The 56,259-nt window shown below is 59.2% G+C and carries 57 protein-coding genes and 2 pseudogenes (2 of these 59 cut by a window edge); 11 read left to right on the forward strand and 48 right to left on the reverse strand.

Translation table 11 applies throughout. The features are described from left to right. From FHX08_RS21570 to FHX08_RS21640, 15 genes are all read right to left on the reverse strand, one after another. A protein-coding gene (locus FHX08_RS21570; protein WP_184327622.1) for an ABC transporter substrate-binding protein crosses the window boundary here: on the reverse strand, positions 1-193 show its 5' portion. It extends 1,115 nt beyond the left edge of the window; the window shows 193 of its 1,308 coding nt (coding positions 1-193); it begins with the start codon at positions 191-193; the stop codon falls past the left edge of the window. Between the two features lie 168 nt (positions 194-361). Next, entirely contained in the window at positions 362-1,174 is an 813-nt protein-coding gene (locus tag FHX08_RS21575; protein ID WP_132656624.1) for an ABC transporter ATP-binding protein, read from the reverse strand. Further along, entirely contained in the window at positions 1,171-2,160 is a 990-nt protein-coding gene (locus FHX08_RS21580) for an ABC transporter ATP-binding protein (protein WP_184327623.1), read from the reverse strand. Before FHX08_RS21580 ends, FHX08_RS21575 begins: the two co-directional genes overlap by 4 nt. Position 2,161: 1 nt before the next feature. Beyond that, entirely contained in the window at positions 2,162-3,019 is an 858-nt protein-coding gene (locus FHX08_RS21585) for an ABC transporter permease (RefSeq protein ID WP_184327624.1), read from the reverse strand. Positions 3,020-3,022: 3 nt separating this feature from the next. Continuing rightward, complete coding sequence (locus FHX08_RS21590; protein WP_184327625.1) at positions 3,023-4,027, reverse strand: ABC transporter permease; 1,005 nt, start codon at positions 4,025-4,027, stop codon at positions 3,023-3,025. Between the two features lie 107 nt (positions 4,028-4,134). Continuing rightward, positions 4,135-6,039, reverse strand: a complete 1,905-nt coding sequence (locus FHX08_RS21595; RefSeq protein WP_184327626.1) for an ABC transporter substrate-binding protein — start codon at positions 6,037-6,039, stop codon at positions 4,135-4,137. Between the two features lie 196 nt (positions 6,040-6,235). Continuing rightward, entirely contained in the window at positions 6,236-7,744 is a 1,509-nt protein-coding gene (locus tag FHX08_RS21600; protein WP_184327627.1) for an alpha-N-arabinofuranosidase, read from the reverse strand. A gap of 206 nt (positions 7,745-7,950) precedes the next feature. After that, positions 7,951-8,874: a transcriptional regulator gene (locus tag FHX08_RS21605; RefSeq protein WP_132656630.1), complete on the reverse strand. Its 924-nt coding sequence runs from the start codon at positions 8,872-8,874 to the stop codon at positions 7,951-7,953. A 564-nt stretch (positions 8,875-9,438) separates the two neighbouring features. Continuing rightward, positions 9,439-10,266: a shikimate dehydrogenase family protein gene (locus FHX08_RS21610; RefSeq protein WP_132656631.1), complete on the reverse strand. Its 828-nt coding sequence runs from the start codon at positions 10,264-10,266 to the stop codon at positions 9,439-9,441. Then, entirely contained in the window at positions 10,259-11,335 is a 1,077-nt protein-coding gene (locus tag FHX08_RS21615; protein WP_132656632.1) for a Gfo/Idh/MocA family protein, read from the reverse strand. The genes FHX08_RS21610 and FHX08_RS21615 overlap by 8 nt, the downstream gene beginning before the upstream one ends. Positions 11,336-11,345: 10 nt before the next feature. Next, entirely contained in the window at positions 11,346-12,074 is a 729-nt protein-coding gene (locus tag FHX08_RS21620) for an amino acid ABC transporter ATP-binding protein (RefSeq protein WP_132656843.1), read from the reverse strand. Positions 12,075-12,155: 81 nt separating this feature from the next. Beyond that, the gene (locus FHX08_RS21625) at positions 12,156-12,800 is read right to left on the reverse strand and encodes an amino acid ABC transporter permease (protein WP_184327628.1); all 645 of its coding nucleotides are present in this window, start codon (positions 12,798-12,800) and stop codon (positions 12,156-12,158) included. Between the two features lie 7 nt (positions 12,801-12,807). After that, entirely contained in the window at positions 12,808-13,476 is a 669-nt protein-coding gene (locus tag FHX08_RS21630; RefSeq protein WP_132656634.1) for an amino acid ABC transporter permease, read from the reverse strand. After that, positions 13,473-13,940, reverse strand: a complete 468-nt coding sequence (aroQ, locus tag FHX08_RS21635; RefSeq protein WP_132656635.1) for a type II 3-dehydroquinate dehydratase — start codon at positions 13,938-13,940, stop codon at positions 13,473-13,475. Before aroQ ends, FHX08_RS21630 begins: the two co-directional genes overlap by 4 nt. Positions 13,941-14,159: 219 nt before the next feature. Next, positions 14,160-14,990 carry a transporter substrate-binding domain-containing protein gene (locus tag FHX08_RS21640; protein WP_132656636.1) on the reverse strand — a complete coding sequence of 277 codons (831 nt, stop codon included), beginning with the start codon at positions 14,988-14,990 and terminating at the stop codon, positions 14,160-14,162. A 268-nt stretch (positions 14,991-15,258) separates the two neighbouring features. On the opposite strand from FHX08_RS21640, the gene FHX08_RS21645 reads away from it, so the two are divergent. Beyond that, complete coding sequence (locus FHX08_RS21645) at positions 15,259-17,148, forward strand: bifunctional sugar phosphate isomerase/epimerase/4-hydroxyphenylpyruvate dioxygenase family protein (protein ID WP_184327629.1); 1,890 nt, start codon at positions 15,259-15,261, stop codon at positions 17,146-17,148. 49 nt (positions 17,149-17,197) lie between these two features. Here the strand turns inward: FHX08_RS21645 and FHX08_RS21650 are convergent, their stop codons facing one another. The 13 genes from FHX08_RS21650 to FHX08_RS21710 all read right to left on the reverse strand — a co-directional run bounded on the left by FHX08_RS21650 (position 17,198) and on the right by FHX08_RS21710 (position 31,121). Further along, the gene (locus FHX08_RS21650; protein ID WP_184327630.1) at positions 17,198-17,872 is read right to left on the reverse strand and encodes a GntR family transcriptional regulator; all 675 of its coding nucleotides are present in this window, start codon (positions 17,870-17,872) and stop codon (positions 17,198-17,200) included. Between the two features lie 13 nt (positions 17,873-17,885). Next, on the reverse strand, positions 17,886-18,596 hold the full coding sequence (locus FHX08_RS21655) for a GntR family transcriptional regulator (RefSeq protein WP_132656844.1): 711 nt from the start codon (positions 18,594-18,596) through the stop codon (positions 17,886-17,888). A 597-nt stretch (positions 18,597-19,193) separates the two neighbouring features. Next, the gene (ehuA, locus tag FHX08_RS21660) at positions 19,194-19,973 is read right to left on the reverse strand and encodes an ectoine/hydroxyectoine ABC transporter ATP-binding protein EhuA (RefSeq protein ID WP_132656639.1); all 780 of its coding nucleotides are present in this window, start codon (positions 19,971-19,973) and stop codon (positions 19,194-19,196) included. Then, entirely contained in the window at positions 19,970-20,659 is a 690-nt protein-coding gene (gene ehuD, locus FHX08_RS21665; RefSeq protein ID WP_184327631.1) for an ectoine/hydroxyectoine ABC transporter permease subunit EhuD, read from the reverse strand. Before ehuD ends, ehuA begins: the two co-directional genes overlap by 4 nt. Before the next feature lie 10 nt (positions 20,660-20,669). Continuing rightward, positions 20,670-21,335 carry an ectoine/hydroxyectoine ABC transporter permease subunit EhuC gene (gene ehuC / locus FHX08_RS21670; protein ID WP_132656641.1) on the reverse strand — a complete coding sequence of 222 codons (666 nt, stop codon included), beginning with the start codon at positions 21,333-21,335 and terminating at the stop codon, positions 20,670-20,672. A 60-nt stretch (positions 21,336-21,395) separates the two neighbouring features. Continuing rightward, positions 21,396-22,247 carry an ectoine/hydroxyectoine ABC transporter substrate-binding protein EhuB gene (gene ehuB / locus FHX08_RS21675; protein ID WP_184327632.1) on the reverse strand — a complete coding sequence of 284 codons (852 nt, stop codon included), beginning with the start codon at positions 22,245-22,247 and terminating at the stop codon, positions 21,396-21,398. 59 nt (positions 22,248-22,306) lie between these two features. Continuing rightward, the gene (gene doeB / locus FHX08_RS21680; RefSeq protein ID WP_184327633.1) at positions 22,307-23,320 is read right to left on the reverse strand and encodes a N(2)-acetyl-L-2,4-diaminobutanoate deacetylase DoeB; all 1,014 of its coding nucleotides are present in this window, start codon (positions 23,318-23,320) and stop codon (positions 22,307-22,309) included. A 5-nt stretch (positions 23,321-23,325) separates the two neighbouring features. Further along, entirely contained in the window at positions 23,326-24,504 is a 1,179-nt protein-coding gene (gene doeA, locus FHX08_RS21685) for an ectoine hydrolase DoeA (protein ID WP_132656644.1), read from the reverse strand. Then, on the reverse strand, positions 24,501-25,514 hold the full coding sequence (gene eutC, locus FHX08_RS21690; protein WP_132656645.1) for an ectoine utilization protein EutC: 1,014 nt from the start codon (positions 25,512-25,514) through the stop codon (positions 24,501-24,503). Before eutC ends, doeA begins: the two co-directional genes overlap by 4 nt. Beyond that, entirely contained in the window at positions 25,511-26,530 is a 1,020-nt protein-coding gene (eutB, locus tag FHX08_RS21695) for a hydroxyectoine utilization dehydratase EutB (protein ID WP_184327634.1), read from the reverse strand. The genes eutC and eutB overlap by 4 nt, the downstream gene beginning before the upstream one ends. 67 nt (positions 26,531-26,597) lie before the next feature. Next, the gene (locus FHX08_RS21700) at positions 26,598-28,046 is read right to left on the reverse strand and encodes a PLP-dependent aminotransferase family protein (RefSeq protein ID WP_184327635.1); all 1,449 of its coding nucleotides are present in this window, start codon (positions 28,044-28,046) and stop codon (positions 26,598-26,600) included. A gap of 179 nt (positions 28,047-28,225) precedes the next feature. Beyond that, on the reverse strand, positions 28,226-29,629 hold the full coding sequence (locus FHX08_RS21705; protein WP_132656648.1) for an aspartate aminotransferase family protein: 1,404 nt from the start codon (positions 29,627-29,629) through the stop codon (positions 28,226-28,228). A 13-nt stretch (positions 29,630-29,642) separates the two neighbouring features. Next, on the reverse strand, positions 29,643-31,121 hold the full coding sequence (locus FHX08_RS21710; RefSeq protein ID WP_132656649.1) for an NAD-dependent succinate-semialdehyde dehydrogenase: 1,479 nt from the start codon (positions 31,119-31,121) through the stop codon (positions 29,643-29,645). Positions 31,122-31,242: 121 nt separating this feature from the next. Between FHX08_RS21710 and FHX08_RS21715 the strand changes: the two genes are divergently transcribed. The 5 genes and pseudogenes from FHX08_RS21715 to FHX08_RS21735 all read left to right on the forward strand — a co-directional run bounded on the left by FHX08_RS21715 (position 31,243) and on the right by FHX08_RS21735 (position 34,837). Then, the gene (locus FHX08_RS21715; RefSeq protein ID WP_132656650.1) at positions 31,243-31,710 is read left to right on the forward strand and encodes an Lrp/AsnC family transcriptional regulator; all 468 of its coding nucleotides are present in this window, start codon (positions 31,243-31,245) and stop codon (positions 31,708-31,710) included. A 154-nt stretch (positions 31,711-31,864) separates the two neighbouring features. Then, entirely contained in the window at positions 31,865-32,119 is a 255-nt protein-coding gene (locus tag FHX08_RS21720; RefSeq protein ID WP_132656651.1) for a type II toxin-antitoxin system Phd/YefM family antitoxin, read from the forward strand. Further along, positions 32,116-32,538, forward strand: coding sequence for a type II toxin-antitoxin system VapC family toxin (locus tag FHX08_RS21725; RefSeq protein ID WP_184327636.1), 423 nt, complete (start codon positions 32,116-32,118; stop codon positions 32,536-32,538). The genes FHX08_RS21720 and FHX08_RS21725 overlap by 4 nt, the downstream gene beginning before the upstream one ends. Before the next feature lie 145 nt (positions 32,539-32,683). Next, a pseudogene (locus FHX08_RS21730) lies at positions 32,684-34,032 on the forward strand (NfeD family protein). A gap of 31 nt (positions 34,033-34,063) precedes the next feature. Then, positions 34,064-34,837 (forward strand): slipin family protein, encoded by a 774-nt coding sequence (locus tag FHX08_RS21735; protein ID WP_132656652.1) that lies wholly within the window; start codon positions 34,064-34,066, stop codon positions 34,835-34,837. A gap of 474 nt (positions 34,838-35,311) precedes the next feature. On the opposite strand, the gene FHX08_RS21740 is transcribed toward FHX08_RS21735, so the two are convergent. The 9 genes from FHX08_RS21740 to FHX08_RS21780 form a co-directional block, all read right to left on the reverse strand. After that, the gene (locus FHX08_RS21740) at positions 35,312-35,608 is read right to left on the reverse strand and encodes a GCG_CRPN prefix-to-repeats domain-containing protein (RefSeq protein WP_132656654.1); all 297 of its coding nucleotides are present in this window, start codon (positions 35,606-35,608) and stop codon (positions 35,312-35,314) included. Between the two features lie 698 nt (positions 35,609-36,306). After that, complete coding sequence (locus FHX08_RS21745) at positions 36,307-36,798, reverse strand: hypothetical protein (RefSeq protein WP_184327637.1); 492 nt, start codon at positions 36,796-36,798, stop codon at positions 36,307-36,309. Between the two features lie 218 nt (positions 36,799-37,016). Beyond that, positions 37,017-38,012 carry a Gfo/Idh/MocA family protein gene (locus FHX08_RS21750; RefSeq protein WP_184327638.1) on the reverse strand — a complete coding sequence of 332 codons (996 nt, stop codon included), beginning with the start codon at positions 38,010-38,012 and terminating at the stop codon, positions 37,017-37,019. Further along, entirely contained in the window at positions 38,009-38,890 is an 882-nt protein-coding gene (locus FHX08_RS21755; RefSeq protein ID WP_184327653.1) for a sugar phosphate isomerase/epimerase, read from the reverse strand. Before FHX08_RS21755 ends, FHX08_RS21750 begins: the two co-directional genes overlap by 4 nt. A 22-nt stretch (positions 38,891-38,912) precedes the next feature. Further along, positions 38,913-39,746, reverse strand: coding sequence for a carbohydrate ABC transporter permease (locus FHX08_RS21760; RefSeq protein ID WP_184327639.1), 834 nt, complete (start codon positions 39,744-39,746; stop codon positions 38,913-38,915). After that, positions 39,743-40,666 carry a carbohydrate ABC transporter permease gene (locus FHX08_RS21765; RefSeq protein ID WP_132656658.1) on the reverse strand — a complete coding sequence of 308 codons (924 nt, stop codon included), beginning with the start codon at positions 40,664-40,666 and terminating at the stop codon, positions 39,743-39,745. Before FHX08_RS21765 ends, FHX08_RS21760 begins: the two co-directional genes overlap by 4 nt. A 102-nt stretch (positions 40,667-40,768) precedes the next feature. After that, positions 40,769-41,971, reverse strand: coding sequence for an ABC transporter substrate-binding protein (locus FHX08_RS21770; RefSeq protein ID WP_184327640.1), 1,203 nt, complete (start codon positions 41,969-41,971; stop codon positions 40,769-40,771). 19 nt (positions 41,972-41,990) lie between these two features. Continuing rightward, positions 41,991-42,977, reverse strand: coding sequence for an alpha/beta hydrolase (locus FHX08_RS21775; protein WP_132656659.1), 987 nt, complete (start codon positions 42,975-42,977; stop codon positions 41,991-41,993). Further along, entirely contained in the window at positions 42,974-43,663 is a 690-nt protein-coding gene (locus FHX08_RS21780) for a GntR family transcriptional regulator (protein WP_132656660.1), read from the reverse strand. The genes FHX08_RS21775 and FHX08_RS21780 overlap by 4 nt, the downstream gene beginning before the upstream one ends. 101 nt (positions 43,664-43,764) lie before the next feature. Here FHX08_RS21780 and FHX08_RS21785 point away from each other — a divergent pair, with 101 nt between their 5' ends. Then, on the forward strand, positions 43,765-44,838 hold the full coding sequence (locus tag FHX08_RS21785; protein WP_132656661.1) for an ABC transporter ATP-binding protein: 1,074 nt from the start codon (positions 43,765-43,767) through the stop codon (positions 44,836-44,838). 281 nt (positions 44,839-45,119) lie between these two features. On the opposite strand, the gene FHX08_RS31580 is transcribed toward FHX08_RS21785, so the two are convergent. Then, on the reverse strand, positions 45,120-45,326 hold the full coding sequence (locus FHX08_RS31580; protein WP_132656662.1) for a hypothetical protein: 207 nt from the start codon (positions 45,324-45,326) through the stop codon (positions 45,120-45,122). Positions 45,327-45,868: 542 nt separating this feature from the next. Between FHX08_RS31580 and FHX08_RS32095 the strand changes: the two genes are divergently transcribed. Then, complete coding sequence (locus FHX08_RS32095) at positions 45,869-46,624, forward strand: DUF2231 domain-containing protein (protein ID WP_409527415.1); 756 nt, start codon at positions 45,869-45,871, stop codon at positions 46,622-46,624. A 47-nt stretch (positions 46,625-46,671) separates the two neighbouring features. On the opposite strand, the gene FHX08_RS32100 is transcribed toward FHX08_RS32095, so the two are convergent. Then, positions 46,672-47,199, reverse strand: coding sequence for a cupin domain-containing protein (locus FHX08_RS32100; protein WP_132656847.1), 528 nt, complete (start codon positions 47,197-47,199; stop codon positions 46,672-46,674). Between the two features lie 52 nt (positions 47,200-47,251). Between FHX08_RS32100 and FHX08_RS21800 the strand changes: the two genes are divergently transcribed. Continuing rightward, positions 47,252-47,479, forward strand: a complete 228-nt coding sequence (locus FHX08_RS21800) for a hypothetical protein (RefSeq protein WP_348631033.1) — start codon at positions 47,252-47,254, stop codon at positions 47,477-47,479. A 51-nt stretch (positions 47,480-47,530) separates the two neighbouring features. Here FHX08_RS21800 and FHX08_RS21805 read toward each other — a convergent pair whose 3' ends face one another. The 5 genes from FHX08_RS21805 to FHX08_RS21825 all read right to left on the reverse strand — a co-directional run bounded on the left by FHX08_RS21805 (position 47,531) and on the right by FHX08_RS21825 (position 53,015). Continuing rightward, the gene (locus tag FHX08_RS21805; protein WP_132656663.1) at positions 47,531-48,646 is read right to left on the reverse strand and encodes a TRAP transporter substrate-binding protein; all 1,116 of its coding nucleotides are present in this window, start codon (positions 48,644-48,646) and stop codon (positions 47,531-47,533) included. Between the two features lie 72 nt (positions 48,647-48,718). After that, the gene (locus tag FHX08_RS21810) at positions 48,719-50,299 is read right to left on the reverse strand and encodes a TRAP transporter large permease subunit (protein ID WP_132656664.1); all 1,581 of its coding nucleotides are present in this window, start codon (positions 50,297-50,299) and stop codon (positions 48,719-48,721) included. 16 nt (positions 50,300-50,315) lie between these two features. Continuing rightward, positions 50,316-50,864, reverse strand: a complete 549-nt coding sequence (locus FHX08_RS21815) for a TRAP transporter small permease subunit (RefSeq protein WP_132656665.1) — start codon at positions 50,862-50,864, stop codon at positions 50,316-50,318. 121 nt (positions 50,865-50,985) lie between these two features. Next, positions 50,986-51,633 carry a response regulator transcription factor gene (locus tag FHX08_RS21820; RefSeq protein WP_132656666.1) on the reverse strand — a complete coding sequence of 216 codons (648 nt, stop codon included), beginning with the start codon at positions 51,631-51,633 and terminating at the stop codon, positions 50,986-50,988. Beyond that, positions 51,630-53,015, reverse strand: a complete 1,386-nt coding sequence (locus FHX08_RS21825) for a cache domain-containing protein (RefSeq protein WP_132656667.1) — start codon at positions 53,013-53,015, stop codon at positions 51,630-51,632. Before FHX08_RS21825 ends, FHX08_RS21820 begins: the two co-directional genes overlap by 4 nt. Before the next feature lie 222 nt (positions 53,016-53,237). Between FHX08_RS21825 and FHX08_RS21830 the strand changes: the two genes are divergently transcribed. Beyond that, a complete protein-coding gene (locus FHX08_RS21830) occupies positions 53,238-53,423 on the forward strand; it encodes a DUF3008 family protein (protein ID WP_132656668.1) in 186 nt (61 codons plus the stop codon). A gap of 171 nt (positions 53,424-53,594) precedes the next feature. After that, positions 53,595-53,927, forward strand: coding sequence for a four-helix bundle copper-binding protein (locus FHX08_RS21835; protein ID WP_132656669.1), 333 nt, complete (start codon positions 53,595-53,597; stop codon positions 53,925-53,927). Between the two features lie 99 nt (positions 53,928-54,026). Here the strand turns inward: FHX08_RS21835 and FHX08_RS21840 are convergent. From FHX08_RS21840 to FHX08_RS21855, 4 genes and pseudogenes are all read right to left on the reverse strand, one after another. Beyond that, positions 54,027-54,143, reverse strand: a pseudogene (locus FHX08_RS21840) (ABC transporter ATP-binding protein); the annotation flags it as partial. Between the two features lie 10 nt (positions 54,144-54,153). Further along, entirely contained in the window at positions 54,154-54,846 is a 693-nt protein-coding gene (locus tag FHX08_RS21845) for a hypothetical protein (RefSeq protein WP_132656670.1), read from the reverse strand. 10 nt (positions 54,847-54,856) lie between these two features. After that, on the reverse strand, positions 54,857-55,909 hold the full coding sequence (locus FHX08_RS21850) for an ABC transporter ATP-binding protein (RefSeq protein WP_132656671.1): 1,053 nt from the start codon (positions 55,907-55,909) through the stop codon (positions 54,857-54,859). A 16-nt stretch (positions 55,910-55,925) separates the two neighbouring features. After that, positions 55,926-56,259 carry the 3' portion of a carbohydrate ABC transporter permease gene (locus tag FHX08_RS21855; protein ID WP_132656672.1) on the reverse strand. It continues 509 nt past the right edge of the window, so only the last 334 of its 843 coding nucleotides appear in the window; its start codon lies beyond the right edge, outside the window; its stop codon occupies positions 55,926-55,928.

A 56,259-nucleotide genomic window follows, 5' to 3' on the forward strand; every position in this document is an offset into this window, starting at 1 on the left:
CCAGAAAAGCCTTCTGGATCGAATGCATCATGTCGAGCTCGGAGCCGCCGAGCCAATTCAAGACGACAAGCTCGCCGCTCACGGTATCCTGCCCCCTTGCTGCGCCCGACAGAGCCAGCAGGGCTGTGCTTCCCGCTCCTGCAAGAAGAGTACGACGACGGATTTCGGGCATAAATCTACTGCTGTTGGTCATGTCACGTCCTCCCAAACGTTGACTGTCGCCATCCGGCATTCAATTTAATTGAAACGTTATCATCTATCTTGTGTGGGACAAGTGTTTTTATCGATAAAAATCAATTTTTGTTTATGTCATTGTTTTAATGAGAGACTTGCTTCGGCGGAACTTAGCGCTTGCTGGTCTTTAGGACATGGCCGCAAAATCGGCGCTCAGCACGGCGTCTTTCAGCGCGCGGGAATAGGGATGCTGCGGATTGTCGAGGACCTTGCGCGCCTCTCCTTGTTCGGCGATTTCGCCTTTGCGCATGATGATGATCCGGTCACTGATATAATAAGCGGTGGCAAGGTCGTGAGTGATGTAGATGATCGAAAGCCCAAGTTCGCTTTTCAGGCGGCCGAACAGGTTGACGATTGCCATGCGCAGCGACGCATCGACCATGGATACCGGTTCATCGGCGACCAGCAGGCGGGGTTGCGGAATGAGCGCACGGGCGATGGCGACGCGCTGAAGCTGACCGCCGGACAACTCGTGGGGAAATCGGCCCTTCACCTCTTCAAGGGTCAGGCCGACATGCATCAATGCGGCATCCGCGACGCGTTCCACCTGCCGCCGCTCCGGCTGTTTTCCCGACGCCGACAAATTGCGGGCCGTCTCAAACAGGTAGCGATCCACTCGCTTCATCGGATTGAAGGCTTCGAAAGGGTTCTGGAGAACTGGCTGCACCTTATTCATGAAAGCCCTGCGTTCGGATCTGCCGTGAATGGAAACCGCCCTGCCGCAGAATTCGAGCTCTCCTTGCGTCGGCGCCGTCTGGCCGAGGATCATTGCAGCGATGGTCGACTTGCCCGATCCGGATTCTCCGACGATCGACAGGATCTCCGGTTCCTCGCCAAGTGCGAAGCTGACATCCTTGACAGCCGTGATCCGACGCCGGCCGAGCATGCCGCCCTGCCGATAGATTTTTGTGACATGCGAGAGATTCAGCAAAGCACTCAAACCTGATCTCCCGTAACTGCAAAACATGCGACCCGCCGCTGCGGCCCAACAGTGACCAGGGGCGGCACCTTCTGTGAACAGATCTCCATCCGTTTTGGACAGCGCGGATGAAACCGGCAGCCTTCCGGCGGCATGGCAAGGTTCGGGGGACGTCCCTCCAGTGAAGGGCGAGCCGTCGCATCGCCGATGCGCGGCAGACTGGCGACGAGGTGCTGCGTATAGGGATGAAGCGGCATGCTGAAGAGTTCGCGGGTGGGCGCTTCCTCGACGAGACGGCCGGCATAGACGATGCCGATGCGGTCGGACACCGTTGCGTGAACGCCCATATCATGGGTAACGAAGAGAAAGGACGAGCCCATTTCGCGTTGAATCTCGCGGACCATCGACAAGACGTCGCGCTGGACGATCACATCGAGGGCGGTCGTCGGTTCGTCGGCGATGATGAATTCCGGCGTCAGGATCGTGGCGAGCGCAATGGTCATGCGCTGGCGCATGCCGCCGGAGAGCTCGTGGGGATAGGCGTCGAGCAGATGCGGATCGAGCTTTAGCCGTTGCAAATGGGCGGCGACCCTTTCGAAGAACTCTTGCATGCCGACCTGCATGTGGCGGAATGCGAAGTCGGTGAAGGAATAGCGGATCCGGCGCACCGGGTTGAGCACATTCATCGACCCCTGCATGATATAGGACAGATGCCGCCAGCGCAGCGCCATGCGCTCTTCGGGCTTCATCGCGTAAATATCCTGGGTGCCGCCCGCGAAATGGAACGTCACCTTTCCCGATACAACCCTGAGCGGCGGCCGGATCGCGCCGGCGACGGTCTTGATCAGGGTCGTCTTGCCGCTGCTCGATTCTCCGGCGACGCCATAGACCTCGCCGCGGCCGATCGTCAGACTGATGTCGTCGACGGCCCGCACTTCGCGATCGATGCCGTAGAGGAAGGCGCGGTAGTAGGCTTTGAGATTCTGGATTTCGACCAAAGGGTCCATGCTAGCTTCCCATCCGGTTCAGCCGGCTGCGCGGATCATTGTACTCGTTCATCGACATCGACAGCAGGAAGAGCGCCAGGAAGAGAATGACGATCACCGCAACTGGCGCTGCCACCCACCACCAGGTGCCGGCAATCAGCGCCGAATGCGCGTTGGCCCAGTAGATCATCATGCCCATGGTCGGCGTCTCGATATCGGTAAAGCCCAGCACCGATAGCGTGATTTCCATGCCGATCGACCAGATCATGTTGTTCATCGTGGTGGCGAAGACGATGGGCAGCACATAGGGCAGGTGCTCTTCGACCAGGATCTTGCGCATGCTCATGCCGGAATAGACGCTCTGGACGGTGAAGGGCCTGGTCTTCAGGCCGATCGCCACCGAGCGGATAAGGCGCGCATCGTAGGACCAGCCGAGTGCGGCCATGATGACGATCAGTATGGTCCAGGTCATACTGTCCTTCAGCACGAAATAAAACAGGATCAACAGCGGAAATTGCGGGATGACCATGACGCTGTCGTTGATCGCCATCAGCGCCCGGTCGACCGCACCGCCGGCATAGCCGGCAACGAGGCCGACGACCAGCGAGATGATGCGCGACAGAAAGGCGACGCCGATGCCGAAGTACAAGGTATTGCGAAGGGCAATGGTCAGTTGCCAGAAAACATCCTGGCCGCGCGATGTCGTGCCGAGCCAATATTGGCTATCGGGCGGCATGTCGGGCGGCAGAAGATAGAGGTCCGTGGCGCCGTAGGGCGAGAAATAGGACACGACGATCAAGCCGACGATGACGGCAAAGAGCAGCAGGCCGCAGAGAAATTCCTGGTTCTGGCGCGCGAGGTCGCGGATGATGGTAAACATGGCCTACTCCACCTTGATGCGCGGATCGATCAGCGGGCTCAGAATGTCGATGATGAACACGGCGGCGGCGACGCCGACGATCGACAAGGCGCTGAGGCCGAGGACCAGGCTGTAGTCGCCGGCATGCACTGCCGAAATCAGCAGGTTGCCGATGCCGGGATAACCGAAGACGATCTCCGTGATGACGGTGCCGTTGAAGATCGCCCCGAGCGACATGGCAAGCCCGGTAAATTGCGGTACCATCGCATTGCGGGCGATGTAGGAGCGCAGAATTTTCCGCTTCGGAACGCCGCCGAGTTCGGCGAAGACGACGTAATCATCGGTAATGATGTTGGAAACGAGCGCGCGCATCCCGATCAGCCAGCTGCCGGCTCCGACCAGGATCAGCGACAAGGCCGGCAGGATGGAATGTTCCAGGATGTCGACGATCAATGAAAAGGAGAGGTCCAGATTGGCGTTCATCTCATAGCCGCCATTGATCGGCAGCACCGGCCAGAGATAGCCGAACAGGATGAGAAGCACGAAGGCCAGAATATAATAGGGAATGGGAAGGAGCGCGATGAAGATCAGGCTGACGCCTTTCAACACCATGTTCTTCCTGTAATAGCCGGCGAGCGCGCCGATCGCGTTTCCGAGCACGAAGGTGATTAGGGTAGAGACAGTCATCAGCCCGATGGTCCAGGGCAGAGACCGCAGAATGATGGTGGAAACCGGTGTGGGAAAAGCCGATAGCGAGGGGCCGAGATCACCGGTCATCAGCCGCAGCCAGAAATGCAGATATTGCTGCCAGATCGAGCCCTCCAGACCATAAAGCTCGCGAAGCGACTGACGCATGAGCTCGATCGCATTCGGATCGGACTGACCCATTTGGGTTATGGCGCCTATGCTTTCTTCGACCGGATCGATCGGGGTCAGGTGGGTAACGAAGAATGTGATGCTCACTCCAATAAAGACGACGAGCAGAAACTGACCGAACCGCTTCAGCACGAAGATCAGATAGGACGTCATAGGGTGGTGGTTCCTCTCTCGTTCCCCGCATCGATTGGAAAGGATCGACGGACAGATGTCCGCCGATAAGGGAGCCGGCGCGGCATGCCGCGCCGGCAGCGGGAGGATTATTGCGATTGTGCCGGTTTCAGCTTGACCATCATCAGCCTGGAATTCGCCCAGTTCGGCACCGGATCGGTATAGGGGTCTGCTATCGTCGGGTAGCCGGTCCAGTAGGTCGTGTCCATCGAGGTGAAGACGTTGTAGGACATCAGCGGGATCGTCGGCATTTCGCGGGCGACCAGCTTCAGATAATCCTTGCCGAGCTCGATGCCCTTGGGATCGTCGGCGCTGATGCCGCGGATGCTTTCGATGATCTTGTCGAGCTCCGGATTGCTCCAGCGCTGCCAGTTGCGCGGCGGCTGAACCTCACCCTTCTTTGCCACGAACTGCGAGTGCCAGCTGTCGAGGAAGAAGGACAGGTCGGGATCGCCGCCCCAGGTTTCGACGCTCCAGGCAATCGCCACCTGGAAATCGCCGGGCTGCAGCGCAACCTGCCACAGGCTCGTCGTCGGCACGGCTTTGGCGTCGATGCCGAAGGAAGCCCATTGCTGCGCGATCAGCGTTCCCGCGCGGGTGAAGACGGAGCGCGTGTCGCCCTCCACCGTCATGCGGATTCTGAACGGCTGGCCATCAGGCGTCATCCATTTGCCGCCGGTCTTCTTGAAGCCGGCCTTTTCCAAAAGTTCCGCAGCAGCCTGTGGATCCGGCTTCCACCAGCCGTAACCGAAGGCCGCGTTGATCGCGGCAGGATCCTTCGGGATCTGATCCTTGTATTTTGCCTGTTTGCCCAAGATATTGGCGATCTGCTGGCCGATCGTTGGATCATAGGGCTTGATCTTACGCTTGCCGGTGTCGATTTCGAAGTTCTTCAGCCAATCCTGCATGGGGGCCTGATAAGCCGTCATCGCGACGGCGGTCGGCGGAACACCCAGTGCTGACAGAGTCGCGGCACCACGATAGCTCGCCATGTCCACGGCCTTGATGTCGATCAGGAGAGCCAGAGCCCATCTGACATCCGGGTTCTGGAAGGTCGGATCCTGCGTATTGAAGATGACAGCCGGAAGCGTCGGGTCCGGATGAGCGTAGGGGAAACCCGGGAACCACGTATCGACCGACTTGGATTTTTCCTTGAGCGTGAACATGCCCTCAGGCGTATTGTCGTGGATGATATCGAGATTGTGCTCGAGCTGGGCGATGGTGCGCTTATCCGGCGGGCCGGGGTCGACATAGGTGACATATTTCGGAGCGGGTTCGCCGAAGCGGGCAAGCGAGGTCCGCTGCCAGTCGTCGCGTTTTTCCCACGTGTACCATTTGCCTTGCGGATCATAGGCCTTCAGCTTGTAGGCTCCGAGGGAAACGGGATTGGCAAAATCATAGCGAACGGGATCGGCAACCTTCTCGAAAACGTGTTTCGGCATGATCCAAGCACCGTTCCAGCGTACCGTGAAGATCGCATGGAAACGCGAATTGGGCTTTTTCAGCTTGAAGACGACCGTATTGCGATCCGTTGCTTCGACGCTTGCGACCTGCACCGAGAAGGCGGCGCTCCAGACCATGCCGGGATGGTCCATTTGCGTCTTGACCGTATAGACGACGTCATCGGCTGTAAATTCCACGCCATCGCTCCAATAGAGCCCCGGGCGCAGCTTCACCGTCATCTCGGTAAAGTCGGCATTATATTGCGGCTTGTCGGCGGCAAGGGAGTTGTCCCAGGTCGAGCCGCCGAGACCTTGTTCGGGATCGATGTACCAGAGCGTGTCCATGGTCAACTGCTGCAGGCCGGTTGAAACACCGCCGCCGCCGTTGACCCAAATATTGAACCAGCCGGGGTTCTTGATCGTGCCTTCCGGATTTTCGACGATGAGCGTGTCCTTGCGAGGCAAGGATTTATAATCATCTGCCTTGGCCGCGGCCATCAGGCCGAGCGTCGCCAGGGCGACGCCGAATGCAAGCTTCTTCCAATGCTGCATTTTCTCCTCCCTTTGAATGCGACGAGAGAGCGGCCGCAATGGACGCGTGGGACGTCGCGGTTTTTGGTCCGCAGCAGGCTTGGGACTTGTACGTGTCAGGTCCGATGCTTCTGCGATCCATTCCTCCGGCTCGACTGCCTCCTCGCAGCGAGCGGATAGTCTTCAGGCCAGCACGAGGGTGATGGCCGGAAATTCTTCAGACCGACAGCCGGATGACGCCGTAGGACTGCGGTTTCAGCCTTGCGCGCAATCTGCCATCCTCGATTCCTGCGTTGTCGACCTTTGCAGGGACGACGGTTTCCGGTTGCCGCGCCGTGTTAACGGCCTCGAGGTCCGGATGCGCCATCTCCACGTGTTCCAGGACACTAGCACCGGCAAAGCCGTCGAGCCGGGCATCGAGGTCAAGCGTATTTTGCGGATGGCGGTTGACGACAAAGAAGGTCAGCGTCTTGCCGTCGTCGGCAAGAACCGCGGATGCGTCGAGATAAGGCACATCATCCGCCTCGTCGCAATCATAGGTCGGCGCGTCGGCAATGAGCTGCAGGGCCGAACCGCGGCCATACTTCGATGCGAGATAGAAGGGGTAGTAGATCGTCTGGCGCCATGCCGGACCGCCGTTTTCGGTCATGATCGGCGCGATGACGTTGACGAGCTGGGCGATACAGGCGATGCGCACACGATCTGAGCGGCGAATGAAGGTGTTGAGAATGCCGCCGACCTGCAGCACGTCCTCGAAATTGTAGACGTCTTCGAGAAGGTGCGGCGCATCGGGCCATTCGTTCTTCGCAAGAATGTCCTTGTCCTGCTGGTTGGAATGATACCAGACATTCCATTCGTCAAAGGAAATGCCAATCGTCTTCTTGGATCGCTTCTTTGCCTTGATATAATCGATCACGCCGCCGATGGTGGTGATGTAACGGTCAAGCTTTGTGGTGCGCGCCAGGTAATTGAGCGTGTTCTTTTCGCGGTTCGCGAAATACATATGCAGGGAAATATAGTCTGCACTGTCATAACATTCGTCGAGAACCTGTGCTTCCCAGTCTGGATAGGTTTTCATGTCAGGATGCGAGGAACCGCAGACCACGAGTTCCAGCGACCTGTCGAAGCCGCGCATCGCCTTTGCCGTCTCATCGGCCAATCGACCATATTCCTGCGCCGACTTGTGGCCGACCTGCCAGGGGCCGTCCATTTCATTGCCGAGGCACCACAACTTGACATTGTGCGGTGTTTCCCAGCCGTGCTTGCGACGCAGGTCCGACCAATGGGTACCTCCGGGATGATTGCAATATTCGAGAAAGCTGCGCGCCGCTTCCAGGCCGCGGGATCCCAGATTGACCGCAAGCATCGGCTTGGTCCCTGCTTTCTTGCACCAGTCGACGAATTCGTTGACGCCGATCTGGTTGCTTTCACGCGTGCGCCAGGCAAGATCGAGGCGGACCGGCCGCTCGGAACGCGGCCCGATGCCATCCTCCCAATCGTAGGCTGAAACGAAATTGCCGCCGGGATAACGACAGTAGGGCGTGTCGAGCTGCCGCACGAGGTCGATGACGTCCTGCCGGAAACCATCCGCATCGGCAGTCGGATGTCCAGGCTCATAGATGCCGCCGTAAACGGCTCTGCCAAGATGTTCGAGAAAAGAACTGTAGAGTCTGGGATCAATGCTCGCGAGTCTAAAATCGCGATGAACGATAAGGCTCGTTTTCACCGAGGCCTCCCCTAAATATCAATTTCTCCGTTCTTATGCGGTCATCTTGATAGCTGGGTGGAAGCGAGTCAATTGCGCAGGCTCGTTGGGCTCTGAAGCGCGGATTTTCGGAATAATCGTTAAAATACAATCTGGTAAGTCATGATAACAGGTCGCACCGGAAAAATTAATCGCGTCATTGAAATCAGGATTTTCGATATTGTCTTTCAAACGTATAGTCGCATCACGATATCTCTGCCGTAATTGCCGAAGCCGCGTCCGAAGATGTTTACGCCGCCGGTGTGGCTAGCATTCTCCGCAATACCGACGCGAAGCCGGATGGAAGAATGTTGCGCCAGGGCAAGGTCCGCGACCGTGACATTGGAAGTCGCCACCCCGTCGATGAATGTGCCGCGCGTCGATATGCGCCAGGTCTTTAGCTTGCCGTATTGAGACCCTTCGAGCTTCCACCAGCCGGGCGTATAAGCTCCTCGCTTGTCGCCGTAGTCGCCCGGCGACATCCACGTTCCAACCGCCATTCCGTTGACCCAAAGCGTGATATCGGAGGGCCAGTCCGGGTTGGTTCCAGGCACTTCCGACGAGAGTTCCATCGAAAATTCGATGGCGCGCACTTCCTTATTCAAGACCTTGGCGTTGTTTGGAAACTTATACTCGACAAAGCCCCTGCCGAACCAGACGAGGCCAGCTTGCATGCGCTGTGGATCCAGGAAATAATCGGGAACGTCGAGCAGCCCGATCACACTGTCGTTTGAACACAGGCCACAAGGCGCGTGGATGTCGCAGCTCGTATAGAGCCCGACGGGCATTTCGACTTCGATGACGTCGTCCGTCTTGCTGACTGACTTGTCTTCGAAGCTGATGAGGATCTCGTCGTAGACAGCGGAACAGATCTTCTGGTTGCCCTTGCGGCCTTTGGCGAGGCGGGATTCGACCAAGCCCACCTCTTCCAGGATTTGAATCCCGGTCGCGACGGTCGATTGTGGAAGCGACAGCGCCCGCGCCATGTCGTTGACGTTCATCGGGCCTTTGGAGCACAGGAGTTTGAGGAGTTGCAGGCGCCCCGGTGCGGAGAGGGCTTTTATGACGGTATCGTTGACGCCTGCATCGATCGTTAAAAACGAGCGTTCCATAATGTCCCCATCTGATATGACGAAAGCTTTATATCGACGATGTTGATACAGCAAGCCTGTCTTCCAGTAAGGAACGGATTTCGTGATTTAGATCTCTGCAATCTGTTCGGTGGCTTTCTGATCCTGCTGTGGCCTTTGGGACCAAATGCGTTTGGGGCAGGACCGTCACGAGTCCGGGACAGATCGCAACCGTTGCAACATTATGTGCGGTCGGCGCGGCGGTGTTTCCGGGGCTGTCGCGTCTCGGCGGAACGCAAGGACGGGTTCGGTCAGTAAAATGCCTGGCGAGCGGGCATATCGCCGAGCCCGCTGCCGATGACCAGGATATCCGGCGAAAGATATGGATGAGACTGGCGAGGCCTCGCCTGAGGGGCGGCGCTGATCCGGTTCATATCCGTTTTCGTGATCTTGGCGATCGTCTGGAGTTATTCCAGCAGGTTCGAAACCATTGCCAGCGCCGAGGGCAAGCTGCAGCCGACAGGGCGTGTAATGTCATTCAATCGTTGGAAGCCGCTAAGACGGCCTCGATCCGGTCACCAGTGGTGTGAAGGTCAAGGCCCGCGACTAAAGATTCGCAATCAGCCTCAAATGCTCCGCCGTGGTTGTGGCAAAGCCGAAAAACTCCAGATAAGCCGGTATCTGCTCAAACAGCATATCCGTCCCCACTTGATACCGGCATCCTCTCTCCCGCGCTGCGGCCAGAAACGGCGTAATCTCCTCCTTCATGACCACTTCGCCGACGAATGTATCCGGCGAAAGCCGCGCCACATCCAGCGGCAGAGGGTCGTCCTTATGCATGCCGAGCGGCGTGGCATTGATGACGATGTCGAAACCATCGGGGTCGTTCCCGTCTGTCGTCACCTGCATTGCCGGATAGTAGGTGTTAAGGCGGGATTTCAGGCCATCCAGTGCTGCCTTGTTGTCGTCGTGCAGGGCAAGGCGGGTGAGGCCACCGCTGGCAAGCGAAGCGGCGATGGCCGAGCCGACACCGCCGGCGCCGATCATGAGGGCGCTTGCGCCCGCGATTGCCTGGCCCTTGCGCTTAAGGCCGCGCACGAAACCTTCGCCGTCGAACATGTCGCCGATCAGCTTGCCGTCAGGCCCGAGCTTGACGGCGTTGCAGGAGCCGGCCACGCGGGCATTGGTGGAGATTTCGTCCAGGAGACCCATCGTGGTGATCTTGTGGGGCATGGTGATCAGCGCCCCGTGGATATTCGAGAGGCGGAAGATCAGCCTCAGGAAATCCGGGTAATCGGCAGGCCTGCAGCCCATGGGAACGACGACGGCGTCGATGCGCTGTTCCGCAAAATAGGGATTATAGATCAGCGGCGCCTTGAAGCTTTCCGTCGGGTAGCCGAGATGGGCGATCAGCCTTGTGGTGCCGCTAATCATCGGTATTATCCCGCATCTTCCCAGGGAAGACGGTCTTTCCGGTTCGGGCGGATTGCTTGATCGCCTCAATGACCTCAAGTGTCGCAAGCCCTTCCTGGCCGCTGACGAGCGGTTTGGCCTTTCCTTCGATAATGTCGCAGAAATGCTGGAGCTGCAGGGTCAGCGGGTCAGCTTCGGCCACCGTCAGGCGCTCTTCGATCAGCGGCTCGCGCCAGTCGGGCCGCAGCGCATTGCGCCAGAGGGCAAGCTGCGGGATGGCGAGCGAGGCTTCGGTGCCGCCGATCTGGTAGCAGAACTGGTCTTGCTGCGGATAAGCGGGGTTTTCGCCCGAGGTCATTTCCCAACTCCAGGGCGAGGGCACGGCATCTGATGCCGTTAGCGTCGCCAGGACACCGCTTTCGAAGCGCAGCAGCACGACGGCTGTATCCTCCACCGCATGGCCTCTCGCGGCATTGGAGTCCATCGCATGCACGCTTTCCACTTCACCGAGCAGGTAGCGGAAGAGATCGACATCATGGATGAGGTTGATGAATGTCGGCCCGGCGCCGGGTTCGCGGCGCCATTGCACATTGAAGTAATCGTCGGGCTTGGCGACCCAGAAGCTGCCATGAACGGCGCGGATCTTTCCCAGGCGGCCGCTGTCGATGATGCGCCTGGCCTCGCGGATGAGGGGGTTGTGGCGACGGTGATGCCCGACGAGAACAGGCACGCCGGCGCGCTCGGCGGCTGCCACGAGGCCGGCGGCTGCTACGGAATCGTCGGCGATGGGCTTTTCGATGAGGACGGGGATGCCTGATGTCACGGCGTCACTGGCGTTGGCGACGTGAAGCTGGTTCGGTGTGGCGACGATGACGCCGTCGGGACGGCGGTCCGCCAGCGCTTCGGTAAGGCTTGCAAACCAGGTGAAGCCATTAGCGCGCGCCTCGTCGCGGGCGGCGGGCGAGGGGTCGATGACAGCGGCAAGCGCGGCGCGCGGCTCTGCCAGCACGCCCTCGATATGGCGCCGGCCGATCAGCCCGACGCCCATGACGGCGATCTCAAGAGGGCGTGTGCACGAGGGGGCGGGCATGGTTGCGTCCTTAATTGCGCAAGATTTCGCCGAGGAATTTGCGGGTGCGCTCGTGGCGGGGATTGGTGAAGAATTCCGCCGGCGGCGCTTCTTCCACGATCGCGCCGCTTGCCATGAAGATCACCCGGTTGGCGACCTGGCGGGCAAAGCCCATTTCATGGGTCACGCAGATCATTGTCATGCCTTCCTCGGCAAGGCTGATCATCGTATCCAGCACTTCCTTGACCATCTCCGGGTCAAGTGCCGAGGTCGGCTCGTCGAAGAGCATCACCTTGGGGCGCATGCAAAGCGCACGCGCGATCGCGACGCGCTGCTGCTGGCCGCCAGAGAGCTGAACAGGGAATTTCTCCGCCTGTTCGGCAATCTTGACGCGCGCCAGAAGCGTGCGGGCACGTTCCTCGGCTTCGGCTCTGGTCACGCCAAGCGCGCGCATCGGGGCCAGCATGCAGTTCTGCAGCACGGTCAGATGCGGGAAGAGGTTGAATTGCTGGAAGACCATGCCGACCTCGCGCCTGATCGCATCGATCGCCTTGGCCTGGTTGCCAAGCAGGATGCCGCCGACGCGAATCTCGCCCTTCTCATAGGTTTCCAGATGGTTGATGCAGCGGATCAGCGTCGATTTTCCGCTGCCGGAGGGGCCGCAGAGCACGATGCGCTCGCCCCTGCGCACCTCGATATTGATATCGTGCAGGGCCTGGAAGGCGCCGTACCATTTCTCCACATGGCTCATGGTGATCATGGTTTCGTCAATCGTGACCTGATTTGGGTGAAGGGGCAGGGCTGCTGTCATTGTTTCGTTTCCATTGATTTTCAGGCTGCGTCAGCGCGCATGAGCGGCGTTGAAGCGTCGCTCCAGGCGGGCGCCGAGAATGGTCAGCGGGCAGCACATCAGGAAATAAAGGGCGCCGACGATGCCGAAGACGGTCAGCGGCTGGAAGATCTGGTTGGAGATGATGTTGCCGGCGCGCGTCAGCTCCGTAAAGCCGACGATCGAGGCCAGCGACGTGCCCTTGATGAGTTGCACCAGGAAGCCGATCGTGGCGGGCAGGGAGATGCGGATCGCCTGCGGCAAAATCACATCCTTCATGCGCGAGACATATTTGAGGCTGAGCGCCTTTGCCGCCTCCGTCTGGCCGCGCGGCACGGCTTCGATCGCGCCGCGCCAGATCTCGCCGAGATAGGCGCTGGCATGCAGCGTCAGGCCGATCGCGACCGCCTCCCAGGCGTCGAGCCTCAGGCCGATCAGGGCCAGACCATAATAGGTGACGAAGAGCTGCATCAGGAGCGGCGTGCCCTGGAAGACGGCGATATAGGTTGCCATCACCCGCTCCAGAAGCGGTATGCCCGAGGTGCGCGCCAGCGCCACGGCGAGACCGGCGATGCAGCCGCAGACGAAGCCGACGGCAGACAGAAGCACGGTCCATTTCAGGCCGATCAGAAGGAAGACGTATTCGTCGCTGCCCATGGTGCCCTCACTTGACCGGATAGGTGAAATAGCGGGCCGAGAAGAGCGCGAAAAGGTGCATCATCAGCCAGGAAATGACGAGGTAGAAGATCGTGATGGTGAAATAGACCTCGAAGCTGCGGAAACTGTCGGATTCGATGCGCTGCGCTACAGAGGTCAGCTCATAAGCCGAGATGGCCGAGCAGATGCTGGTGGAGAGCGTGAGCAGCACGAACTGGCTGGTCAGCGACGGGTAGATGGCTCTGAGCGCCGGCTTCAGGATGATCAGCCGAAAGACCTGCACCTTGTGCAGGCCGAGCGCCAGGCCCGCTTCCATCTGTCCTCCGGGAATGGATTGCACGCCGCCCCTGATGATCTCGATCGCATAGGCGCCGCCATTGATCCCGAGCGCGATGATCGCCGTCGGCGTCGGGTCGAGGCGGATGCCGATCAGCGGCAGGGCGAAGAAGAGAAAGAAGATCTGCACCAGGAAGGGCGTGTTGCGGATGAGTTCGACAAAGGCGATGATCAGCCAGCGCACCGGCTTGATATGCGAATCCCTCAGCGCCACGCCACCGATGCCGATGATGACGGCCAGCACCATGCCGCAGACGGCGAGCAGGAACGTGCCGAGACAGCCGAGCAGCAGGCTCGGCAGGCCATCGATGACGGGCGTGAAATCCAGTTGATAGTTCATGCTGTCTTTGCCGCTCCCGCCATGCCTGCCCCAACCATTCCAGACATCGCCTCGATCGCGAGCTCGTAACCACGCGCGCCAAAACCGATCATGATGGCGGTGGCGACGCGCGAGACGAGGGACTTATGGTAGATCTCCTCGCGGGCATGGACATTGGAAATATGCAGCTCGATTTTTGGCGGAGTGAAGGTTTTCAACGCATCGAGCAGGGCAATCGAGGTGAAGGTATAGGCGGCGGGATTGATGATGATGCCGCAGGCCTCTTTGCGGGCCTGATGGATGCTCTCCACCAGCTCGCCCTCGAAATTCGTCTGGCGGAAATCGATCTCGAAGCCGAGCGTCTTTGCCTTGGCGAGGCACATCTGCCTGATATCGGCAAGCGTGGTGGAGCCGTAGATATGCGGCTCGCGCTCGCCTAGCAGATTGAGGTTCGGTCCGTTGAGGACGAAGATGGTTCTGGTCATGTCGCACCTCAAACGGGGCAGTGTTTCGCCTTCTGGACGTCATCCTCGGGCTTGTCCCGAGGATTTAATCAGGCGGCGGCGGGAACTCGGGACAGGCCCGAGCACGATGGAGCGGTCTTGCCCCTCACTTCGGCTGTGCATGGGGTGCGTCTGCAGATCCTCGGACAAGCCCGAGGATGACGGAAGCGAGGAGGCGGGCTTCGTCCCGCTCCCTGCCAATCAGCCAGCCGTAAACGGAATGCCGTCGAGGCTCTTCGGGAATTCCGGAACCGGCACCTTCATCCACTTGTCGTAGATCTTCTTCAGCTCGCCATTGGCCTTGATCTTGTCGATGAAGGCATTGATCGAGGCGTTGAGTTCCTTTTCGCCCAAACGCGTGCAGGCGCCGTTATAGAGCTTCTGGAATTCCAGCTTGTTTTCGAATTCGCCGGGGCGGGCTTTTTCCACGCGGTCCATGTAGAAGATGTTGCCGCCGAGCGCATCGACCTGGCCGGAGACCAGCGCCTGGACGCTTGCCGCGTCGCCATCGAAGCGGCGGATGGTGGCGGTTGGCGGGGCATTCTTTGTGACTTGCGTATCCTGTGCGGCACCCTTGGCGACCGATATGGTCAGGTTCGCCATATCTTCGTTGGTCTTGATCGATTTGTTTTTCGGGCCGATCAGGACGATGGCATTGGCATTGTAAGGCTGGCTGAATTGCACGGCCTTGGCGCGATCCGGCAGCATGGCCATAGTGGCGAAGAGCACGTCGACGCGGCCCGAGGTCAGCGCCGGAATGCGGTTGTTGACCTCGAGCGGCACGAATTCGACCTCGACGCCGAGTTCCTTGGCATAGGCTGTCGCCATATCGGCGTCAAAGCCATCCTGCTTGCCGGCGCTGGTGACGAAGCCCCATGGCGGGTTGTCGCCCTGGATGCCGACGATCAGCTTGCCGCGGGCCTTGATTTCCTCGGGGGTCACAGCGGCGGCCGGGTTTGCGAGACCTACGGCGGCCACGAGAGCGGCGGCACCCAGCATGGCGCCACGCCGCGTCAGCAACGACTTCAGCATTGGAATTCTCCTCCTTTTGGCTGGCTGCCTGAGCAATGTCGCGGGCAGCCTCACAGTCATCCTCTCCCGACTGTTCACAACAATGTTTGCCAGAGGGGCGCAAATAAATCAACATAGTTTTCTGAAATCATATGAGATTTTTCATTTGATCAATTGGATTGAAATCCAAACGATGTTTGCCATAATGCCAAGAGCGAGATCGGCGGCTCGATGCGTTTGGCGCACGGCAGGCTCATCGGCACCAGCACCAACAGAAGGGCTAAGGTTCATGAAGACCTCGATTGCGACGGTGACGCTCTCAGGCGAGTTGCCGGAAAAACTCGAAGCGATAGCGCGGGCCGGCTTTGACGGCGTGGAGATTTTCGAGAACGATTTTCTGGCCTTTGATGGCAGCCCTGCCGATGTCGGCAGGATGGCGCGCGATCTCGGGCTCACCATTACGCTCTTCCAACCCTTCCGCGATTTCGAGGGCATGCCGGAAAGTTTGCGCAGCCGCACTTTCGACCGGGCCGAGCGCAAGTTCGACATCATGCAGGAACTCGGAACCGACATGGTGCTCGTCTGCTCCAATGTCTCGCAGGCGGCCCTTGGCGGCATCGACCGGGCGGCGGCCGATTTTCGCGAGCTTGGGGAGCGGGCGGCCAAGCGCGGGCTGAAGGTGGGGTACGAGGCGCTTGCCTGGGGCCACTTCGTCAACGATCACCGCGATGCCTGGGAGATCGTGCGCCGCGCAGACCATCAGAACGTCGGGCTGATCCTCGACAGTTTCCATTCGCTGTCGCGCAGGATCGATATCAATTCCATCCGTTCGATCCCGAAGGAAAAGATCTTCATCGTGCAGCTGGCCGATGCACCGCTGATCGATATGGACCTGCTCTACTGGTCCCGACATTTCCGCAACATGCCCGGTGAGGGCGATCTGCTCGTTACAGAGTTTACCGAGGCCGTCGCTTCGACAGGTTACGACGGTTTCTTCTCGCTGGAGATATTCAACGACCAGTTCCGCGGCGGTTCGACAAGGGCGATTGCCGCAGATGGCCATCGCTCGCTGATCTATCTGGCCGACCAGATCCGCCGCAAGGTGGAGACGCCTGTCGGCATCGACATGCCTGAGCGAGCCGCCGTCAAGGGCGTCGGCTTCATCGAATTTGCGACCGATGACGAGGAGGCGGTGGAACTCGTCGGCATCCTCGAAGCGCTCGGTTTCCGCAAAGCCGCCGTGCATCGCTCCAAGAAGGTGACGCTCTTCCAGCAGGGGGATATCAGGATCATCATCAATGTCGATCCCGCAGGTTTCGCGAATGCCGCCTATGCCGTGCATGGCACATTCGCCTATGCGATGGCGCTCGTCGTCGATGATGCGGCGCAAGCCTATGCGCGGGCGCTGGCGCTCGATGCCGAGCCCTTCACCCAGGCCGTAATCGAGGGCGAATTGCAGTTGCCGGCGATCCGCAGTGTGGGTGGCGGGCTGATCTATCTCATCGATGAGAAGAGCCCGCTCGGCCGTTTCTCCGAGATCGATTTCGAGCCTGTCGCGGAAAGGGGCAAGGACTCAGACGCCGGTCTCCTGCAGATCGATCACATCGCTCAGACGGTGGCTTATGACGAGATGCTGACCTGGCTGCTTTTCTACACCTCGATCTTCGAAACCCACAAAACGCCTATGGTCGATATTATCGATCCCGCCGGCGTGGTGCGCAGCCAGGTGATCGAAAACCAGTCCGGCAGCTTGCGCATCACCATGAACGGCGCGGAAAACCGCCGCACGCTCGCCGGCCATTTCATCGCCGAAAAATTCGGCTCCGGCATCCAGCATCTGGCCTTCTCGACAGACGATATTTTCGCAACCGCCGAACGGTTGCGCGCCAGGGGCTTCAAGCCATTGCCGATCTCGCCGAACTATTACGACGATGTCGAAGCCCGCTTCGGTCTGGATCCGGAGCTGACGGAGCGGCTGAAGGCGGAAAACGTCCTCTACGATCGAGATGGGGAGGGGGAATATTTCCAGCTTTATAGCGGGACCTATGGGGAGGGGTTCTTCTTCGAAGTGGTGGAGCGGCGGTCCTATCGTGGTTATGGCGCGCCGAATGCGATTTTCAGGATTGCGGCGCTCAAGAAGCAGATGCGGCCGGAGGGAATTCCAAGGGATGCGGGTTGATCTGCGGGCACGCTTGGCAGGCCCGTCCATCCGCGAGACCTGCCGCCTCTCAGCCAATCCGCCCGCTCCTCAGCACGTGTTCCGCGCCGCTCTGGATATGCCTGACGATCACCGCCCGCGCACCCGCGACATCTCGCTTCAAAGCCAGCTCGAACAGCAGCTTGTGATCATCAACGACAGCCCTGCCGCGAAAGCTCTGCGCCAGCATGTGATAGCGCAGAAACCGATCGAAAATGGATGAGAGTGTCGCCATCAGCGTCGCCGAATTGCAGGCCGAGACGATAGCCTGATGGAATTCCCAGTCGTAACGTACCCAGTCGATGGTGCGCGAGGTATCACCGGCAAGCAGCTTGCGTTCGGCCGTCGCCAGCTTGTGGTGGGCGGCGACGATGCGGCCTTCCCATTCCAGATTTCCGGCGGCAAAGGAGAGGCCGATCGCGTGAGTTTCAAGCACGGTCCTGAGATCCGCGAGTTCCTCCAGCTCCTTGCGCGAGGCCGGGCTTACCTCGAAGCCGCGCTGGCCTTCGGCAAGCACGAGATTTTCCATCGCAAGGCGGCTCAGGATCTCGCGCAGCGAGGAGACACTGATCGAATAATGCTCCTTGGCTTGCTCGAGCTTGATCTTGGCGCCCGGCGCCAGCGCCCCTGAAATGATATCCTGCCGGATCTGCCGGAAGACGACATCGCTGATGGTTTCCGAGGTTTCGGCCGTGATTTTGAGCATCGGTTTTTCTGCCTTATGCAGTGCGGCCATTATCTATTTTCTCCCGCTTGGTCGATGAGGAGAGCAAACCTCTGTCGAGCGCGTGCTCGACGCCACCTTGGATATGGCGCTGCAGGATCTGCTTAGCGGCACTGCTGTCACGCCGCAGGGCCGCTTCGAGCAACTGCTTATGCTCCAGTTCGGCAACACCGCCGCGATAGGAGAGCGCCACCATCTGATAGCGTAAATACTTGTCAAAAATGGCCGAATGCGTCTCCATTAAGAGCCGCGAGCCGCAAGCGGCAATCAGCGCCTGGTGGAACTCCCAGTCGTAACGCTTCCAGTCTTCGGCCTGGCTGGTGTCGCCCGAGGCCATTACCTTTTCCATGCGCGCCAGCTTGTAATGGGCCGAGACGAGCTGCGCTTCCCAATCAACATCGCCCTGTTCGAAGGATTGCTCCAGAGCGTGCTCTTCGAGCAGCAGGCGAAGTGCGGCAATCTCCTTGAGGTCGGCAACCGAAACCCCGGCCACCTCGAATCCACGCTGGCCTTCGGCAAGCACAAGGCCCTCCGAGCTTAGCCGATTAAGGATCTCGCGTAGCGTGCTGACGCTGGTGCCATAGGCTCCCTTCAGATTTTCCAATTTAAGCTTCTGCCCGGGCGTCAGCCGCCCGAAGATGATATCGGCGCGGATTTGCCGATAGCTGCTCTCCGCGACGGTTTCGCTCACAGCCTTCTGCAGCAAGGTGATCTCCGACATTTTTGATTTTATCATACATATATCGTCAGCGCGGAAGGGATTCAACGCGGGCGATAGACACAAAAAATAGCTCATTGGCTTATAGCTGTAGTTCCCGGGACGACATCTCTGACTGGCTGCCCGGAACTGGCTTACCCCTCTTTATCGCGATCGCCAGACACTCGGCAGCGCCGGGCTGCTGAGCGCTGCATTGACGCAATATTTGTCGTCACAGGAAGGGGCGGGTTCGGTTTATCTGGGCCGGATGCGAGCGCGACAATTTCCTTGCCATTTGGTGATTGGCGCGCGAGAAGCTCAAACTGGCGCGCGACATGCGTAGCGTAACGGCCTGTTGGCGAAAGCGATAAAATCAGCGCTCTCTTTGAAATTCGATATCAACCAGATCTGAACACGTTTTCGCTAGCGCGGGGCCTGAGGTTCGTATTCGGTCAAGTCCGTGATAGGGCTCGTCGACAGGGTCCCTCGAAGCACAATCAGATGCCTAAAAAATCCAAACGGTGTTCGCTGTTCGAATCTCATCAAGGCGTGTCGTCGTCTTGTTGTCAGGCTGCCGCTTCCATCTCTGGCTGCTGGATTTTCTGGTCATCCAAGGACGGATGAAAGAAATTCACGCGTCCTCTCCGCTTCCGGCGCGCCGAATATCTGTTCCGGAGCACCCTGTTCGCAGATGCGGCCCTTGTCGAAGAAGCAGACGCGATCCGAGACTTCGCGGGCAAAACGCATCTCATGGGTGACGAGCAGCATCGTCAGGTCATGTTCATGGGCCAGCCCGCGGATAACGGAAAGCACTTCGCCCACCAGCTGGGGATCCAGGGCCGACGTAGGTTCATCGAAAAGCAGAACACGCGGACGCATCGCGAGCGCACGGGCAATTGCCACACGCTGCTGCTGGCCGCCGGAAAGCTGCACCGGATAGTGATCCTTCTTGTCTGCCAGTCCGACCATCTGCAGCAGTTCAATCGCTCGCGCTTCCGCTTCCGCCCTCGGCATCCCCAGCACCCGTACCGGCGCTTCGACAACGTTGCGAAGCACCGTCATGTGAGGAAAAAGATTGAAGCTCTGGAAGACCATGCCGACATGATTGCGGATTTGGCGCAGGTGTTTTTCCGATGCCTGGAACGGCCCTCTGCCGTCCGGCTGGTGATAGGAAGTGCCGGCAATCGTCAACTTGCCTTCCTGAAACGGTTCGAGTGTCATGAGAATGCGCAGAACCGTTGATTTGCCGGAGCCAGACGGGCCGATAAGCGTGACCTTCTCGCCCTTCGCAACGCTAAAATTGAAGTGATCAAGCACTGTCAGGATGCCGAAGCGCTTGGTGACATCGGAAAACTCGATGATGGGCTGGACGTTGTCATTGGTCATCGCAAGGGTATTCCTGCTTTTGGAAGCGCTTTCTGCAAGCGGTGGAGGCCTGCCGAGCAGATCAGCGTCAGCAGAAGGAAAATCAGGCCGACAAGCGTCAGCGGCACGAGATATTCGAAGGTGCGTTCGCCGATCATGTTGGCGAGCCCCATCATCTCCAGAACGGTGACCACAGAGAGCACCGGCGTTTCCTTGATCATGGCCACGAGGTAATTCCCCATCGCCGGCACAATGCGCGGGATAGCCTGGGGAATGATCACGTCACGATAGGTTTGCATACGGGTCAGATTGAGCGCCGTTGCTGCTTCCCATTGGCCGCGATGAATAGCTTCGATGCCGCTGCGATAGACCTCGGACGTATAAGCTGCATATTGAAGACCGAGGGCCAGTGCACCGGTGAGAAAGGCGGGTAGCACGATCCCGAAATCTGGCAGCACGTAATAGAGGAAGAACAACTGTACCAGAAGCGGCGTATCGCGCAGGAACTCGACAACGAAGGCGGCTGTCCAGGAGATCGCCACAATACGGCTGCGGCGCAGCAGCGCGAACACCAGGCCAAGCACGAGCGCGATCCCAAAGCCAGCAGCTGCCGCCTTTAGCGTGACCGTCAAACCAATCAGTATGATCGGCAAGATCGAGGTCGTGTAAGTAACCCAGGTTGTTGTGTCCCATTCGTAACCATACATCGAACTGTCCTCACGAATGACCGCCGCGGGGGAAGACGTCGCCGCGTCGTACGAAGTGCTCGATCACGCGAACGGCCACCATCAGGACAAGCGACATGGCGAAGTAGCACACGAGCGTGACCGAATAGATGCTTGCGCTATCCAACGTGATGTTGCGGATGGATTGAGCCGCGAAGGTAAGATCGGCAATCGAGATCAACGACACCAGTGAGGACAGCTTTAGCGTTTCGATGGCGAGGTTGCCGAAGGCCGGCATCATTTCGACGACTGCCTGCGGCAGCGAAATGCGAAAGAGGGTCTGGATACGGTTGAAGTTCAATGCGCGGGCAGCTTCCAGCTGCTGCACGGAGACCGACAGGAGGGCTCCGCGGACGATTTCGGCGCCATAGCCGCCGACATGAGCGGCCAATACCAGGATGCCGGTGGTGATCGGATCGAAACTCAGGCCGACCAGCGGCAGCGCGTAATAGAACCAGAACAGCTGAACGAACAGCGAAGTCCCGCGAAATACTTCCGTATAACACAGCGCGACGGCCGACAGGATCGGTCCTCCCTCGACGCGCAGGATGCCGAAGACGAAGGCGAGCACCGCGCCGCAGACAATCGCTGCCAGAGTGATCGTCATCGTCACGATAGCGCCTTGCCAAAGCATCGGCAGATAGGCTGTCCAGCTCATCTGGCAATCTCTCCGAATGAAAGCAGGTGACGCCCAGTCCGGGACTGGGCGCCCTTATCGTTACTTTCCGGCGCAGAGATCGGCGACGTTCTTCTGAGCTGCTGCCGCGATGCTCTGTTCGGACAGACCATACTTCATGAGGATCTTCTTGTAGTCTTCCGTCTTTCGGAACGCGACGAGCGCGGTGTTGAACGCGTCGCGCAATTCCTTGTCTTCTGGACGGAAGGCAAAGCCGCCATAGTTGCGGACCGGCGCGCCCTTGACGATCGGGTCCTTGAATGGCGCGACCTGCTCGACATCTTTCTGATCCTTGGCGAGCGCGGAGACCGTCAACTCGGTGGCCGCGTAGGCATCGACGCGGCTCTGTACTGTCGGGATCGCATCAGCATTCGCCGGAATGAAGACGATCTGCTCGTCCTTGACGCCGACGGCACGCAGGAAGTCGACGTTGTTTGCACCCGAAACCACCGCGACTTTCAAGGACGGGTCTTTTGCAATGTCGGCATAGGTTGTCAGGCCCTTGGGATTGCCCTTCTTGACCAGAAGCCCCTCACCGTAGGACGAGTTGGGTTCGGTAAAGGCGACCTGCTTGCAACGTTCGGGGGATATGTTCTGCTCTGCTGCAGCAAAGTCGAAGCGACGCGCCTTAAGACCGGGGATGAGCGTGCCGAAAGGTGTCACCGTCCAGTTAATTTCCTCGATGCCCATGGATTTCAGAACGGCATTGGCAACGTCGGGGCCGATACCCGCAGAGGTGCCGTCTGGCTGCATATAGGAATAGGGTACCTCGTTGGCCGTCGCGGCGCGGATGAATCCTTGCTTTTTCGCTTCTTCGACGGTCAGTGCGTTGGCCGACGTGATGCCGATGCCGAGCGCAAGTGCGGAGAGGCAGATGGTTTTTGAGATGCGCATTCAAATTCTCCTCTGGTTAAGTTTGTGGTCCGTTTTCGGATCTCACGGCGTTCGTCTGGTCAGGTTTTCTCCGTGATCGTTGCGATAACGGAAAGGCAGTCGCCGGCCTTGATCAGGCCGGGCACGTGGCGTGCCGCAAGCACGCCATCCATGGCGGCGCGATATTCGATTGGCGCAACACCGGTCTTGCCGACGGAATAAACGCGGGCGACGATTTCGTTCCTTTTGACCGGCTCGCCCAGATCGCGGGCAAAGGCGATGAGCCCGTCGTCCTCAGCAAAGGTGAAGCAATCGCTCGATGGCATGTCCAACCAGCGGGTTGGCATGGCGTCTGGCACGCCCTTCAGGATTCCAGCGTGACGCAGGAGGTTGAGGCTGCCCTTTCGCGCGATCTCGATCGACTTTGCGGTGGCAGTGCCAGCACCGCCGAGCTCAGTGGTGACGAAGACCTTGCCCATTTCCTCGACCGTCGTATCCAGCATGCCAACAGCGTCGATCTCCAGCATCTTCATCGAGTAGGGCGCAGCAAACGCCGCAACGGCGTCAAAGCAGCGCGCTTCCTGATCCTTGTCGGGCAATTCGTGTGCCGCCGCATAGGGCAGAAAATCGAGCGTCTTGCCGCCCGAATGGAAGTCGAGGACGATATCGGCGAGCGGTATCAGGTGGCGGGTGACATAATCCGCGATTTTTTCCGTCACCGAACCGTCCGGGCGACCTGGAAAGCTGCGATTCAGGTTTCCGCGGTCGATCGGAGAGGTGCGCGTGCCCGCACGAAAGGCCGGATAGTTGAGCGCCGGGACAATAATGATGCGCCCGCTTACCTGCGACGGATCCAGCGTCTGTGCCAGTTCGAAGAGAGCCGCCGGGCCTTCGTACTCGTCGCCATGGTTGGCGCCAGTCAAAAGAGCGGTTGGGCCTTCGCCATTGGCGATGATACAGATCGGAATCATCACCGAACCCCAAGCGCTATCATCACGGCTATAAGGCAGTCTCAGATGCCCGTGCTGAATGCCCTTCGCATCGAAATCGACGGAAGGGGTGATCGGCGAAGGGCGGGGCGTGCCGGTCAACATGGCACTCATCCCTTCACGAATAGCTGACGCGGTACGTTCGACAGGCATTCCACGCCTGTTTCGGTAATCGCGATGCTTTCGGTGATTTCCAGTCCCATATCCTCCAGCCAGAGACCCGTCATGAAATGGAAGGTCATGCCAGGCTTCAGCTCGGTGCGGTCGCCGGGACGCAGGCTCATCGTACGCTCGCCCCAATCCGGCGGATAGGAAAGACCGATCGGATAGCCGGTGCGGTTGTCCTTGATGATCCCGTATTTCTTCAGCACGTCGAAGAAGGCGTTGGCGATGTCCTCGCAGCTATTGCCGGGCCTTGCAGCGGCTAGGCCCGCTTCCATGCCCTCGAGTGTCGCCTTTTCCGCATCGAGAAAGGCTTGAGTCGGCTTGCCGAGAAAGACGGTGCGCGACAGTGGGCAGTGATAGCGCTTGTAGGCGCCGGCGATCTCGAAGAACGTCCCTTCGCCCAAACGCATCGGCTTGTCATCCCAGGTCAGATGCGGCGCGGAAGCGTCTGCGCCCGACGGCAGCAGCGGCACGATTGCCGGATAATCGCCGCCGAATTCCGATGTGCCGCGGATGCCGGCATCGTAGATCTCGGCGACGAGGTCGCATTTGCGCATCCCGGGCTCGACGACGTCGACAATGCGCTTGTGCATCAGTTCGACGATCTTGCCCGCCTTGCGCATATAGTCGAGTTCCGTCGTGCTCTTGACCGCGCGCTGCCAGTTGACCAGGCCCGCCGCATCCTTGAAGCGGGCATTGGGCAGATGCTTTTGCAGAGACGCGAAGGCGGCTGCCGAGAAATAATAGTTGTCCATCTCGACGCCGACTGTGAGGCTCGACCATTTGCGCTCATCGATGATCTGCGCCAGCAGATCCATAGGATGGCGCTCGGTCGACTGGACGTAGTGATCGGGGTAGCCGATGATATTGTCATGGTTCAAATAGGCGGTGCGTTTCGCGCCATTGGCATCCTGCTTGCGACCGTACCAGATCGGCTCGCCGCTCGGCGGCACCAGAACGCATTGATGCACATAGAAGGACCAGCCATCGTAGCCGGTGATCCAGTGCATGTTGGACGGATCGGTGACGATCAGGAGATCGATCCCGGCCTTTTCCATAGCATGACGGGTTTTGGAAAGGCGCGCGGCATATTCCTCGCGCGTAAAGTTCAGCGTCACGCTCACGCTGCATCTCCTATTTTGATGTCGTTTTCGATCGTCTGACCGCTTCCTGCGTCATTTGCGCGGGCAAGTGCCAGATTGGCGATGGCGGTGTCCTGCACACCGGTACCCGTGAGGTCGGCGAAGGTTATATCGTCTGCCCTCAGCCGGCCAATTGCCCTGCCGGCGATGACATCTCCGAGTTCGGCAAACTGCTGGTCCCGCGTGACTGCGCCGGAGTTGATGGCATGGTGCAGCTCGCCGAGAATGCGGGTCTGCGAGAGCCGATCTGCAACGTAGATAGTGCGATCAAAGACGGCCGGATCGATCTCGTTCTTGTGCTCAGCATCCGACCCCATCGCGGTCAGATGCTGTCCGGGCTCGAGCCATTCGGCCATCAGAATCGGCTTTTCTGCCGGCGTCGTCGTGACGACGATATCCGCGCCGTGGACCGCTTCACGCGGATCGGCGATGGCGGCGACCTCGATTGCGTGGTCGCGACCCAAATCTGAAGCAAGCGTCTTGGCCTTCGCGTGGTCACGCGCCCAGATCCGGGCCGATTTGATCGGCCGTACCAACATGAGAGCCTCAAGCTGCAGCCGCGCCTGCATGCCTGCTCCAAAGATCGTGGCAACGCTGGCGCCTTTGCAGGACAGGTGGCGCGCGGCGACTGCACCCGCCGCTGCCGTGCGCACATCCGTAAGATAGCCGTTGTCGAGAAGAAGGGCTTCGACCAGCCCGGTCTTCGCGCTCAGCAGGATCATCAGCCCGTTGAGGCTTGGCAGACCGATCTTGGGGTTGTCGAAGAATCCGGGGCTGACCTTGATTGCAAAACCGTCGAAGCCTGGCACGTAGGCCGTCTTGACGTCCACCTCGCCACGAAATTCCGGAATATCGAGGCGCAGGATCGGCGGCATGGCAACGGCTTTCGTCGCGAGCGCAGCAAAGGCCTGTTCGACACAATCGACCGCGGAGGCATCGAGTTTGACGATAGCGCGAAGGTCTTTTTCCATCAGAATGCTGATGCGGCTCATGTGGTGGCCTCCGCGACGATTCTTTGATGCAGGATCGGGTCAATGTTGCCGCCCGAGATGACGACGGCGGTGGGACCGGAAAGTTCGACTTTGCCAGCGAGGATAGCGGCAATGCCGACTGCACCGGCACCCTCGGCCGTTACGTGTTCCTGTCGCGCGGCATGGCGGATGCCTTCAGCAATCTGGTTTTCGGTGAGAAGGACGATGTCGTCGAGGAGATTGCGGCAAAGCGTGAAGGTCACATGGTTTGAAACACCTATGCCACCGCCCAGCGAATCCGCCAACGTTTCCTCCTCACGGACCGCAACTGGCTTGCCGGCAGCAATCGCCGCATGCATGGCTGCCCCACGCTCCATCGAAAGACCGATGACGCGAACCTCGGGCTTCAGGGCCTTGACGGCAACCGCAATGCCGCCAGCCAAGCCACCACCGGAAAGAGGCACGAGCACCGTCGTGAGGTCGGGCAGGTCCTCTACGATTTCGAGGCCGATCGTGCCTTGACCGGCAACAACGTTCGCATCGTCGAAAGGCGGGATCGGCGTGAGTCCACGGCTCTCGGTCAGGCGTTCTACTTCCGCTTGGGCGTCGTCCTGCGATCTGCCGACAATGCGGATTTCGGCTCCGAGCATGCGGATCGCCTCGACCTTGTTGGCCGGAACGAGCGATGACATGCAGATGGTGGCCGGGACGCCCAGCTCGCGTGCGGCATAAGCCACCGCGCGACCGTGATTGCCTGTCGAGGCGGTAACGAGACCACGCTTGCGCGCCGCGTCATCCAGCGAGAGGATAGCGTTCATTGCACCGCGCAGCTTGAAGGCGCCGATGGGCTGGCGTGTCTCGAGCTTGAGATAGACAGGCTGGCTGGTGCGTTCAGAAAGATTGCTGGAATAAACGAGAGGCGTGTGTGTCACTCGGCCGACGATGCGAGCGGCAGCCCGATTGATATCTGCCAGCGTGACTGGCAGCACCCTTTCTTCGGTCGATCTGGACTGGATTTCGCTCTTCATGATTGTCATGTTGAGAGCGAACTAAAATCATGTCAATTATTATATTGTAATGATTCAATGATTGTCCTGGTAAGGCCTATCCGATGGCGCCGACGTCATAGACCGGTGGCAATTGCTCGAAGGCCTGCCGCACGATCGTCAGTGCCTTGGCCAGGCTTGCAGGGTTCATGCGTCCGCCCAAACAGATACGAATGCCACCGCCATGGCCGGGGCCTGCAATGAAGGGTTCGGAGGGCGTGACCGCGACATTCAGGTTGGTTAGCGAACGGACCAGGCCATCCTCAGTCCAGTGCGGTGGAACCTTGAGCCAGGCGCAGAGCGAGAGCGGATGGCTGGAGGCGATATGGTCGCCGAGGATTTCACTGGCGATGTTTTGGCGCGCTCGTGCTTCCTCACGCTGGATTTCGACCAGCCGCTGAGCCGTGCCACTCTCGACCCAGCGCGTGGCGATTTCGCCGGTCAGATAGGTGCCGCTCCAGCTCGACACACGCAGGATCGAGGCGGCGCGAATGGAATAGGCTGGTGGAACGACGAGATAGCCAACGCGCAATCCTGTCAGCACTGCCTTGGTGAAGCTCGTGACGAAGAAGCCGAGATCGGGCAGCATCTCAGTGAGCGACGGCAGGTCCTCCTCTATCATAGGGCGATAGACCTCATCCTCGATGACGAAGACGCCATATCGCGCCGCGATCGCGGCTATCTCGCTCCTGCGGGTCGCGCCCATGACATGACCCGTCGGATTGTTGAGGGTCGGGATAAGCACCAGTGCTCGGACGCCGCCTGCGGCACAAACGGCCTCCAGCGCATCGGGCAAAATGCCTTCATTGTCTGTCGGCAGGCCCTTCAGGCTGAAGCCAAGGACGTTCGAAAGTCCGATGATACCGTGATCGGTGAGATTCTCACACAGGACGACGTCTCCGGAGCGGATAACGCAGCTTAAAGCGAGAAAAATGGCATGAGCAGCACCGTTGGTGACGAGGATGCGCTCTATCCCGGCAGTAACGCCGAGCGTGCGCAACCAGATGCGCGCCGTCTCTCGATGGCGATCAAGGCCCGCGACCGGGCGGCACGGGCGCATGAAGCTTGCATTATCGCCATCGGCGAGCTCACGAAGGATCTCGCGCGATGCGGTCTCATGCGCATCGAGATAGACGCCGCGAATGATCGAAAGATCGAGCACCTCATTGGCACTATGATCAAGCATCATGCGCCCGGCCCGATCCGTCACGCGTGTTTTCACGAAAGTGCCGCGACCGATCTCACCGCTCAGATAGCCGAGCCGTTCGGCCTCCTTGTAGGAGAGGCTGACGGTCTGGACAGAAAGGCCGAGTTCGCGCGCCAGATCGCGATGCGTCGGCATGCGATCCATCGGTTTGAGCACGCCGGCCTCGATATCGGCGATAATGCGCTCGGTGAGAGCTGCATGCTTCGTTTCCCCCTTTTGCTTGGCAAGGCTCGGTCGCCAAGCCACCGGCTTCGTCGCCATCGTGGGATAAAGGTTCAGGGGATTGGCTTGACGTCGCATGAAATTGTCTCGTTTTTGAGGACGACCATTTCATGACATTATGCACGCTTCGTCTGAAAAGATGAAGCGTTATGCAGTTAGAGCCGTGATTGCTTCAGAATTAACCATCATCACAGCGATTTTGCTCGAAAAGCGGCGGTGTCGGGCGAGAGTTATCCCGCCCGGCGGACATGCCTGAATCAGATCTTCTCGCCGGCTTTGATCAATTCGTCCATGACGGAGCGGACGGCGGATTCGGCAATGGCAACGATCTCATCGACCTCCTCCTTCGTTGTGACGAGTGGTGGCGCAAAACCCAGGATATCGCCATGGGGCATGGCGCGGGCAATCAGCCCGCGGCTGCGCGCGGCCTTCGAGATTCGTGCACCGACAGTCATGGCGGGCGCAAAGCGCGTCTTCTTTTCCCGATCGGCCACAAATTCGATGGCGCCCATCAGGCCGACGCCTCTCACCTCTCCGACGATGGGAAGCTGAGCGAACTTGGCCTTCAGCTGCGCCTGGAAATAATTGCCGACCGTCCGCGCATTCCCCGGCAGATCCTCCTTCTCGACGATGTCGAGAACGGCGTTCGCCGCCGCAGCGCCAATCGGATGGCCGGAATAGGTATAGCCGTGGGAGAAAGAGCCGACGCGATCGGCCCCTTCTTCCATCACCTTGTAGACCTTTTCGCTAACGATTGCGCCCGACAGTGGAAAATAGGCCGAGGTCAGGCCCTTGGCGACGGTGATCAGGTCGGGTTCGATGCCGTAATGTTGCGATCCGAACATCGAACCGGTGCGTCCAAATCCCGTGATGACCTCGTCGGCGATCAGCAGGATATCGTATTTCTTGAGGATCTTTTGCACCTCTTCCCAATAGCCTTGCGGCGGCGGGGTGATGCCGCCGGTGCCGAGCACCGGCTCACCGATGAAGGCACCAATCGTGTCCGGGTCTTCACGCAGGATCAGGGCTTCGAGTTCCTCAGCCCGGCGCTTGGAAAATTCGAGTTCCGTTTCGCCGGCTTCCGCGCCCCAATAAAAATGCGGTGCGCCAGTGTGGATAATGCCCGCACGCGGCAGGTCCATATGGTCATGGTAAAAGCTCATTCCGGTCATGGAGCCGGAGACGACGCTGCAACCATGGTAGCCGCGTTCACGGGAGATGATCTTCTTCTTGTTCGGCTTGCCGCGCAGGTTGCTGTAATACCAGACGAGCTTGGCCTGCGTTTCGTTGGCGTCGGAGCCCGACATGCCGTAGAAGATCTTGCTCATCTTGCCGGGTGCCATTTTCACCAGCCGATCGGATAGGATCGCGAGCTCATCGGTCGTGTGGGCGGCATAGGTATGGTAGTAGGCGAGGCGGTAGGCTTGGCGCGAAATGGCCTCGGCGACCTCGGTGCGGCCGTAGCCGATATTGACGCAATAGAGGCCGGCGAAACCGTCGATCAGCTGCTTGCCGTGCGCATCCTGAATGCGGATGCCCTTGCCCGTTTCGACGATCGTCGGATCGCCCATCTTGCCGCTGGCAAAATCCTTGAGCTGGGTGAAGGGATGCAGGACCGAATTGCGGTCCATCTCGGCGATCTGATGAGGGTTGACGGTCATGGCGCGGATCCTTTCATGCAGCAAGGTTGCCGAAGCAGACATATTTAGCTTCGAGATATTCCAGGAGGCCGTGGCGCGAACCTTCGCGACCAAGACCGGATTGCTTCCAGCCCCCAAAGGGTATCGGGGCGCCGGTGAATTTTGGTGTGTTGACAGCGATCATGCCGTATTCGAGCCGGTCGGTGAGGCGCATCGCGCGACTAAGATCATTGGTGTAGACGTAGGCTGCCAGCCCCATTTCCGTGGCATTGGCACGGGCGAGCACCTCCTGCTCGTCATCGAACGGCAGGATCGCAGCGACAGGGCCGAAGGTCTCTTCGTGGGCAATCAGCATGTCGTCGGTGACATCGGCGAGCACGGTTGGCGTGACGAAATTGCCGCCAAGCGGACTATCCTGTCCGCCGCAGATGAGACGCGCACCGGCGGAGAGCGCCTGCGCAATCTGCTGGCGGCATTTTTCGGCAACCGAAGGGCGCGTCATCGGCCCGATATCGGTGCCAGCTTCGAGGCCATGACCGAGGTTGAGTTCTCGAGTGGCTTTGGCGAAGGCATCTAGGAACCGTTCGTAATGGCCGCGCTGGACGTAAATCCTGTTGGCGGCAAGGCAATCCTGTCCCGACGTGGCGAATTTTGCGCCAATACAGCCCCTCACGGCTTTGGAAAGCTCGGCGTCGTCGAAGAGGATGAAGGGTGCGTGGCCGCCAAGTTCTAGCGAAGCCTTCTTCACGGTCGCCGCCGATTGGGTAAGCAGAATGCGCCCGACCTCGGTAGAGCCGGTGAAGGAAAAGGCACGCACATCCGTGTGTTCGAGCAGGCGGCGCGCAAGCGGGGCAGCTTCCCCGGTGAGGACTTGGAATACGCCGGCCGGCATTCCGGCCTCCTCAGCAAGCTTTGCCAGAGCGAGCGCAGATAAAGGCGTTTCCGGGGCAGGCTTGACAATCATCGTGCAGCCGGCTGCGAGCGCGGCACCCGCCTTGCGAGTAATCATCGCCGAGGGAAAGTTCCACGGGGTGATCGCAACAGTCACGCCAAGCGGCTGCATCTGTACCGACAGTCGGCTGCCCGGCAGGTGGCTCGGTATTGTTTCGCCATAGGCACGCTCGGCCTCGGCCGCGAACCAGTCGAGGAAGTTTGCGGCATAAGAAATTTCGCCAAGCGATTCTGCGAGCGGTTTTCCTTGTTCAGCGGTCATGATCACAGAGAGGTCTTGCGCGTTTTCGCGCATCAGCTTGCCCCACGCACGCAGGACCTGGCCACGTTCGACGGGGAGCCTGTCACGCCAATCGAGAAACGCATTCTTCGCCGCATCGACGGCGGCATCGGCATCTTCGAGCGAGCAGGCTGCGACATCGACGAGGTGCTCACCGGTTGCCGGATCGATGACGCTGAGTGTCTCTTCGCGCACAGCCCATGTGCCATGCAGAAAGGCGCGGCGCTCGATCAAATCGGGTCGTTGCAGGTTTTTCAGCGCAGTGCTGGCGATACCTTTCATGCGAGGCTCCAAATGGGGTTTACAAGGAGACTAGCCGCGCGCCATGATCGATTGGCTGCATTGATTTGATCCGCCGTGCAGAAATTGAGCTTAATTTGGGTGCTGAACGCAGGATTTCTGCATGACTACTCTTGACAGAGCCGATCGGGCGCTGCTTGACGCCGTCCAGAAGAACAATCGTCTAACCTCTGAAGAGCTGGCACAGATCGTCAATCTCTCACCAACTGCTTGTCAGCGACGGCTGAAGCGATTGCGTGAGGAGGGGGTGATCGAGGCAGACGTGTCGATCGTCTCGCCTAAGGCTGTCGGGCGCGGCATCACGATGATTGTTCTTGTCTCTCTGGAGCGCGAACGGGCAGACATCGTTGATCGATTCAAGTCGGCGATCCGCGCTACGAAGGAGGTGATGATCGGCTATTACGTGACGGGCGACGCCGATTTCATCCTAGTTATTACGGCGAAGGACATGGAGGATTACGAAGCCTTCACACGTCGGTTCTTCTATGAGAACCATGATATTAAAGGTTTCAAAACCATGGTGGTAATGGATCGAGTGAAAGCTGGCTTCGTTTTTCCGATAGATGATTGACTCTGCTTCAAATATCTTTTGCAGCAACCTCGGCGTTTAAATTTGCCGATCGTATGATGTGGTCCACGGGTTCGTTTCCTGTCCGCCACGGCGACCATTGCTCCACGGCAAGTGATACCTTATATGTAGGTATGTTCCTACATCGAGGCGTTCTATGGGCATCACGAGTTTGTCTAGCCGCGAGTTGAACCAAGACGTCAGCAAGGCAAAGAAGGCTGCTGAAAAAGGACCTGTCGTTATCACGGATCGCGGGAAACCGTCGCATGTGCTGATGACCTACAGCGAGTTCGAGCGCCTGACTGGCAAGCGCCGCAACTTGGTTGACGCTCTTTCAATGCCTGGTTTGTCGTCTATCGATTTAGATCTACCTCGGGCCGAGATTGCGGCCCGCGGAGTCGATCTGTCTTGAAGTATCTCTTGGATACAAATGTCATTTCGGAGTTGCGCAAAGTTGGCGACGGTAAGGCCGATCCGAATGTGACGAAGTGGGTCGGTGTGCAAGATTCCAGCGATTTGTTCATTTCCGTGATTACGATCCTGGAACTTGAGCGTGGGATATTAGGGATCCAGCGTCAGGACGCGGCCCAAGGTTTTCGCTTGCGGCGATGGATGGACAGCCGGGTTCGCCCTGAATTCGCTGAGCGAATTCTGCCCATCGATGACGCGATAGCAACGCGTTGCGCCCAGCTACATGTTACAGACCGCCGCAACGAGGCCGATGCTTTGATCGCGGCCACCGCGCTCGTTCATGATTTGGCTGTGGTCACACGGAACGTTCAGGATTTCGACGGTACAAACGTGATCATAATCGACCCATGGCAGGACTGAAGAGGCGCGAGATGCAATCCGGAAGATCCTCATGCCATTGATTTCAATCCAGTCGAGCCGTCTTATCGTTTGATCGTGCCGCTATATATATCTGCCTATGGATAATCGGCGGAAATTGGCATGGCATTCGAGGCCCTGGCGAAGAATATCGCGAGTTCTTGCCCTGGTGCTGGGCCTGATGCCGGCATTTGGTGCCATTGCGGCGCAGACGGAGTCCAATCGTGTTGCGATTGTCCTTCAGCTGAATGGTGCAGTCGGTCCGGCGACCGCTGACTATATCAAGCGCGGTCTCCAGAGTGCCGCCGATCGCGGGGCGGTGCTTGTTGTTCTGCGGATGGACACGCCGGGCGGTCTCGACACGTCGATGCGTGAGATCATCCGCGCAATCCTTGCGTCGCCGGTACCGGTCGCGGGTTTCGTCGCGCCCCCTGGAGCGCGGGCCGCCAGCGCTGGAACCTATATCCTCTATGCAAGCCATATAGCGGCAATGGCGCCCGGCACCAATCTCGGCGCTGCAACGCCGATTGCACTCGGCCGACTGCCGGACAATGGCACCGGAGACGATCAGAGCAATCCGGAAGGCAACAAGCGGCAGGCACCGCGCGGTCCGGAGGAAGCCAAGGCAGTCAACGACGCCGTGGCCTATATCCGCGGACTTGCAGAGCTGCGGGGCCGCAATGCCGACTGGGCGGAGCGCGCGGTGCGCGAGGCGGCCAGCCTTTCGGCGACCGCGGCCCTGCGCGAACACGTCATCGATTTCATGGTTGCCAGCCCCGCCGAGCTTCTGGCCCAGGCGCAAGGGCGCGTGGTGAAAATTGGCCAGGCCGACGTACTGCTCGACACGACAGGCCTTGCCATAGAGGAATTCGAGCCGGATTGGCGGGTCCGTCTGCTCTCGGTGATCACCGATCCGAACATCGCTCTCATTCTGATGATGATCGGCATCTATGGACTGATCTTTGAATTTCTCGCGCCAGGAACATTCCTGCCTGGAACGATCGGTGCCGTCTGCTTGCTGCTTGGCCTCTATGCACTCGCCCTATTGCCAGTCAGCTATGCCGGCGTCGGCTTGATTGTTTTGGGCGTGGGCCTGACCGTCGCAGAAGTGCACTCGCCATCTTTCGGCGCGCTGGGCATAGGCGGCGGACTGGCTCTGGTGCTGGGTGCGGCGATTCTGTTCAACACCAACATACCGGGCTTTGGGGTCTCATGGCCGATGCTGGGCGCCATCGCCATTGTAATCTCGGCGCTCAGCCTTCTGATCGCACTTCTTGCCTTCACATCGCGCCGGCGCGACATGGCTACGGGAGCCGAGCAGATGATCGGTCTTTCGGGCAGGTTCAGAGCTGGGAAGATATGACGGGCTACGTGATCGCACATGGTGAACGCTGGAGAGCGATTGCCGATGAACCGCTGTCTAGCGGCGACGAAATCAAGATTACCGGCCGCAAAGGCCTGACGCTCGAAGTCGCACGCCAGCGGCAGGAAAGCTAGGGCAGGGAATATTCAGAGGCAGGAGGAAATCATGAGCATGTTCGTGGGGTTCACCTTTTATGGCGTCGTCATCCTCATTTTGCTGCTCATCATCGCATCGGCGACCAAGATCCTGCGCGAATATGAGCGGGGCGTCGTTTTCACACTCGGCCGCTTCACCGGCGTCAAAGGACCGGGTCTGATTTTGCTCTTTCCGTACGTTCAGCAGATGATACGAGTGGACCTGCGCACCAGAGTACTCGACGTTCCAAGCCAAGATGTTATTTCCAGAGACAACGTTTCAGTACGCGTCAACGCGGTGATCTATTTCAGGGTCATCGATCCTGAAAAGTCGACCATCCAGGTGGAAAACTTCATGGCCGCCACCAGCCAGCTCGCACAGACGACGCTGCGTTCGGTGCTTGGCAAGCATGATCTCGACGAGATGCTTGCAGAACGCGACAAGCTCAACAGCGATATCCAGGCGATCCTCGACGCACAGACGGATGCGTGGGGCATTAAAGTCGCCAATGTCGAGATCAAACATGTCGACATCAACGAATCGATGATCCGCGCCATTGCCCGTCAGGCGGAGGCCGAGCGGGAGCGGCGGGCGAAGGTTATCAATGCAGAGGGCGAGCAGCAGGCGGCTGCAAAGCTTCTCGAGGCGGCGGAAATCCTGGCCCGCAAGCCGCAGGCCATGCAGCTTCGCTATCTGAGCACGTTGAACGTTCTCGCGAGCGAAAAGAGCTCAACGATCATATTCCCGTTCCCGATGGAAATCGGCAACCTGATCCCGCGTCAGGCGGAAGGACCCCGCGAATAACCGTATGTGGAGTCCTGCAACAGCGCGGCTACCACAATGCCTGGACGGCTACTACGACCAGAAATGCAATCACGACCACGGACGCCATCCACAAGACAGTGCGATTGGCCTCGGCGAGGATCTGTGGTTTCGGGTCGCGCTTGGGATTGAATTTAGGGCGACGTTTCCGTGAGGCCCCCGCCTGTGACGATTTGTTTCCTGCTGCCATGGCTGTTTCGCTCGAGGTGGTGTGGAACGCCAATCTAGCATGAAAGCTTCCTGGTGCTTAGAGCGCGATGCTGCTCTGGCGCTCAACGAAGGCTTGCTGCGGTCGATCAGTAATTCGATTCCTTGTGGGCGTGAGCCGTCGCCCACGCAGCCATCGATGAAGCGGGCACCGGCTCGGCGCCTGCCGACGGTACGAAGGGCGCAAAGCCGCCACCAAGCGCGGTTGCGTATTGTCATGCGCAGGCCGGTAACGGCAGGTCCGGGCGATTACCGCCAATCGCGATCGCGATCCCAGCGCTCGCGGTACCGGTATTCGCCCCAGTCGCGATACGGACGTTCCCAGCCATAATAGCGTGGTGCGTAATAACGTGGCGGCGGCGGTGCCCACCGATTGGGCCGGCAAAAGCCACGTGGGCTGAGATGGTAACCGCGACCGCACGCATAATCGACGGTCATGACACTGGAGGCTGCTGGCGCCGTGAGGCGGCCCACAGGGGTTGCATTGGCTGCTTCAGCCGCCATTCCGGCCATGAGAAGGGCCGTGGTGATGAGAATTTTCCGCATTTCGGTTCTCCGGTTTGCAGGAGGATCTAGCGCCTGTCGGCGTGAATGGGGGCTGAAAGCTCCGTTCATGCCGGCGACAGCTTCAGCCCTAGTCACGCTCCCAGCGATCGCCTCGGTCATAACCGTTCCGATCACTGTTGCCGGACGTAGGTGTCTGCAAATGCTCGAGCAGCTGAAGAACCGTATCGGCGCATTCCTTCGTTGATTCTCCGTCGGCGCATCTCAGGTCAATTCTCGTCCGACCGCTTTCGATGCGGAAGCGGGCGCCACGCTCCCTTGGCTGCGAGTGCCAATAATGGTCCGCGCGCGCTTCGTTCTTGCGTGGCTGTTCCTGCGGAGGAGGTGGGGGTTCTGGGCCGGAGTCAGCCGCAGGAGGGGCAGGCTGCGGCGCGTCAGCGGGAGCCTGTGCGAAGGCGCAGGTGGCAAATAATCCGAAAACAGCCGCCGGCAGTGCAATGGATATGTTCATGACGTTACCTCGTTCCTGTGCAGGTCTAACGATGGCTCGCATCGATAGTTCCTGGGACACAGTCGAGACGTGTGGCCGCTGGATCGGAACGGGAATGATTGCCCATCTACGAGCGATGTCTGCGCGAAGCTCCAGGAGCAGACCATCACAACATATCAAGACCGAGGGACGGTTGGCACCCGAGACGCCTGCTCTTGCAACAATCGTTCCTGCGAAGGATGCAGCTTATTCACTTCCACTCCCAGAGCTTTTTGGAGCGGTGCGGTCGCGCGGTGACGATGGCGGCAGGTTCCCGCGCCATTTCAACGTAGCGGCCGGCATCCTCCGCATCATTGACCCCAACGAAGATCATCTTCATCGAGCTTTTGAACGGTACGCCCTTGGCGCGATGCTCGAAGCGGATGACCGCATGCGGATATTCTTCATTGAGGCTGATCATGGGATCGCCGGTCAAAGCAATATGGTTCCGCATCGCCAGGAAGGATGAGATCCGCTGATGGGCGAGTTCTGGCGATACCTGGATATTTCCCTTCGGCGTCCGGGCATAGGCAATGGCATCCGTTTGCCCCTTCTGCCTTTTTGTTTCGTAGACGAGGAGAGCTGTCCCCATCGCAAGCTCAATGTGCAGGTCGAACGTTTGATAGCGAACTGGGTGCTCGAAGAGATCGTCCAGCGCTGCCTTCAGGTCTTGAATATAGTCGGCATAAAACGAGGCAGTCATATCCTGTCCATAACAAGGGCACGAGCGTTTGCGCCGCAACGGCAGTCCCTCGGCTTTGACGCCCGAGAAAAGCGCCTTCCAGCCATCGATGTGTGCGGGTACTGCCACAACGGGGCAGGACAATGCAATCTGCGAGATCGGACTTATGGACGTAGAGCACGGTCTCACTACGTCCAGCCATCGGTCTGCCGGGAGGACGGCGATGCTCTTGCGGTCAGTCAGAGTTCCAGTTCTCGTCGCAGTGTTTCGAGGCGTTCCATGGCGGTCACGCCATCATGGATGTTGGGTGCTGCGGTTGCCGCACCTGCCAGAGCAGGGACGACATCCGACAGCAGCGAGTAATAGCCCTTGGGGTCCTCGTTGGCGGCGGCGGTGAAATTCGGCTTCCAGGTGAGGCTGTCTATTGTGTCCGTCAGCGTGGCTGTGGGGTCGTCGACCTTGAAGAGCGGGTTGCGGTTCCATTTGATATCGATGACGTTGTCGACTTCGATGCGCTGATGGTCTCCCATGAGCTCAATGCGCTCGACCGGCGCCCCACGTGACTGGATCGTGCCCATGGCGATGGTGCCGATGGCGCCACATTCGAAATCGAAATTGATATGGAAGAGGATCTTGCCAGGTTCCTTCTCCACCTTTCTTGCCGTCAGCTTTTTGACAGGCGAGACGAGGAACGAGACAAGATCCATGTAGTGCACGCAATGATGCAGGAAGAAGCCGGTATAATCGACATTGCCGACGAAATAGCCAGGCGCCGTCATATAATAGCCGGTGAGGCCAAGCACATCGCCGAAACGACCGGAGCGGACGATATTGGCGGCGATCTTGTTGCCCACGGAATAACGCTTCATGAAGCCTAGAAGCAGCGGCTTGCCGGATTTCTCGGATGCAGCTTGCAATTCGCGCGCGCCCGCCGCACTGCCGGATGGCGGCTTTTCCATGAAGACCGGAAGGCCGCGCTCGAGTGCCGCCTTGCCGAAGGCCAGATGCTGATCCGGACCGACAGCCATCCCCACTGCATCGATACCGGGGGTCTTGATCAGCGCGTCGGCGTCGGTCGTGAGCGTCTTGACGCCGAACTGACGGCCGGCCGAGGCCAGGCGCTTCGCATCAATGTCGCAAAGGGCGACGATCTCGACATCGTGCCGAACGAGCTGCGGGAGAAGCATCTGGGTCGCATGGATGCCGCACCCGATCCAACCAATCTTTAATGTCATCGGCGATATTCCGTTAGTGTGAGATGGGATTTGATGAAGGAGGCGCTCGCCGCCAGTCTCTCGCTCTCGTCTTCATGCGGCGGGCGCCACTGCGCGAAGGGCACGCCGAAGCGATCGTCATTGCGCCGGAACGGCTCCAGAGAAACCGGACCCTGATAGCGGATTTCGTGCAGCGCGCGGCAGACATCGACCCAGTCGGTTGAGCCGGTACCAGGAAAGCCGCGATGGTTTTCGTTGGCCTGGAAATGCACAACACGCTTGCCGCCAAGCCTTATCGCTTCGGCAATCGACGCTTCCTCCATATGCATGTGGAATGTATCGAGCATCAGCTGGACGGCTGGATGATCGACGGCATCGAGCAGCTCCATCGCCTGTTGCGTCGTGCAGAGCACGTCGCTTTCGAACCGGTTGAGCGGTTCGACGGCGAGAAGTATGCCCGCTTTCTGCGCGTGGTCGCCGGCTTCTTTCAGGCCATTGATGCAGCGTTCCTTGCGCGCGAGGCGTTCTTCCTCCGCCACCGGCTGCGGCGGCCGGCCGGCAAAGACCAGCGGATTTCCCGTCAAGGGACCGCCGACGATCTTTGCGCCGAGAGCCGCGGCACAGTCGGCAGCGTAGTTCAGATAGTCGATGCCGGCGCGATAGGCCTCTGTTTCGGCGGAAGACAGATTGCGCTGGAGATTGACGCGGGCCGCAAGCACGACGCCGAGGCCGGCATCGTCGAGCGCTCTTCTTGTTTCTGCCAAATCAAGTTCGCCCGGCTCGGGCACCAGCAGCTCGACGAAGTCATAACCGAGATCACGCATGCGGCGAAATAGTGGAAAGTGCTCGGCCGTAAAGGGCCTTGCATATTGCATCGATATCAACCCGACGGGGTTCATGATCATTCCTCTTTCTGTGACATCAGCCCTTCACCGCGCCTTGGGTGAGGCCGCCGATCAGCCGGCGTTGGACGAGAAGGAAAAGTACGGTGGCCGGCAGAGCCCCGACGACTGCGCCTGCAGCAAGCAGGCCCCATTCGATCTGGTATTCGCCGATCAACGTCTGGATCGCGACTGTGACCGGCCGAACGTTGCGTCCGCCAAGGGTCAGGGCGTAGAGATATTCGTTCCAGGCGGTAATGAAGATATAGATGCCGGTAGAAACGATACCGGGCACGGTGAGCGGCAGGACGACGCGCCACAGCGCAGCCAGCCGCGAACAGCCATCCATCATCGCCGCCTCGTCGAGGCTTTTCGGGATCGCCGAAATATAGCTCGTCAGCATCCAGACGGCGAAGGGGATGGCGACCGTGGAATTGGCCAGGATTAGTCCGATATGGGTATCGAGGATGCCGGCCTTGCGCATCATGACGAAGAGCGGCAGGATGAGCAGCACGACCGGAAACATGTTGATCAAAAGAAACTGCAGCATCAGCAGCTTGCGGCCGGCGAAGCGGAACCGGGAGAACGCATAGGCGGCCGTCACCGACACGACAAGGCCGACGACGACAGTGCCTGCCGCAATGATGAGACTGTCGAGCATGTTGCCGAGAAAGGATGTCTGGGCAAACAGCCTCGTATAATTGTCGAAGCTCCAGCCGGCTGGTGTCAGCGAAACGCCGGTAGCGCCAAGCACAGCCGTCGGCGTCAGTGAGGTCAGGATCATCCAGACAAAGGGCGCCATCGCGACGATGAGGATGACGAAGACAGGCAGGTCTGTGGTCAGGATACGCCGAAGCGCGCTTTGCTTTTTCATCTTTCGACCTCCCGCATCGTTCTGGCCAGATAGAAGGCGACGACCACGCCGAGCAGAATGGTAAAGGTGACCGCGATCGTCGTGCCGTAACCGAAATCGACGTTCTGGCGGGCCCGAACGAAGGCATAGAGGGGCAGCGTGTGGGTCGAATAGCCTGGACCACCTCCGGTCATGACGAAAATCACGTCCATCGAATTTGCCACCCAGATAACCCGCAGCAGACCGGCCGTTGCCAGTACCGGGGCGATGCCGGGCAGGGTGATGTGCAGGAACTGCCGCCAGCCGGAAGCGCCATCGATCGATGCCGCCTCGTACTGGCTGCGGGGAATACCCTGCAGCCCAGCAAGGATCATCACCGCAAAGAAGGGAAAGCCCTGCCAGGTCAGTGTCGCGATGATCGAGTAGAGCGCCAAATGCGGGTCCGCAAGCCATGGCACTGCGCTGTGCACGACGGTGAGATAGAGCAGGATGTCATTGAGCACGCCCGTCGTCGGATCGTAGATCCATCGCCACATCAGGGCGATGACGACGCTCGGCAGCGCCCAGGGGATGATGATCAGAGCACGGGCAAGACCGCGCCACGGAAATTCGCGCTGGAGAAGCAGCGCTGTCACCAGGCCAAGCAGCATCTGGAGCGGCACCGTGAGCCCGATCCAGATGATCGTATTCCAAAGCGCCGTCCAGAAGACCGGGTCGTGAAGCAGCTTGATGTAATTGCCGAAGCCAATGAATTTCGTCGCATTGGGCTTCCAGAGCACGAGGTCATAGAAGCTGGTGACGACGGCCTGCACCATTGGAAAGAAGACGATGACCAGCGTCACGACCAGAGATGGCGCAAGCAGCAGATAGGGCAGGAGCCGGCCGTTCGGCAGCTTTGGCTTTGCCATGCTGCGGCCTGGACTGAGCATGCTGACGGACATGGATGTCTTCCTGAGCTATGATCGCATTTCAAGAGCAATTGTTCGCGCCGGATGCGGGCGCGAACGGGTTTGGCAGGGAAGTCCGCGAGAGATCTTCAGCCGTTACTGAGCGAAGAGCCGTTCCAGCTGCTCCATCATCTGCGCCGAGGTGATCTGGCCGGTCAGCGCCTGCTGCATGGCTGTTTGCCATGCCGTGTTGACGAATTCCGAGGTCGCGGTGTTCTGCGGCAGCACATGGGCGAAGGGGAGGGACTGGACTGTTGCGTCGGCGAAGCGGCGCTCATGCAGCGTCCAATGCGCCGAACCGCTCTTCGTCACCGTCATCTGGCCGGTTGCCTTGTTGAACTGGACATTGTTGTCTCCTTCCGCGAGGAAGGAGATCCACTTCCAGGCTGCGTCCTTGACCTGCGAGGCTGAGAAGATCGCCAGCGACTCATCGCCATATGAGGTCCACTGGCCGCCGCCGCATTTCGGCACTGGAACAGCCGAAACCTTGTCGCCGAGCGCCTTGACCAGATCGTTCGAGGAGCCGATGTGATGGATCGTCATTGCAGTCTTGCCCGCCTTGAAAGCGGCAATGATTTCCTGGAAGCCGTCATTCGGCGCCGAGGGCGGAATGACCTTATCCTTCTGGAAGAGATCGACCAGCCACTGGTTGGCGGCAACCGCCTCCGGCTTGGTGAGGCCGCCCGGCTTCAGCTCGGCACCCTGTGAGAGCACGAAGGCGCCCCACTGATCCCAACCGCCCTTGCCGCCGCGCAGGCCGAAGCCGTAGACATCAGGTGCCTTGGTCAGCTTGATGGCGGCGTCGCGGAACTCCTCACATGTAGTCGGCGGTTTTAGGCCGGCGGCCTGGAACAGATCCGTGCGATAATAGAGATAAAGCACGACATACTGGATCGGTAGATAATATTGTTTGCCATCCGGTCCCTTGTTGATTTCGAGCAGGTTGTCGAGCAGGTCCGCCTTGCCCGGCCAGGCGTCGATGCGGTCGCCGATCGGTTCGAGGGCGCCCATTTCGGCAAGGCGCGGCTGGGCGAAAAGCTTCACCATGGCCGCGTCAGGCGCGTTGCCGCCGACGATCGAGGTGTAGAGATTGTCGTAATAGCTGTTCCACGGCACGTTTTCGGCATCGATGGTGATACCGGGATTGGCCTTCTCGAACTTTGCGACGAGATCGCCCATCGGATTTTCCGGATTATCGAAGTGATACCAGAAATGCACCGTTTCGGCATAGGCGGCACTTGCCGCCAGGCTCGACGCCAGCGCGGCGCCGAGAACCAGACTCTTCAGAAACTTCTTCATTCTCTCCTCCTCCTGACGGTCACATGCGATCCGTCATCTCCTTTGCCTTTTGAGCTGCGGCTGAAAGCGCCTCCCGCGCAGCGGCCAGATCGATTGTGTTCTGCAAAAATCCATGCGTGACACCGGGCGTGACCGTAACCGTCTCGCTGCGCCCGAGCGATTGCAGGCGCTGATGCAGGATCAGCGTGTCCGAGAGCAGCGGATCGACAGCCGCTGCCATGAGGTGCAGCGGCGGCAGAGCCGCAAGCGCGTCGTCTGAAGCGGTCAGGGGGCAGGCGAGTGGATCGTGCCCGACATCGCGATCGCCCACATACCATTGCCAGTAGCGCTGCATCTTACCGCGCGTCAGTCCTGGTCCCTCGGCAAATGCACGATAGGAGGGCGTGGTGAAATCGCGGGCGAATGTGCCGTAAAACAATAGAGCGCCAGCAAGCACGGGCCGATCGGCCTGTTGTTGTTCGTGGAGAATGGCCGCAAGTGCCAGATTGGCGCCGGCTGAATCACCCGCGATGACGATCGGCCCTGCTTCGACGCCGAAGATATCGGGAGACGACTGCAGTTTGCGCAGGCAGGCGATGACATCCATCAGGCCGGCAGGATAAGGATGCTCCGGAGCAAGGCGATAGTCGGGCACCAGCACGGCCATGCCCGTCTCCTGTGCCAGCACGCGAGCGCAGCGCTCATGGGTCTCCGGCGAGCAGAAGGCGAAGCCACCGCCATGAACGAAGAGAAGAGTGCCGGGTATTTTCGCGCGCGGAACCAACAGGCGAATTCTGATGCGCGCGGAGCCGAGTGTCGCGTCCGGTTCGATCCAGATTTCCCGCGCCGATTCCATCGGCGGCAGGTCGAGGTTCCAGCGACGGTTTGTTTTTTCCGATTGCACTCGGCCTTCGGTCGGAAGCAAGGTCGTCACATCGGGCAGCGGTCCGTCCTCGGCGGCGACGCGAGCGAGGAGTGCGGCCATCTCAGGTGAAAGAAGGCTGATGTCGGCACCTGGCGCACTCATTGTGTGGCGTCCGGAAAGACATCGGGACCTAGATCGACGATGGTCGCGATATGATGATGGAGCGCCGCGACCGATCTGGCAGCGTCGCCGCTTTCAATTGCCTCTATGATCGAGGCATGCCGCTGGGCCGTGGCCACGAGATCGCGCGGCGTCGTACTGCGCGAAATCTTGAAGCGGTGATTGTGGACCAGACAGCGATGCAGAATGGGGTCCAGCGCCGGTAAGCCGGCATCTTGGAAAATCCGACGATGAAAATCACGGTCGCAGGAAGCAAGCTCAAGCTCGTCGCCTTGACGGGCCGCGTCCATCATCTCTTCCAAAAGCTGGCGCAGATCGCTCAGTAAGGTCCGGCTTGGGGCTTTGAGAACGCGCGTGATGCCGTTGCATTCGATCTGCTGGCGAACACGGAACATCTCGATTGCCTCATCGGCAGTGCATGCGGAAACCTGGGTGCCGCGATGGCCCTGGCGCAGAACAAGACCTTCTTCCTGCAACTGCAGCAGAGCCTCGCGCACGGTGCCCTGGCTGCAGCCGAAATGGGCAGCAAGATCGAGCTCCGTCAGTGCGGTGCCGGCGGGCAATGCCCCGAGCAATATGTCTCGCTTCAGCGCGTTGAACGCACCGGTGGACTTTGCCGGTTTTGCGGCGGCCTGCCTGCCTGCTTGTCTGGCGGGAAAATAAGACATCGATCTCGCTTCATATATTTCCGTTTGCATGCGCTATCATTATTGATATTGATATCGATAATTAAGGTCAAGTGCCTAATTGACATCAGGGAGGATACGGCGTGACGGCAATAAGTTTGAAGAAGATCAGGAAATCCTATGGTTCGCTGCAGGTCATCCATGATGTCGACATTGACATTGCGAGTGGGGAATTCCTGGTTCTCGTTGGACCTTCGGGCTGCGGGAAATCGACCCTACTGCGCATGATCGCAGGGCTTGAGGAGATCAGCGCTGGCACGCTTGATATCGGTGGCCGGATCATGAACGATCTGCCGCCGGCCGAGCGCGACATTGCCATGGTGTTCCAGGACTACGCGCTCTATCCGCACATGAGCGTCCATGAGAACATGGCCTTCGGCCTTAAGATGCGCGGCGCCGATGCCGCGGGCATCGAAAATCGTGTCTCTCGTGCCGCCGATATTCTGAAGATCGAAGCTTTCCTCGATCGTCGGCCCGCGCAGCTTTCCGGCGGACAGCGCCAGCGCGTCGCCATGGGGCGCGCCATCGTGCGCGAGCCAGCCGCCTTTCTTTTCGATGAGCCGCTCTCCAATCTCGACGCCGCCTTGCGCGTCGAAATGCGGCTGGAGATCGCCAAGCTGCACAATCGCATGAAGGCAACGACCGTCTACGTCACCCATGACCAGGTCGAGGCAATGACGCTGGCTGACCGCATCGTCGTCATGAACGGCGGCGTGGTCGAACAGATCGGCGCGCCACTCGAACTCTATCACCGCCCGGCCAGCCTCTTCGTCGCTCGTTTCATTGGGAGCCCGACCATGAACACCGTTCCGGCAGAGGTGTTGTCGCCAAACGGCATGGTCGCGGTTTTCGGCAAGACCATCGCTCTTGAGAACGCAGGATATGCGGCGCTGCCGAAAGGCGAGATCGTTCTGGGGATCAGGCCGGAAGATTTTATACGGTGTAACGCGGAGGAAGCATGGTTTAGCGGTGAACTCGTGGTAGCGGAGCGCCTCGGCAGCCAGACCTATGGCTATGTCGAAGTCGGTCACAGCCGCATGCTGAGCGTGGAATTTCCGCGCGAGACGACAATTGCTATCGGCGAAACCATTCATGTCAGAGGTGACATGGCCCATATCCACCTTTTCTCGCGGGAGACTGAACGGCGCCTCGATTGAGTCGCCGGCTACCTGGCGTTCAAAGGTTAGACAAGCGACGCTTGCAAGCAGACGAGAGCCCTGTCGTTCGGCGCAGTCGACGCGCTCCCGTTGTCGCAGGTGGCGGGTCGGCATCAGAGGCGGGCGAGGCCCCGAAGGCCTAGGGACCAAACGAGCGGTGATCCGACGGGCTCACGTGACGACATCGTCAATATCGCCCGGTCGCCCGTGCGGCTGGGCAGGTGGAAAGCCCATAGTTGCCAGGAAGCTTCCGCTAGGTCACCAAGTCTACGCCCAGGACATTATTTGTTCGTCCTTCCACGTTGGCGGGGATCTATGCCTCCTTGAGGCGTTGTATCGTTCGACACATCTCCTTCGACGGTATTGTCACCTTGGAGTTCTTTATCGTCGGGAGGCGACTGGATTCCACGCGATCTCTTGATACCCGGATCGTCGGTCAAATCGAGATCGGACGGTTTGCTCGTCTTGCTGTGTTTTGAAGAGGTCATGACGGGTTCTCCTGGGTTTCCCTGAGCGGTTGGCGATTTTTGAAACGACGACTGTCACCGCCTCGTGCATTGGTCGTCGTTTCTGGCGTAGCCATGATCAGTCTCTTTTTGGGAACTATTGATCGTCCGGGCTGTGGTTGCTCTCATGAGCCTCCAGCCGTGTGCGCCTCTCTGCTTCTCCGATCACGGCTTACCGCTGGTCCAGCTTCGGAACTGGGTTTCGAACCAGTGACGGACGCAAAAGTTCCGCGTGGTGGAAGGTTGTCTGTGCATTGCCAGTCCCTCTCGCGAAAACGGTTCGCCGAGAAGACAGAGGGGAAATAGCAATGCTAACCGGATTATCGGCAGTGGCGGATCGGCTTTCATCTCAAGATCGATCAGAGCAACTTCCAGTGCGGCGAGGCCAAACCTGGTACCCGCCGAGTTACGGAACATTCCAGTGCAGCCGGAGTTCGGGGGTAACGGCTTTTTTGCTGCCGGGCCTGTCACATGTTGGACGTGGTCTGATGGCAGCGCTCGGTGCGCCTGCGGGAGACATCACAATGGCCCAGGATATGATCACTCACAATCCTCACAGTACGGCCAGTATTGCCGGTCATCCGATCCATGCAATGTTTGTACCGTTCCCGATCGCTTTTTTCGTCGCGACTTTCGTCTGCGACCTCATCTTCTGGCGAACCGGCAATACAGCCTGGGCTACCGGCTCACTCTGGTTGCTCGGAGCCGGTCTGGTGATGGCCGCGCTCGCCGCGCTTGCCGGCCTCGCCGACGTATTGGGCGACGTCCAAATCCGCAGCCTTCAGGACCTATGGCTTCATGCCGGCGGCAACGTCTTCGTCGTCGTGATCGAGCTTTACAACTGGTACTCGCGATATGTCCACGCAGAGGCGGCGGTAGTCCCGATTGGCCTCGTCCTGTCGCTGGCCGTTGTCCTCATCCTCATGTTCACCGGTTGGAAAGGATGGGGAATGGTCTATCGGCATCACGTCGGCGTCGTCTTCTTCACGGGCACGGCGGGCGAGCTGGCGGACCCAGCGACCGTCGGTGCGTTCTATTTTGCCGCGGCGGAGGGCGAAGAATACCTCTGGGCATTCTGGCGGTTGGGCTCGCTGGAAGAATTGGTGGCGACCTGGCCTACCCGAACGCCACCGGAACAAGCCGAACGCGCGCGAGGCTGGTGGAGACCGACGCTCGATGAGCTGCGCATTGCCCGGCGCGATGCCAAATCGAGGCGACGCGCCAAACCGCGCAAGCGGACGGACAATTCTTCCGGCGAGAGAACGGCGGAAAGTTCCTGAAAAATCCCGAGCTTGCGCCGATTAAACCGCCCGGCTTTTTCGGGCTGCTATAGCACCTCGTCGGACTTCCAGTTCGCCGGTCCGCGAAATTCGATGCCATATCGTTCCGCAAGCTGCAGCAGTCGATCCATATGATCCGGCATGCGCAACGCCTGCGCGGCCGCCTCGACGAAAAATTCTTCCATGCCGCCAGGCGTCAGAATAGTGAGGTTGCGTCCGCGAGATGTACCGGCCACCCGGAAAGTATGCGGCACGCCCCGCGGCAGGAAGATCGGTCTGCCGGACGCGATCGGGACAATCTCACCATTCAACCAGAATTCATAATCGCCCTCGATCACATGGATCACTTCATCCTCATTGTGATGAATGTGAACCTGCGGCCCACCACCTGCAGGTACAGTGCTTTCAAAAACCCCGACGATTCCCCCACTTTCAAACCTTCCGACATTGATAGTGTAGCTCGTGTCCAGGTGACGGTGCGCGAAGTTTGCGAGATCATGCCCATCAGCCGATGGGAGCAAGACCGGTACGATCGATCCAGCACTTGCACGCTTCGGTCTGTCCCGTCGTGTCATGGTCACGGTGCCGCATTTCCAGGCGGTCGCACTTGCCGTTGAAGCGAGCGAAATGCTTGGCAGTATACCGGTTCATTTCGCTCGCATGTTGTCTGGTCGGCTAAAGCTCGATGTGTTCATGCCGCCGATGGACTCGCCGAAAATGAACGTGACCATGTATTGGCTCCGTCGCTTCGATCGCGATCCGGGAAGTGCATGGCTGCGCGATCAGATCGCCGACGTGCTCGGGGGCGGCAGTGGGCCAACGACCGCGGCGAGTATCGATGCCGGTCCATTCTAGAGTGAGCTTTTCGCGCAAGAGAGCCGGGTTGAGGCCCGGCTCTCGATGCCGTTACTTTTTCGCGGCCTGAGCGGCGTACATGTAACTGTCGTAGCTGTACTCGGCAACGCGGAACCATTCGAAGCTCTCGTCGCGAAATTTCTTCCATGCCGGATAGATCTTTGCCCAGGCCGGATGCTTCTGGCTGTACTCGCCATAGAGCTCGAAGGAGGCCTTGTAGGCAGCGTCCATGACGTCGCGGGGCAGGGGGCGCAGCTTCACCCCCTTGCCGACAAGCGAGCGGATCGCTGCCGTGTTCTTCACATCATAAAGTGCCTGCATGTTAACATTTGCGGCCTTGCAAGCCGTATCGAGGGCCGCCTTGTAAGTATCAGGCAATCCTTCGTACTGCGCCTTGTTGATGAAGAAATGGATGGTTAGACCGCCTTCCCAATAGGCCGGGTAGTAATAGTTCCGAGCGATCTGGTAGAAGCCGAGCTTTTCGTCGTCGTAGGGACCAATCCATTCGGCAGCGTCGATCGTGCCGCGCTCGAGCGCCGGATAGATGTCCCCGCCAGGAAGCTGCTGCGGAACGACGCCAAGGCGCGACATGACTTCGCCGGCAACGCCTGCGATACGCATCTTGACACCTTTCAGGTCCGTGACCGACTTGATCTCGTTACGGAACCAGCCACCCATCTGGGCACCGGTCGCGCCGCCCGGGATACCGACTACGCCATAGTCCGACAGGAACTCGTTGTAGGCTTCGTTTCCGCCGCCGTGGTAGAGCCAGGCGTTCTGCTGACGACCATTCAGGCCGAAGGGGATGGTTGACCCGATGGCAAATGTCGGATCTTTCCCCGTGAAATAGTATCCGCAGGTATGAGCGAGTTCGACGGTATTGGACTTGACGGCATCGAGGGCCTGCGCCCCCGGCACAAGCTCGCCTGCCTGGAAAACCTGGATCTGGAACTTACCATCAGTGATCTTGTTCAGCGCATCGGCCATCACCACCGCGCCGCCGTAGATCGTGTCGAGGTTGTTTGGGAAGCCGGACGTCAAGCGCCAACGCAACGTCGGTGCACTCTGAGCGATTGCCGGGGCGGCAAGCGAAGCGCCTGCGACAGTGGCAGCACCCGCCAGTGTGCCTTTCGTCAAGAAACCTCTGCGGCCTATATCTTTCGTCATGATTTTCCTCCTCTATGGTTTGGCACTGCCGTGTGGATCACGGCAGCGATCTGGATTCGTCGGCTGCGAAAGTCAGGGATTTGTTCCATTCTGCTCCGGCGCGCCGAAGCTTGGAGTCGGGGATCCGAAATCGGGTGCAGGCGCGTCGAAGGCAGGCGGCGCGGTCTCTCCTCCGGTCGGCTCGGCTCCGAACGGGGCTGCCGGCGTACCGAATGGGTTTGCGCCATCTTCGCCCGGCATCGGTACGTTGAGCTCGATCGTCGACGGATCGACGGCCACACGGCCCGACTTGTAGTGCGTCACGAGTTGCGGGAAGGCGATGACAACGATCACTGTGGCGAGCTGGATGCCGAGATAGGGCAGGGCACCCATGTAGATCTGCCCAGAAGTGACCGGCTGGATCGTTGTGCCGGTGACCCTGTCCTTATAGGCTCGTGTAGGTGCGACCGATCGCAGATAAAAGAGCGAGAAACCGAAGGGCGGATGCATGAACGATGTCTGCATGTTGATCGCCAGCATGACGCCGAACCAGATGAGATCGATGCCAAGGCTGTCGGCCACGGGAGCAAGCAGCGGAATGATGATGAAGGCGAGCTCGAAATAATCGAGGAAGAAAGCCAGGAAAAACACGAGCAGGTTTGCGACGATCAGGAAGCCGACTTCGCCACCTGGGATGGATGTCATCAGATGTTCCACCCAGACATGGCCGTTGACGCCGTAGAAGGTCAGCGAGAACACGCGCGCGCCGAGCAGAATGAAGATGACGAAGGATGATAGTTTCGCGGTCGCATAGAGAGCCGACTTGATCATCGCCAGATCGAGACGGCGATTGATGGCAGCGAGTGCCAGTGCGCCGACAGCGCCCATGGCGCCGCCTTCCGTTGGCGTCGCAAGACCGATGAAGATCGTGCCGAGGACGAGGAAGATCAGAACCAGCGGCGGGACGAGCGAGATGATTACGCGCTGCACCAGCTTCCAACCCTTGAGCGAGCGCGCCGCCGCCGGCAATGCCGGAACGCTTGGCGGGCGAATGATCGACATCGTGATGATGTAGAGGGCGTAGGCGGCAACGAGCAGCAGGCCGGGGACAAGCGCCCCTTTGTACATGTCGCCGACCGACCGGCCGAGCTGGTCGGCAAGGATGATCAGGACGAGGCTTGGAGGAATGATCTGTGCCAGGGTGCCTGAGGCTGCGATCGTGCCTGCGGCGACGCGCCTGTCATAGCCGTAGCGCAGCATGATCGGGAGCGAAATCAAGCCCATCGAGATGACCGATGCGGCAACGACCCCCGTCGTAGCGGCGAGAATTGCGCCCACGAAGATCACTGCGAAGGCAAGACCGCCGCGAACTGGTCCGAATAGCTGCCCGATCGTGTCGAGCAGGTCCTCGGCCATGCCGCTTCGTTCGAGGATCAGGCCCATGAAGGTGAAAAACGGGATCGCAAGCAGCGTCTCGTTCGACATTTGCCCAAAGATGCGATCCGGAATTGCGCCGAAAAGATTGACGGGCAGCAGTCCCATTTCGATGCCGATGAAGCCGAAGATAAAGCCGACGAAGGCGAGCGCGAAAGCGACCGGATACCCAAGCAGGAGCACGACGATCAGCGACAGGAACATGATCGGCGCAAGATTTTCCGCAAAGAATGCAAACATGATGATGTTCCCGGCCTTAGAGGGTCTGTGCTTCGGCGTCGGCAAGAGCGATCGCATCGGGCAAATCGCCACGAAGGATCGCGATCCGCTTGATGAGTTCGGAGACGCCTTGAAGCGCGAGCAGCCCGAAGCCGAGCGGGATCATCGCCCAGACCGGCCAGAGGATAAGACCGCCGGTATTGTTCGAGATTTCACCGGTCGAGAACTTTTCGACGACGGTCGTCCAGGAAAGGTAGATGGTGATGAGGCAGAACGGAAAGAGGAAGAAGATCGTGCCGAGAACCTCGATCCAAAGCTGGACCCGGCGCGACAGGTGACCATAGACAAGATCGACTTTAACATGCTCGCTGCTCATCAGCGTCCAGGCCGCCGCAACCAGAAATGCGGCAGAGAAGAGATACCATTGCGCCTCCAGCCAGGCATTTGAGCTGAGATTGAACAGTTTGCGCGTCGTCGCATTGATGGCGCTGATCAGAATGGCAAGCAGCAGGAGCCAGGAAACTGCTTTGCCTAAGAAAGTGTTGATCGCGTCTATCGTGCGCGACAGCGTCAAAAGTCCAGCCATGAAATCCTCCCGAGGCGGCGCGCGCGGCGGCCCCCCAAAGGACACCTACGGACTGCGATACACGGGCGCAACATTCGCAAACCGTAATCTGATGGTCGCTACCCAGTAGTGGGTAGGGCGGTCAGAGCGCCGAGATCAGGCCATGCTCGATCGCAATGCGTGTCAGATCGGCTGTGGTGGAAACGCCAAGCTTGCGCTTGATCGTTTTGCGGTGCGTTTCGACCGTCGCGACGGACAGGTCGAGCAATGCCGCAATCTCCTTATTGCTGCGCCCCATGGCAAGATGCGCGAGGACCTCGCGCTCGCGCACCGTGAGCGGGAAGGCACTACTCTCCGCCTTTCGCTTTTGTTGAAGGAGAACCTCAGACACGCCGGTGGAAAAATAGGTTCCACTTGCCGCGACAGTTTCGATCGCTCTCACGATCTCTTCGTTAGGAACATCCTTTAGGATGTAGCCGGACGCTCCCCTCAGGACCGATGCGGAAATATATTCGCGGCTGTCATGCATCGACAGCATCAAGACCCTTGTGGATGGAGCTTCCCTTTTGAAGAGTTCAATGGCGTCTATGCCGCTGATCTGCGGCATGTTGATGTCAAGGAGAACGATGTCGGGGGCCAGCCCTGCCACAATGTCCAGTCCCGATCGAACAGCGCTTGCGGTGCCGACGACTTTGATATGTTCATAGGTTTCGAGGATCGCGCGCAGGCCTTCGAGGACCAGCGGATGGTTGTCGACAAGGACGACGGAGATTTCTCGTTTTATGTTCATGCTGCCTTCGACGCCGGCGGCCTCACGTTCGCAGATCTCGGGAACATCGCAGTCAGCGCGGTGCCTTGTTCGTTGGTCTGGACGATCAAAATCCCCCGGAAATGCGCCATCCGTTCCTGCATGTTTCTTAGCCCCAGTCCACCAGAATAGGTCTGGCCTCCATCGGCCGCTTTTTTGCTGAAGCCAACCCCGTTATCCGCGATCGACATGCGCACGCGGCCCTTGGTACTCCAGATCCTGATTGCCACCTGAGAGGCACCGGCATGTCGTTCAACATTTGAAAGTGCCTCCTGTGCGATCCGATAGAGTGCAGTGTTGGCTTCGGGTTTGAGCGTGTCGAGTGTCGAGGATTCGACAGATACCGCAATCCCTGTCCGCTCTTCGAAGTGATTTCCAAGAGACGTCAAAGCGGCGCTCAGCCCGAGATCATCGAGAACACGAGGTCTCAATTCATGCGACAGATCCCTGACCTCCTTGATCGCTCCATTTAATGCGTCGATTCCCCGGTCGATCGCGGCGCCAGCGTCGGCGGTGTTTGCCCTCACCTTTCGAGAGGCGAGATCAAACACATAGCGGACCCCGACCAGGTTTTGTGAGACGCTATCGTGCAGTTCTCGGGCAAGCCTTGCCCGCTCTTCCTCTTGTGTGTCGATGATACGCTGCGTTAGCAGCTTTTGTTTGCCATCAGCCAATCGGCGTTCGTGAAGAGTGATCCACATGCAGGTCGCAAAGACCAGGAGAACCGACGGAATGGCGATGAGTGTCACGATGACAAAGGTGCGCCTGATGCTCTGCTTCAGGTCCGCCTTGGCGGTGGCGGTCTGGGCAAAGACGTCATCGAGATAGACGCCGGTACCGATCATCCAGCGCCATTTATCGAGGCCGGCGGCAAAGGAAAGTTTGTCGGCCATCGATCCGCTGGAAGGCTTTTCCCATTTATATTGATGCAATCCTCCGCCTTCTTTTGCCTTGGCGATAAGGTTCGCGATCACCTGGTCACCGTCGGGATCAGTGAGGTCAAGCCAATTGTGTCCCGGCCTGAACGATTGGCGAGGGTGAACGATATTGTTGCCGTCGTAGTCGTACACGAAGAAATAGCCGTCCTGTCCGTAGTCGAGAGACGTCAATATCCGTCGTACCTGCTCCTTCGCCTTCTCATCGTCCGGCGCCGCTTTGTCGTAAACCTCCTTGATCGCCGACAGAGCCAGGTTTGTAAGATTGAGAAGCTCGGTCTCCTTCGCCCGCAGCATGTTGCGTTCAAACGCGTCGATACTGCTCTGGGCCAAAGTTGAAGACTGCCAAGTGGTAAAGGCTGTGATCAGGGCGATAGCCAGCACCAGTGGAAGAACCGCAAGCGCAAGGATTTGATGACGAAGTTGCAAGGTGAGGCCTCTCGTGAAGGGAGGAGATTAGTTCGTCTCTCCCATTCGACTCAAGCTTTGAATTTTGAGCCTTGACGGCGGCCGACCGCCGGCCGGCGTCGGTCGTCGGATCAGCATCCGCACTCGACACGCTGGGTTCGCCTCTCTCTGAGGGTGGCTCGAACCCAATGCGGGAACTTTGGTCGTCGGCAATCGTTGGCGCTCGCAGAAAGGAGAATCTCCATGCCCGCAAAATCGAAAGCCCAACAGAAAGCGGCCGGCGCCGCCCTGTCTGCCAAACGTGGCGATACACCGAAAAGCAAGCTCAAGGGTGCCTCCAGACAAATGGTCGATTCCATGAGTGAGAAGCAACTGGAAGAGTTCGCCTCGACCAAGCGCAAAGGAAAACCGCAGCACGCGTCGCACTGATCCGTCGCTGCGGCGAGTAAGGTTTGCCGCTGGCAGAAGCGGCCCGCAACCGGATCGATCGGCCAATGCAGGAAAGGACGGTGTCTGCACCATGTGACGCGCTCGGGGAACAATTGCCGGCGCTGTAGATCTACCGACTTTCAAGCCATCGGAAGAGAAGGAAATCAACCAATGCAGCACATTTCGCCGGACATGAAATCTTGCATCGAGGCCTGCCTGGCTTGCTACAGCGAATGCCTGTCGACGGCCACGGGACATTGCCTGCAGCTGGGTGGCAAACACGTCGAGCCAGCGCATTTCAAGCTGATGATGGCGTGTGTGGAGATCTGCCGGACGTCGGCGCATTTCATGCTTATCGGTACGGAACATCATAAGCACACGTGCCGCGAGTGCGCGGAAATCTGCCGCCAATGCGCTGCCGATTGCGAACGTATCGGCGACATGGAAAGTTGCGTTGAGGCATGTCGCAGATGCGCCGAGAGCTGCGAGCAAATGGCGGCCTAGTCTTGGTCAGGCCCCCTGGCCGATACTTTCGGATCGATGCGCTGCGCTCCCCGCTTCGTGGCCTTGGTCGATGAATGCCGACCGGGCCTGTCATGACTGTTACATGAAGCTGGCCTCGAACAGCTCGCGGGAGTAGGTTTCGTGGGTCGTTCCCGTTTCGAGATCGCTTTTTGAAAGCTCGTCGATGAAGCGGCCATCCTTCATGACCAGCACGCGGCGGTGAGTTTCAGTGCCTGGTCGCAGCGACGATCGGCTGTACTGCCGCTCTCATGCTCTCCGGCGTCGTGCCGGTGACGATGACGCCAAGAAGAGGAGCTGCGATACCTGCATCCCTCAGCTTCGTCATATCATCCGGCACAAACCTCTTTTGGCTTGGGGCGATGACCGGTATGCCCGCCTTGCTCGCGATCGCCCGGTAGCGGGAGAGATCGGTCTCGTCGAGCAGCTTTCCGTAATCGGCAAAGGAAGCCACCGAAGCCTCCATCATGGCGCCGGGAATGGCAAGAATCCGCCGCAAATCATCATCTGTGCTCGCCTCTCCAAGCGCGGGAATGGGCCGCAGCTTCGACTGTAGCAGATGCGGCTGCATATCGCTGAAATAGAGATTGAAGCCCTCGAAGCCGAGATCGGCGAGCGCGTCCATCTCCTGTGGACTCGGAACATTTTCCTGCCCGGCCATGACGAGAAGTGGAACGCCAAGCGTCGCAAGTTCCTCGAAGAACGGCCGTTCCTCGGTAAAACTGCCGAAGGTCGTGCCAGTGGCGCGATGATAGGCGTTGAGATGGACCTTGATCGCAAATGCACCCGCCTCGATGGCCGCCTTGGCGAGCTCGAGATCATGACGCGCAAGCGACACGATGACAGGAAATTCGCCGTTTCGTAGTGCCCTGGTAAGCCTGGTTTCCGGATAGGTCGGCATGGGAACGGCCTCAGTTCAGACGCTGGCCACCATCGGCGGCGAAGAGGTGGATATTAGAAAGCTCCGGGCGAACGCGTATTGTCGCGCCGGAAGAGAGCGAGACACGTTCGCGAAAGACGCCGGTCACCTGCGTTTTGCCGAGCCTCATCGTCACTTGGGTTTCCGAGCCCATCGGTTCGACCAGGACGATCTCCGCCGGCACGCCAGCGTCATCGAGTGCGAAATGTTCCGGCCGGATACCGTAAACAGCCTTACGCTCTTCCAGTCCAGGTGCGGTTTGCGGCAACGGCAGGACGATGCCGGGTGCCGCAAAGCCTTTGTCGGTGATTGTGCCGTTCAGGAAATTCATGGATGGCGATCCGATGAAGCCGGCCACAAACTGATTGGCCGGGCGGTCGTAGAGATCGAGCGGCGCCCCAATCTGCTCCACCCGCCCTGCATTCAGCACGACGATCTTGTCGGCCATGGTCATAGCCTCGACCTGGTCATGGGTGACGTAGATCGTCGTTGTCTTGAGCTTCTGATGCAGGCTCTTGATCTCGCCACGCATGACGACGCGTAGCTTGGCGTCGAGGTTCGACAATGGTTCGTCGAAAAGGAAGACCTGCGGATTGCGAACGATCGCACGGCCCATCGCGACACGCTGGCGCTGGCCGCCGGAGAGCTGGCGCGGATAGCGATCGAGAAGATGGGACAGGCCAAGGATGTCAGCCGCCCAATTCACGCGTTCGGTGATCTCTGTCTTGCTGGTGCCGCGATGCTCGAGCGAGAAACCCATATTGGTCGCAACCGTCATATGCGGATAGAGCGCGTAGTTCTGGAAAACCATGGCGATGTCGCGATCCTTGGGATCAAGATCGTTGACCACTCGGCCGCCGATCTGGATCGTCCCGCCGGTAATCGTCTCGAGCCCGGCAATCATCCGAAGCAGCGTGGACTTGCCGCAGCCGGATGGACCGACCAACACGACGAATTCGCCGTCACGGATCCCGAGATCGGCGCCGTGGATGATGTCGAGAGCACCATAGCTCTTGCGGACGCGGGAAAGGGTAACTTCAGCCATTGGAAAATCCGGTTCTTCAGCCCTTGAGGCCGGTATGCGCGAGCCCTTCGACGAAATGCTTCTGCGCGATGATGAAGACGATGAGGACGGGTAGTGCCGTCAGCGTTGCGGCAGCGAGCTGGATGTTCCACATCGGCCCGCCATAGGCATCGGTATATTGGGTAAGCGCCTGGGGCAGAGTGAACTTGTCCGCGCTCGACAGGAACACGATCGGCTCCAGGTAGAGGTTCCAGGAATGCAGGAAGGTGAAGATCGCCACCGAAGCCAGCGCCGGCCTTGCAAGCGGCAGAGCGATTTTGCGGAAGATCTTGAAACGTCCAAGGCCGTCGACGCGTGCCGCCTCTTCCAGC

This window comes from Rhizobium sp. BK529 (genome assembly GCF_014194105.1).
GTDB lineage: Bacteria > Pseudomonadota > Alphaproteobacteria > Rhizobiales > Rhizobiaceae > Rhizobium.

Excerpts from the sequence above, each read along its gene's own strand:
- FHX08_RS21850 (WP_132656671.1), bottom strand. The coding sequence starts at position 55,909 with ATGGCTGAAGTTACCCTTTCCCGCGTCCGCAAGAGCTATGGTGCTCTC.
- FHX08_RS21595 (WP_184327626.1), bottom strand. The coding sequence starts at position 6,039 with ATGCAGCATTGGAAGAAGCTTGCATTCGGCGTCGCCCTGGCGACGCTC.
- FHX08_RS21620 (WP_132656843.1), bottom strand. The coding sequence starts at position 12,074 with ATGATCACCATGAGCCATGTGGAGAAATGGTACGGCGCCTTCCAGGCC.
- FHX08_RS21810 (WP_132656664.1), bottom strand. The coding sequence starts at position 50,299 with ATGTTTGCATTCTTTGCGGAAAATCTTGCGCCGATCATGTTCCTGTCG.
- ehuC (WP_132656641.1), bottom strand. The coding sequence starts at position 21,335 with ATGAGCTGGACAGCCTATCTGCCGATGCTTTGGCAAGGCGCTATCGTG.
- FHX08_RS21760 (WP_184327639.1), bottom strand. The coding sequence starts at position 39,746 with ATGAAAAAGCAAAGCGCGCTTCGGCGTATCCTGACCACAGACCTGCCT.
- eutC (WP_132656645.1), bottom strand. The coding sequence starts at position 25,514 with ATGAGCCGCATCAGCATTCTGATGGAAAAAGACCTTCGCGCTATCGTC.
- aroQ (WP_132656635.1), bottom strand. The coding sequence starts at position 13,940 with ATGACCAGAACCATCTTCGTCCTCAACGGACCGAACCTCAATCTGCTA.
- FHX08_RS21775 (WP_132656659.1), bottom strand. The coding sequence starts at position 42,977 with ATGAGTGCGCCAGGTGCCGACATCAGCCTTCTTTCACCTGAGATGGCC.
- FHX08_RS21585 (WP_184327624.1), bottom strand. The coding sequence starts at position 3,019 with ATGTTTACCATCATCCGCGACCTCGCGCGCCAGAACCAGGAATTTCTC.
- FHX08_RS21835 (WP_132656669.1), top strand. The coding sequence starts at position 53,595 with ATGCAGCACATTTCGCCGGACATGAAATCTTGCATCGAGGCCTGCCTG.
- ehuA (WP_132656639.1), bottom strand. The coding sequence starts at position 19,973 with ATGACCAATGACAACGTCCAGCCCATCATCGAGTTTTCCGATGTCACC.
- ehuB (WP_184327632.1), bottom strand. The coding sequence starts at position 22,247 with ATGCGCATCTCAAAAACCATCTGCCTCTCCGCACTTGCGCTCGGCATC.
- FHX08_RS21715 (WP_132656650.1), top strand. The coding sequence starts at position 31,243 with ATGACTACTCTTGACAGAGCCGATCGGGCGCTGCTTGACGCCGTCCAG.
- FHX08_RS21610 (WP_132656631.1), bottom strand. The coding sequence starts at position 10,266 with ATGATTAGCGGCACCACAAGGCTGATCGCCCATCTCGGCTACCCGACG.
- FHX08_RS21780 (WP_132656660.1), bottom strand. The coding sequence starts at position 43,663 with ATGTCTTATTTTCCCGCCAGACAAGCAGGCAGGCAGGCCGCCGCAAAA.
- FHX08_RS21705 (WP_132656648.1), bottom strand. The coding sequence starts at position 29,629 with ATGACCGTCAACCCTCATCAGATCGCCGAGATGGACCGCAATTCGGTC.
- FHX08_RS21720 (WP_132656651.1), top strand. The coding sequence starts at position 31,865 with ATGGGCATCACGAGTTTGTCTAGCCGCGAGTTGAACCAAGACGTCAGC.
- FHX08_RS21625 (WP_184327628.1), bottom strand. The coding sequence starts at position 12,800 with ATGGGCAGCGACGAATACGTCTTCCTTCTGATCGGCCTGAAATGGACC.
- FHX08_RS32095 (WP_409527415.1), top strand. The coding sequence starts at position 45,869 with ATGGCCCAGGATATGATCACTCACAATCCTCACAGTACGGCCAGTATT.
- FHX08_RS31580 (WP_132656662.1), bottom strand. The coding sequence starts at position 45,326 with ATGACCTCTTCAAAACACAGCAAGACGAGCAAACCGTCCGATCTCGAT.
- FHX08_RS21800 (WP_348631033.1), top strand. The coding sequence starts at position 47,252 with ATGCTTGGCAGTATACCGGTTCATTTCGCTCGCATGTTGTCTGGTCGG.
- FHX08_RS21740 (WP_132656654.1), bottom strand. The coding sequence starts at position 35,608 with ATGCGGAAAATTCTCATCACCACGGCCCTTCTCATGGCCGGAATGGCG.
- FHX08_RS21640 (WP_132656636.1), bottom strand. The coding sequence starts at position 14,990 with ATGCTGAAGTCGTTGCTGACGCGGCGTGGCGCCATGCTGGGTGCCGCC.
- FHX08_RS21630 (WP_132656634.1), bottom strand. The coding sequence starts at position 13,476 with ATGAACTATCAACTGGATTTCACGCCCGTCATCGATGGCCTGCCGAGC.
- FHX08_RS32100 (WP_132656847.1), bottom strand. The coding sequence starts at position 47,199 with ATGACACGACGGGACAGACCGAAGCGTGCAAGTGCTGGATCGATCGTA.
- FHX08_RS21815 (WP_132656665.1), bottom strand. The coding sequence starts at position 50,864 with ATGGCTGGACTTTTGACGCTGTCGCGCACGATAGACGCGATCAACACT.
- FHX08_RS21770 (WP_184327640.1), bottom strand. The coding sequence starts at position 41,971 with ATGAAGAAGTTTCTGAAGAGTCTGGTTCTCGGCGCCGCGCTGGCGTCG.
- FHX08_RS21735 (WP_132656652.1), top strand. The coding sequence starts at position 34,064 with ATGAGCATGTTCGTGGGGTTCACCTTTTATGGCGTCGTCATCCTCATT.
- FHX08_RS21745 (WP_184327637.1), bottom strand. The coding sequence starts at position 36,798 with ATGACTGCCTCGTTTTATGCCGACTATATTCAAGACCTGAAGGCAGCG.
- doeB (WP_184327633.1), bottom strand. The coding sequence starts at position 23,320 with ATGTTGACCGGCACGCCCCGCCCTTCGCCGATCACCCCTTCCGTCGAT.
- ehuD (WP_184327631.1), bottom strand. The coding sequence starts at position 20,659 with ATGTATGGTTACGAATGGGACACAACAACCTGGGTTACTTACACGACC.
- FHX08_RS21750 (WP_184327638.1), bottom strand. The coding sequence starts at position 38,012 with ATGACATTAAAGATTGGTTGGATCGGGTGCGGCATCCATGCGACCCAG.
- FHX08_RS21830 (WP_132656668.1), top strand. The coding sequence starts at position 53,238 with ATGCCCGCAAAATCGAAAGCCCAACAGAAAGCGGCCGGCGCCGCCCTG.
- FHX08_RS21765 (WP_132656658.1), bottom strand. The coding sequence starts at position 40,666 with ATGTCCGTCAGCATGCTCAGTCCAGGCCGCAGCATGGCAAAGCCAAAG.
- FHX08_RS21710 (WP_132656649.1), bottom strand. The coding sequence starts at position 31,121 with ATGAAAGGTATCGCCAGCACTGCGCTGAAAAACCTGCAACGACCCGAT.
- FHX08_RS21845 (WP_132656670.1), bottom strand. The coding sequence starts at position 54,846 with ATGCCGACCTATCCGGAAACCAGGCTTACCAGGGCACTACGAAACGGC.
- FHX08_RS21650 (WP_184327630.1), bottom strand. The coding sequence starts at position 17,872 with ATGCTCAAAATCACGGCCGAAACCTCGGAAACCATCAGCGATGTCGTC.
- FHX08_RS21590 (WP_184327625.1), bottom strand. The coding sequence starts at position 4,027 with ATGACGTCCTATCTGATCTTCGTGCTGAAGCGGTTCGGTCAGTTTCTG.
- FHX08_RS21605 (WP_132656630.1), bottom strand. The coding sequence starts at position 8,874 with ATGGAACGCTCGTTTTTAACGATCGATGCAGGCGTCAACGATACCGTC.
- FHX08_RS21755 (WP_184327653.1), bottom strand. The coding sequence starts at position 38,890 with ATGAACCCCGTCGGGTTGATATCGATGCAATATGCAAGGCCCTTTACG.
- FHX08_RS21805 (WP_132656663.1), bottom strand. The coding sequence starts at position 48,646 with ATGACGAAAGATATAGGCCGCAGAGGTTTCTTGACGAAAGGCACACTG.
- FHX08_RS21615 (WP_132656632.1), bottom strand. The coding sequence starts at position 11,335 with ATGCCCGCCCCCTCGTGCACACGCCCTCTTGAGATCGCCGTCATGGGC.
- FHX08_RS21580 (WP_184327623.1), bottom strand. The coding sequence starts at position 2,160 with ATGGACCCTTTGGTCGAAATCCAGAATCTCAAAGCCTACTACCGCGCC.
- eutB (WP_184327634.1), bottom strand. The coding sequence starts at position 26,530 with ATGACAATCATGAAGAGCGAAATCCAGTCCAGATCGACCGAAGAAAGG.
- FHX08_RS21820 (WP_132656666.1), bottom strand. The coding sequence starts at position 51,633 with ATGAACATAAAACGAGAAATCTCCGTCGTCCTTGTCGACAACCATCCG.
- FHX08_RS21700 (WP_184327635.1), bottom strand. The coding sequence starts at position 28,046 with ATGCGACGTCAAGCCAATCCCCTGAACCTTTATCCCACGATGGCGACG.
- FHX08_RS21645 (WP_184327629.1), top strand. The coding sequence starts at position 15,259 with ATGAAGACCTCGATTGCGACGGTGACGCTCTCAGGCGAGTTGCCGGAA.